Here is a 57,671-nt window from a genome sequence, read left to right as displayed (position 1 = left end):
GTTCAGATAACTTTGCCGAGCTGGAAAATAGGCAGATACATAGCGACGATCAATCCGCCAACCAGGACTCCCAGCACCGCCATGATCATTGGTTCCATCAAAGTCGTCAAATTGTCGACGGCATTATCTACTTCATCCTCGTAGAAGCCAGCCACTTTGCCAAGCATGTCGTCCAGCGAACCAGATTCTTCGCCAATCGCAGCCATCTGGATAGCCATACTCGGAAAAACATTGGTGGTGCGCATGGAGAAGTTCAACTGCATACCGCTGGAAACGTCCTGCTTGATCTTGGCGACTGCGCTTTTAAACACCACATTACCTGTGGCCCCTGATACCGAATCCAAAGCCTCGACTAGAGGAACGCCTGCTGCAAACGTAGTCGATAGGGTCCGTGCATAACGTGCTACGGCTGACTTATAGACGATGGCACCGACGATGGGAGCTTTCAGTATGGCTCTGTCTATGGTGTCGCGGAAACTTTTGGAGCGCTTGTACAACTCTTTCAGAGCAAAACCTATGCCGAGCATGGCGATGAGGACAAGTAGCCACCATTCTTGTAATGTTTCCGAAAGTCCGATCACCATTTGAGTGAAGGCTGGTAGCTCTGCACCAAAGTTCGCGAAAACTGACTGGAATTGCGGAACAACCTTAATGAGTAGGATCGCAGAGACCACCAGTGCCACGATAACGACCGCGATGGGGTAGGTCATAGCTTTCTTGATCTTGGCTTTGAGTGCCTCAGTTTTTTCCTTGTAGGTAGCAACCCGGGCGAGAAGCGTTTCCAATGCGCCTGATTGTTCGCCCGCATCTACAAGATTGCAGTAAAGGTCGTCAAAATACTGGGGCTTCTTTCGTAGTGAGTTGGCCAAGCTATTACCGGCTGCGACTTCCTGCTTTATTTCGTCAACCAGCTTTCGCATGTTCGGATTTTCGAAGCCCTCGCCAATGATGTCGAAGGACTGCAATAGGGGCACGCCTGCGCCCATCATGGTCGCCATCTGCCGAGTGAACAGTGCGATGTCCATGGGTTTGATTTTTTTTCCCGCACCGAATAGCGTGATGCCTTTCTTGCGGACTTTCAGCGGATTGATACCCTGTTTGCGTAGCTGGGCTTTGACCAGCATAGGGTTTTGCCCGGTCAACTCTCCTTTGACCTTGCTGCCCTTCTTATCAGTACCTTCCCAGATGAAGACACTGGTCTTTAACGCTTTGTCCGCCATGGATTAATCCTTGGTCACGCGGTTGACTTCTTCCAGGCTGGTGATCCCCTGCATGGCTTTCAGCAGGCCTGAAGCGCGTAGATCGTTGAAGCCTTCTTTGCGGGCCTGTTCGGCGATCTCGATGGAGTTGCCTTCCTCCATGATAATCCGCTGCAGGGCCGGGGTGTTTTTAACCACTTCATAAATACCGACACGGCCCTTGTAACCGTTCTTGCAATGGTCGCAGCCTACTGGTGAATACAGCTTGAAGGTGCCGATCCGGTCCTCGGGGAAGCCTTCATGGAGGAGTGTTTCCTTCGGTACCTCATGCTCTTTCTTGCAGTGCGAGCAGAGTTTTCGCGCAAGTCGCTGGGCGATGATCAGGTTCACCGAGGTCGCTAGGTTGAACGCCGGCACGCCCATGTTCAGCAACCGGGTCAGGGTCTCGGCGGCGCTGTTGGTGTGCAGGGTGGACATCACCATATGCCCGGTCTGCGCCGCCTTGATGGCGATCTCGGCCGTCTCCAGGTCGCGAATCTCGCCGACCATGATCACGTCCGGGTCCTGGCGCAGGAAGGCGCGCAGCGCCTGGGAGAAGTCCATACCCTGGCGCGGATTGACGTTGACCTGGTTGATGCCTTCCAGGTTGATTTCCACCGGGTCTTCGGCAGTGGAGATGTTGATGTCGGTGGTGTTGAGGATGTTCAGGCCGGTGTACAGGGAGACCGTCTTGCCCGAGCCGGTGGGCCCGGTGACCAGGATCATGCCCTGCGGCTGCTTAAGCGCAGCCAGGTAGAGTTCCTTCTGGTCTTCCTCGTAGCCGAGGGCGTCGATGCCCATCTGCGCGCTGGAGGAATCGAGGATACGCATCACGATCTTCTCGCCCCACAGGGTCGGCAGGGTGTTGACGCGGAAGTCGATGGACTTGGTCTTCGACACGCGCATCTTGATCCGCCCGTCCTGCGGCTTACGCCGTTCGGAAATGTCCAGGCCTGCCATTACCTTGAGTCGCGCGGAAATACGGCTGGCCAACTGGATCGGCGGCTTGGCTACCTCATGGAGCATGCCATCGGTACGGAAACGTACACGGTAAATCTTTTCATAGGGCTCGAAATGCAGATCAGAGGAGCCGCCTCTGATCGCATCCAATAACATTTTGTTGACGAAACGCACCACCGGGGCGTCGTCTGTCTCTGCACTGGAATCATCATCCTGGCTTGCGCCCGCACCGGAACCGACATCCAGGCCTTCAAGATCCACGTCATCCAGGCCTGCAAGGCTGTCAGTGGCATTTTCGAATAGTTTCTCGATGATGATGCCGAGCTTGTCATCCTCGACCAGGATGGCTTCAGTAGTCAGGCCTGTGCTGAACTGCACATCGTTAATCGCCTGGTGGTTGGCTGGATCGGAGATGCCGACGAACAGCTTGTTGCCGCGTCGCCACAACGGAACTACCCGATGCTGGCGCACCAGCTTCTCGCTGATCAGATCCTTGGGCAGGCTGTCCCGATCAAGGCTGTTCAGGTCGCAGTAGGCGATACCGAATTGATCCGCCGCCAGTTCGGTCAAGGCCTGTCCTTTCACTAGCTTGCTCTGTACCAGATAGGTTACCAGCGACAACTTGTTGCGCTGGGCTTGCAACTGGGCCTGTTGAGCTGCTTTTTCATCGAGAAGTTCATGCAGGACGAGCTGGCGAGCCAGGCCGCTGAGCTGGATGGTATCGTTCATAGGATAGATCGCAGGAGGGCTATGGAAGGGTCTTATAGCGTAGTTGAGCTGAGCTGCCAAACGCTGTTACACCAACTGCCCAAAAGCGTCACATAATGTCGGATTGTGTATTTTAAATCGTCCTTGCTTTTCTCCAACCCCTGAGTGTGCGCCTCTCTGTGGACTTGGCATGCAAGATGCTTAAAGAGGGCAGGCGTTAGGCCTATTCATATCAACGGAGAGACACATGAAAGCTCAAAAAGGCTTCACTTTGATCGAGCTGATGATCGTTGTAGCGATCATCGGTATTCTGGCTGCGATTGCTCTGCCGGCCTATCAGGACTACACCGTTCGTACCCGTGTCAGTGAAGGTCTGGTTCTGGCTGAGCCCGCCAAACTGATGATCTCCACGGATGGAAGTGCTTCTACTGCTGATCTGACTCGCGCAACCACTACTTGGAACCAGCAATCCAATAATCTGGGTGCATCCAGTAAGTACGTAACATCTGTTTTGATGGATGCTGGTAACACCGGTGTTATCACTATTACGTATGTCGCTGACCAAGTGGGCTTGCCGACTGCCGGTAACACTCTGATTCTGTCTCCCTATATCAATGATGGTAACACTCGCACTGCTCTGGCGACTGCAGTGGCTGCTGGCACTCGTGGCACCATTGATTGGGCTTGCACTTCGGCATCGAACGCGACTGCCACTGCTCAGGGTTTCACCGGCATGGCAGCTGGTAGTGTGCCGCAAGAGTTTGCTCCTGCTCAGTGCCGCTAAAAGACGGAAAGTTGTGAGAAAGAGCGCTTAGGCGCTCTTTCTTTTTGAAGTTAGGGAATCAGCTATGAATGAGAAGATTAGGGCGTTCGCTGTTCACTTTCTAATTTCTGCCCTTGTCTGTTCATTGTTTTCCTGTTTTGCGTTTTGGGTTTGGTATCCAGGGCCGTTGTCGGCTCGTTTGGGGTTGTGGCATATACTATTGCTGTTGGTGATGGTGGACGTCGTTCTTGGGCCGCTCATGACCTTTATAGTGTATCGTAAGGGAAAGAACAGCCTTTTTTTTGATCTTTCGGTTATTTGCCTTCTTCAGTTTGTGGCCTTTGCTTATGGTGTATGGACTATTGCTGAAGGTCGGCCGGCTTGGTTGGTGTTCAATGTGGATCGTTTCGATTTGGTTCGGGTTTCCGATTTAGATCGAGTGAGTGTCAATGTTCGGGAGCAATACCGGCGAGCTCCTCTGTGGGGGGCGGGCATGGTGGCAGTAGCTTTACCTTTGCTTGCAAAGGAGCGTAGCGAGTTGCTAATGGATGTCCTGCGGACGGGTAGAGATATACCTTTTCGACCAGAGCTTTATGTGCCGCTTGCCCAACAGAAGCAGGCTATCAGATCCAAGCTAAGGCCTCTGTCAGAGCTTTCTGTGTTGAATACACGGTGGCAGTTGGTAGGTACCCTTACCAAATATCCCGAAGCTGATTGCTGGCTGCCGCTGAGAGTTGAAAATGATTCTCTCGTGGTGTTGATGACCAGAGAAACGGCGCAAATTGTGGCGATTGTTGATTTGCGGGCCTGGAAGCAAGGCTAAGGTGTATTTATAATGACAGCGTGCCGTGATATTGAATTTCTGAAGGCGAAATGCTATTTTCCCGTCCTCTTCGCTTTGGGCCCTTGGAGCGTTGATTGAATGTAAGCCGGATTAGCTCAGTCGGTAGAGCAGCTCATTCGTAATGAGAAGGTCGGGGGTTCGATTCCTCTATCCGGCACCAGTCGCAATAAAAAGCCCCGCTTCGGCGGGGCTTTTTATTGCCTGCGATTCGTTCAGAGGGTGAGGCGCATGGACAGGTCGACGGCCCTGACATCCTTGGTCAGGGTGCCGATGGAGATGTAGTCGACGCCGGTCTCGGCGATGTTGCGCAGGGTGCCCTCGTTGATTCCGCCGGAAGCCTCCAGCTTGGCACGGCCGGCGGTGAGGGCGACGGCGGTGCGCATGTCGTCCAGGCTGAGTTCGTCGAGCATGACGATATCGGCGCCGGCCTCCAGCGCCTGGCGCAGTTCATCGAGGTTCTCCACTTCCACTTCCACCGGCTTGCCGGGTGCTATGCGCCGGGCTTCGGCGATTGCCCGGTCGATACCGCCGCAGGCGGCGATGTGGTTTTCCTTGATCAGGAAGGCATCGTAGAGGCCGATGCGATGGTTGTGGCAACCGCCGCAGGTGACCGCGTACTTCTGCGCGAGGCGCAGGCCTGGCAGGGTCTTGCGCGTGTCGAGGAGCTTCACCGCGGTGCCGGCGACCAGGTCGGCGTAGTGCTGGCTGCGGGTGGCGGTACCGGAAAGCAGCTGGAGGAAGTTCAGCGCGCTGCGCTCGCCGGTGAGCAGGGCGCGGGCCGGGCCTTTTAGCTGGAACAGCGTCTGGTTCGGCTCGACTCGCTGGCCGTCCTCCACCTGCCAGGTCACCAGCACTCGCGGATCGACCTGGCGGAAGACCTCGTCGACCCAGGCGCGGCCCGCGATCGTCGCGTGCTCGCGGGTAATCACCCGGGCCTCGGCCTCGCGCTGTGGATCGATCAACTGAGCGGTAAGGTCGCCGCCGCCGACGTCTTCCGCCAGGGCGGTACGAACGTTGGCCTGGATTTCGCCTTGAAGGTCGGCAAGGGTGAGGTTAGGCATGGCGGGCTCCTGTACGAGATCGGGCGATTATACGGAGCGCGGCGGACGGCGTCTGTGCCTGCCTGGGCGCCGGTCGGGACGGCCGCCATTCATCGGCCTTCGCTTGTGTGAAGAGAGTCATGTCTATAGGAAAACCCTCTATCTAGATTTGAAAGTATCTCTATAATGAATGTAGATACTTGTTTTTGACGCCTGGAAATTGACGTTACGGACGACGCCAATCGATCCTCTGTGCCCGATTTTTGCCATTCCATGCGCGGCCGCGAGGGTGGCAGGAGAGTCCCGATGCAGAACGATGCCAATGTGGTGCACCTGACTAGGGTCGCTTCCGAGCCGTCGCCGAACGCCGGAGCGGGGCGCCTGCCGGTCATCCTCGTGCAGGTGCGCGACAAGGCGGCGTTGCAGCTGAAACAGGCGTTGCAGGCGTTGTTCGACAACGCCGACGACACCCTCTTCGAAATGGCCGACCGAGCCACCAGCAACCTCGAACAGAACGCTTTCTTCGAAGCCATGCGCGACCTGCGCCTCAAGCGCAAGAGTATCGAGCGGGTCTACCTGCAGAAGGTCTTCGAGGAGTTCTCGGCGCTCAACCAGGTACAGTCCGGCAAATCCGTGCCGACCCTGGATACCGTGTCCTTCGACAGCCTCAGCCTGGTACAGAACGAGGAACTGGAGGAGTCCGTCGCGGTGGACGCGATGGTGGCGCGGGTGATGAGCCGCGATGCCACCGCGCTGGCCCACCTGAGCACCCGCCTGAACACCCTGGTCGGCCGGAAGGTCGACGAGAAGAGCAATCCCCTCGCTCCGCGTCCGCTGACCGCGGCTTTCCTCGATGCCTGCCAGGGGCTCGGCGTCGAGATCAAGGTCAAGCTGATCATTCTCAAGCTGTTCGAGAAGTACGTCCTGGCCCATTGCGACCAGTTGTACGCCGAGGCCAACCAGATCCTGGTCGCTGCGGGCGTGCTGCCGGAACTCAAATCCGCGCTGCCGCGGCGTCAGCCCGCTGTCCGTCCCGAAGCGGTACGCGATGCCGGGACCCTGCAGGCACAGGCTGCGCTGCTCGACGGCGGTCAGCAGGAAGTCTTCGGCGCGCTGCAGGAACTGCTGGCGCAGGTCCGCGACAATCCTTCCTTCTACCGTCGCGAAACGCCTGAGAATGCCGCGCCGATTTCCAGCAACGACCTGATGCGCCTGCTTTCCCACCTGCAACAGCACTTGCCGGGCCCTGGCGCCGCGGAGTTCGACGTCCGCGACGGGGTCGACCAACTGCTCCAGCGGGTCAGCCACAAGAGCGGCCGTTCTCGGGTGGTCGGCCAGGTGGACGATGACGTCATCAACCTGGTGTCGATGCTGTTCGAATTCATTCTCGATGACCGCACCCTGCCTGATTCGCTGAAGGCCCTGATCGGTCGGATGCAGATCCCGATGCTCAAGGTGGCCCTGCTCGACAAGACCTTCTTCAGCCGCGGTAGCCATCCGGCGCGTCGCCTGCTCAACGAGATCGCATCCGCGTCGCTGGGCTGGGCCGAACACAATGATGCCCGGCGCGACAGCCTGTACCAGAAGATCGAACAGGTCGTGATGCGGCTGTTGAACGACTTCGTCGACGACCCGGCGATCTTCGCCGAGTTGCTGGAGGACTTCATTGCCTTCACCGGCGACGAGCGCCGCCGCAGCGAGCTCCTCGAGCAGCGCACCCGCGACGCCGAGGAAGGCCGCGCCAAGGCCGAACTGGCTCGGCAGGACGTGGAGCAGGTGCTGAACCAGCGACTGCTCGGCAAGGTCCTGCCGGAGGTGGTGGTGCGCCTGCTGCGGGATGCCTGGAGCAAGGTGATGCTGCTGATCTGCCTCAAGCATGGCAAGGCTTCGGCCGAGTGGCGGGAGGCCCTGGATACCATGGACGAGTTGATCTGGAGCGTCGGCCCGCATGACGATCCGCTGTCCCGCCAACAGTTGCTGGAGCGTGTGCCTGGCCTGCTCAAGGCGCTGCGTGAGGGATTGGCCAGCGCAGCCTTCGATCCGTTTTCCACCGGAGAATTCTTCAGCCAGCTGGAAACCCTGCATGTCCAGGGTCTGCAGCGCGACAAGCGCGGCGAGGCGGCTGTCGCGGACAGCCCCCTGCTCGACGAAGCGAGCCCGGGCACGGCCGCGGAAAAGCCCCGGGCGCCGGTCATGCTGCGGGTGGTCGAGGAAATCGTCCTGACCTCGCCGGACGCCGCCCCGGCGCCTGTCGAGAGCGAAGTGCGCCTGCCGGACAACGACGAGGCACTGCTGCGGGTCGATGCGCTGCGTGTCGGCAGTTGGGTGGAGATCCAGGAGGACGCCGAGCACAAGCTGCGCTGCAAGCTGGCGGCAGTGATCCGGCCCACCGGTCGCTACATCTTCGTCAATCGCACCGGGATGAAGGTCCTGGAAAAGACCCGCATGGGCCTGGCGGTGGAGTTTCGCCGGCAGGCGGTACGCCTGCTGGACGATGCCTTGCTGTTCGACCGGGCCCTGGAGTCGGTGATCGGCAACCTGCGGCGCCTCAAGGGCGCCTAGCCGCTTCTCGAGGACCCGGCGGATGCCGGGTCTTTTCGTTCTTGCGGGTAATACCTTTCCTCGACGCATGTCGAAGCGGCCGATCCAGAGCCCGCCTGATCGTCATTCCGGCGCCGCTGGATTAGAGTGGGGGCTCGTTCAGGAGCCCGTATGCATTTCGATTCCGTTACCGGCTGGGTCCTTGGCGTCCGCCACTGCCCTTCACCGAATTTCAACCTGCGTCCGCAAGGGGACGCGGTGTCGCTGCTGGTCATCCACAATATCAGCCTGCCGCCGGGACAGTTCGGCACCGGCAAGGTCCAGGCGTTCTTCCAGAATCGCCTGGACCCGAACGAACATCCCTATTTCGAGGAGATCCGCCACCTGACGGTTTCCGCGCATTTCCTCATCGAACGCGACGGCGCCATCACCCAGTTCGTCTCCTGTCACGACCGCGCCTGGCATGCCGGGGTTTCCTGCTTCGACGGTCGCGAGGCGTGCAACGACTTCTCCCTTGGCATCGAACTGGAGGGGACCGACACGGAACCGTACACGGACGCGCAGTACACTGCCCTGGCCGGGCTGACGCGGCTGTTGCGCGCGGCCTTCCCGGCGATCACCCCGGAACGCATCCAGGGCCACTGCGATATCGCCCCGGAACGCAAGACCGATCCCGGCGAGGCTTTCGACTGGTCGCGCTACCGCGCCGGATTGACCTATTCCAAGGAGGAAACATGACGTTCCTGGTGTTGCTGCTGGCCCTTGCGCTGGAGAAGTTCTCCGGCTGGCGCCGGCGTATCCAGCGCGATGGCGCCTGGCTCGCCTGGCTGGGCCTGGTCGAGGACCTGCCCTCGGTGTCCCGCCGCTCCTGGCTGGGGCTGCTGCTCGCGGTGGTCCTGCCGTTGCTGCCGCTGGCCCTGCTGCTGACATTGCTGCAGCCGCTGGCCTATGGCTGGCTGAGCCTCCCGCTGCATCTTCTGGTGGTGGTCTACAGTCTCGGCCGCGGCGACGTCATGGCCGACCTCGGGCCGTTCCGCGACGCCTGGCGGCGCGAGGAGGCCCAGGCTGCCTTCCATGTCGCCGAACGCGATCTGGGGATCCTGGGCGGCAGCGAGAGCGAACTGATCGGCCGGGTGCACGGCCATCTGCTCTGGCAGGGCTACCAGAGCTTCTTCGCGGTGATCTTCTGGTATGCCTTGCTCGGCCCGGTGGCGGCCCTGGCCTATCGCCTGCTGGCACTGGCGCTGGAGCACGCCCGCCAGCCGGCGTTGCGCGAACAGGCGGCGCGCGTCCGGCATATCCTCGACTGGTTGCCGGTGCGTGCGCTGGTGCTGAGCTTCGCCCTGGTCGGCAACTTCCTCGCGGTTATCCGCGTGTTGCTGCACTGGCTGCTGGCCTGGGACATCTCGGCGGCCGCGCTGCTGGGCAAGGCCGGACGGGTCGCCAGCGATGTCGAAGCGGTCGAACTGGGTGCCGCCGGCGTCGCCAGCCTGGATGCGCTCTGGCAATTGCTGGTGCGCGCGGCCGTGCTCTGGTATGCCGTGTTCGCCTTCTGCGCGCTGTTCCTCTGAGCGTAGCGACGGGGAATCCGCCTGCGATTCCCCGTTAACCTTAAGTTACAGAACACCAGGCCGATATCGGGTACACAGGTGAACGTGTCCGCATGATTTCGAAAGGCCATTACCGAGCGGACTCCGTGCGTCAATGTCGTCACGCGGCGGCATCTCTCAGAACGATAAGAACAATCAGGAGACGTCTGGGTGAAGACCGTACTCTATCCCGCCATCGCGCTGATGAACCGGCTCAGCTTCGGCATGAAGTTCGGCCTGATCAGCGTGCTGTTCTTCCTGCCGCTGCTGATCACCAGCTTCTATCTGGTGCGCGATGCCTATCGCCAGTTCAGTGACACCCGGATCGAACTGCAGAGCTTGACGCTGCTGGGTAGCGGACTTCAGATCCGGCGTGGCCTGGAGTCCCTCAACGATCTGTTGCAGATCAATGCGGTCATCGGCCAGTCCGGCAAGGCCGGCGATCTGGAAGCGCGCATCGCGGACGTCCAGAAGGGGCTGCGCGGGCGGCTCGAGGCGCTGGCGCCGCTCAGCGAGGATGGTGCGGCGGTAGCCGAATTCGAGGCCCAGCGCGACCGGTTGCTCAACGGCTTGCAGGCCGTGGAGGCCGAAGGGTCCCTGCAGGGCAAGGGCGCACGGGCGGAGAAGCTGCTCGGTAGCGCACAGGTATTCATCAAGTTGCTCATCGCCCAGGCCGGGCTCAGCCAGGACAGCCAGCGCCAGGTGCGCCAGCTCAGCGAGCTGGTCGGCTCGATAACGCCGGAGGTGACGGCGGCCATCAGCAAGGGGCGCGCCATCGGCGCCTACTCCCTGGGCCAGGGTTTCCTCAATTCGTCCTCCAGCGCGCGGCTCGACGAACTGCTGCTGGAGTTCGAGAAACTGCATGGCGAGTATGGCCTGAAGCTGCAGGAGTCCCTGGCCGGCAGCCCACAGCTGCTCGAGGAGGCCGCCCAGGCCAGTCGCGAGACCCTGAAGAGCCTGGGGCAGTTGTTCGAGGACCGGGTGATCGTGGCCGAGACGCTGGATACCCCGTGGACGCAGTTCTACGATCAGGTCAGCGCGGCGATGGACAAGACCTACCAGCTCGACGACGCCGTTCTCGGCTATCTCGATACCCAGTTGCAAAAGCGCCTGCAACAGGTGCGCACGCAGATGCTGTTGCTAGTCGCCGCGCTGGCCGTGGTTTTCGCCGCGATCCTATACCTCTACGGCGGTTTCTACGTTTCCACCCGCGCCACCCTGAAGGATCTCGGGCGAATGATGGAGCGCGTCGCCGGCGGCGACATGACGGTCAGCTTCCAGGCCCGCAGCCGTGACGAGCTGGGCGAGCTGGGACAATCGTTCAACGAATCGGTGGCGAAGATCCACGACCTGATCGAGCGGGTCAGCCAGACCGTCGGCGAGGTCGAGCGGCAGACCCTGCGCGTCGAGTCGGTGTCGGCCGAAAGCAACCAGGCGGTAGCCGGGCAACGCAGCCAGATCGAGCAGGTGGCCACGGCGATGAACCAGATGGCCGCTACCGCCCAGGAAGTGGCGCGCAGCGCGGCGATGGCGGTGAGCAGCGCGAACAGCGTGAACCAGGAAACCCTCAGCGGGCGCAGCCTGGTCGAGTCGCAGGTGGGTAGCATCCAGCGCCTGGCCGGCGAGATCGACCAGTCGGTGGCGGCGATCAATCGCCTGGCCAGTGACAGCGCCTCGATCAGCCAGGTGCTGGATGTGATCAAGGGCATCGCCGAACAGACCAACCTGCTGGCGCTCAATGCGGCGATCGAGGCCGCTCGTGCCGGGGAGCAGGGGCGCGGTTTCGCGGTGGTGGCCGACGAGGTGCGCACGCTGGCCAAGCGCACCCAGCAGTCCACCGCCGAGATCGAACAGATGATCCTGCGCCTGCAGGGCGGCGTCGATGCGGCGGTGAAGGCGATGGCCAGCAGCCACCATACCGCCGATGGCACGGTCAACGAGTCGGCGCAGGTGCAGCAGGCACTGGAGAATATCCTCGGCGCGGTGGGCATGATCGTCGACCAGAACCAGCAGATCGCCGCCGCCGCCGAGCAACAGACCGCCGTGGCCCACGATATCGACCAGAACATCGTCGAGATCAACCAGGCCGGCGAGCGCACCGCGGAAGGCGCCAGCCAGACCGAACGGGCCAGCCGCGAACTGGGCGCCCAGGTGACCCAGCTGAAACGCCTGATCGGCGCGTTCCGGGTGTAGGCGCAAGGCCTGCGCGGGACGTTTTTCATCCATCCGATTGAACGCTGGGCGGACGGGGACATTCCACTGTCATGCACATGGGGTAAAGGCTGAGCAGGTCAATCCGGCGGTGCGACAGGCGGAGGCGAAATCGCGGCATTTTTTTATTGATCTCGCGTCCCCTTGGTCCTAAAGTTCGCGCCCGAACGTCCATGCTGGAAACGATCCATCCGGCTCAAGTACTGACGACGAGAGATCGCCTTGTGGCAAGGCGACGTCCGCTGCTCAAGCGGCCAGGTCGTCGCGCGGGACACGCGCGCGACCTACCAGGATGAACAGGCGGTGGCTGCCGGCAGGCAGGTGATACTCGGCGACATGCCTTGGGAAGTAGGCGAACCAAAGTGGGGAAACGGATTAGACGTTCAGCTTCACCCCTACGAATCCATGTGTTTTGCCATTGGGAGTCCCAACCATGTCCATCAAGGTCGAGGATTATTTCGCCCCTGAAACCTTCCAGCGCATGAAGGCCTTCGCCGACAAGCAGGAAACCCCCTTTGTAGTCATCGACAAGCAGACCATCGCCGATGCCTACGACCAACTGACCGACTGCTTCCCCTTCGCCAGGATCTACTACGCGGTGAAGGCCAATCCCGCTACCGAAATCACCGAGCTGCTGCGCGACAAGGGTTCGAACTTCGATATCGCCTCGATCTACGAACTGGACAAGGTGATGAAGACCGGCGTCGGTCCGGAGCGCATCAGCTACGGCAACACCATCAAGAAATCCAAGGACATCCGCTACTTCTACGAGAAGGGCGTGCGCCTGTTCGCCACCGACTCCGAAGCCGACCTGCGCAACATCGCCAAGGCCGCTCCCGGCGCCAAGGTCTACGTGCGTATCCTCACCGAGGGCTCGACTACCGCAGACTGGCCGTTGTCGCGCAAGTTCGGCTGCCAGACCGACATGGCCATGGACCTGCTGATCCTGGCCCGCCAGCTGGGCCTGGAGCCCTACGGCATTTCCTTCCACGTCGGTTCGCAGCAGCGCGACATCTCGGTGTGGGACGCGGCGATCGCCAAGGTCAAGGTGATCTTCGAGCGCCTGAAGGAAGAAGACGGCATCGTCCTGAAGATGATCAACATGGGCGGCGGCTTCCCGGCCAACTACATCACCAAGACCAACGACCTGGAAACCTATGCGGAGGAGATCATCCGCTTCCTCAAGGAGGACTTCGGCGACGACCTGCCGGAAATCATCCTCGAGCCGGGCCGTTCGCTGATCGCCAATGCCGGCATCCTGGTCAGCGAAGTGGTGCTGGTCGCCCGCAAGTCGCGGACCGCCGTGGAGCGCTGGGTCTATGCCGACGTCGGCAAGTTCTCCGGACTGATCGAAACCATGGACGAGTCGATCAAGTTCCCGATCTGGACCGAGAAGCAGGGCGAGATGGAAGAGGTGGTGATCGCCGGCCCGACCTGCGACAGCGCCGACATCATGTACGAGCACTACAAGTATGGCCTGCCGCTGAACCTGGCGAGCGGCGACCGCCTTTACTGGCTGTCTACCGGCGCCTACACCACCAGCTACAGTGCGGTGGAGTTCAACGGCTTCCCGCCGCTGAAGGCGTTCTACCTCTAGCGCAGTCGCCTCTGCTACGAAGAGCCCCGCCTCGGCGGGGCTTTTTCATGTCGCTCTGGAAGCCTCGCGGCGCTCGTGTCAGCCTTGTTCGACAACCCATGACAAGGACGCCGACATGACAGGCAATGGTGTTTCCCTGGTGACCCTCGGGGTCGCCGATCTGGCCCGCTCCTCTCTCTACTACCAGGCGCTGGGCTGGCAGCCCTCTTCGGACGGCAACGAGCAGGTGGTATTTCTCAAGGGCCGCAACCTGGTCCTCGGCCTCTACGGACGCAGCGCCCTCGCCGAGGATGCGCAGGTGGAAGATCGTCCGACCGGCTTCGCGGCTATCACCCTGGCCTGCAACTGCGCCTCGCGGGACGAGGTGGACCGTCTGTTCTCCGCAGCTACGGCGGCCGGCGGGCAGGCGACCAAGATGCCGCAGGAAGTGTTCTGGGGTGGCTACTCCGGATATGTCGCCGACCCGGATGGACACCTTTGGGAAATTGCCTACAACCCGTTCTGGCCGTTCGACGAGCAGGGCAACCTGGTCTTGCCCTGAGGGCGCTACGGATGGAAAAACGCCCCGCTCGGCGGGGCGTTTTCTTTGGCGGCGGTCAGCCTTCGTTCGGCTGGCGGGACGGTGCGCGCGGTGTCGTTGGCGCGGGTCGTCCGGCCTGGGCTACCTGCTGCCCGGCGTCGGCCTTGTCCAGCGGCAGCTTGTCGAAGTCGCGCAAGCCATTGTGGGCATAGGGGTTGCCGATCCAGCGGACTTCATGCCGGAAGTCGTTGCTCACCAGGCTCTTGGTCGGATCGAAGAGGTCATAGTTGAGGCCGGCGAGGTCGGACCAGGTATGGATCAGGTCTTCGCTGCTGTAGCGTCGGTCGACCAGGGCCTGCAGGTCGCGCGGATGGGTCTGCTGCCAGCTGGGCGAAGTCCAGACCAGGAAGGGCACGGTGTACATGCCGCGGGTCGGGTCGCCTTCGTTGCGGCCGAGACGGTCGTGCGGGGCTTCGTCGAAGACTTCCTCGCCATGGTCCGAGAGGTAGACCAGGAAACCGTTCGGATCGCTGTTGGCGAAGCCCTTGATCAGGCTGGAGACCACGTAGTCGTTGTACAGCACGGCGTTGTCGTAGCTGTTGTAGACCTCCACCTGGTCATCGCTGAGGGCCGCCGGGGCGCCCTGGCGGTCGACGAAGCGAGCGTAGTCGGCGGGATAGCGGTACTTGTAGTTCATGTGGGTGCCGAGCAGATGGACCACGATGAATTTCTTCGGCGCCGGGTCGTCCAGCACCTTGGCGAAGGGCGCCAGCACCGCGCCGTCCAGCTGGCTGGCGTTCTGGCTGCGCTGGTTGTTCAGGTAGAACTGCGCATCGGTCTGCTGGGCGAAGGTCGTCAGCATGGTGTTGCGCTTGGTCATGGTCTGCTGGTTGGTGATCCAGAAGGTCTTGTAGCCGGCCTGCTTCATCAGGTTCATCAGCGACGGATCGGTGAGGAAGCGGTCGGGATGCTCCTGGTCAGCGAACGTCAACACCTGCTGCAGCACCTCGATGGTGTATGGCCGCGACGCCACCACGTTGTTGAATACCGTGAGGTTCCGGTTCGCGGCCTTCAGTGCGTCCAACTGCGGGGTCGTTTCGCGTGGATAGCCGTAGAGGCTCATGTGCTTGCGCGACGTGGATTCGCCGATCACCAGGACCAGCGTGCGTGGCGTATCGCCATTGGCATCGACGAGGTTCTTCAGCGGCGGTAGGGCCGCGTTCTTTTGCAACAGCGCCTGCATGCTGCCCAGTTGCTGGCGGTATTGCTGGTAGCCGATCAGCAATTGCCAGGGCACCGCCGGTTCCATGCGCGCCTGGACCTTGTCCAGGGCTTCGTCGAAGGGTCGGCCCTGGCTGACCAGTTGCTTGTAGAACGGATAACCGATGGTCGCGACGATCAGCAGCACCGCCACCGGCAGGGCGCTGAAGCGCGGCAGGTAGACCGGGCGCAGGCGGCGCCAGAGGAGGATGGCGACCAGGCTGTAGAGCACCAGGCCGAGGGTCATCCAGGGGTTGAAGTACTGGCTGAAATATTCGCTGGCCTCGGCGGTGTTCGACTCGAACATCACGAAGATCACGCTTTGCGAGAATTCCTGGTGATAGATGCCGAAATAGCTCAGGCCGACCAGCGAGGCGGCCCACAGCACCAGCCCGATGACGGCGGCCAGCGGCTTGGTCCAGCGCGGGAACAGCAACACCGGCGCAAGCCAGATGGTGCTCAGCACCATGGCGTTGCGGAAACCGGAGAAACCGCTGTTGCCGGAGGTCAGCAGGAGCAGTTGGGTGATGCCGGAGAAGAACCAGAAGAACAGGAACAGCCAGCCCAGGCCGGCCCAGTCGATGCGATTGCGCGTAACGCTTGGTGGAGTGGGGGACACGATAGCCTCGTACGATGGACCGGAGGCGCGATCGTCGCTCGCCTCGATGAAGCGGCGAGGGTAGGGAAAGGCTTGTCAAAAAAGTGTTATGTGGGTGTGAACAAAGGGTTGGGCGTTGTTCGTCAGACGGGCAGTCGTGCGTACCCGTGACGTTCGAGCGCCTGTTCCAGAGCCTCTCGATCGGTGTCGTCGCCCAACTGCGCCGCGCGTCGGTAGTAGGCCAGCGCCAGGCTGCGGAACGGCGGGTGGGCCGACTGCTCCAGGCCATGGCGGGCACTGCGCAGGAAGTTCAGGTTGCCGCCTTCGAGGGCACGCCGGAGCCAGGTTTCGGCTTCGGCATGGCGGCCCGAGGCGCTGAGCATCGCGGCGTGGCTGAACTGGCCGCGAAAATCGCCGCCCTCGGCGGAACGTCGATACCAGTGCGCAGCTTGCGCCAGGTCGCGAGCGACCACCAGGCCTTCTTCGTGGTAGCGCCCCACCAGGTTCATCGATTTCGCGTGGCCCTGCTCGGCCGCTTGCCGATACAGCGCATAGGCGCGCGGCTGGTCCTGGGACACGCCGCGGCCGGTGGCGTGGAGATTGGCCAGGTTGTAGCGGGCCCAGTCAAGGCCGGCCTGGGCGGCGATCCGATAGTGGACGGCTGCCGCGGCTGGATCCGCCGGGCCGCCCCAGCCATGTTCAAGACAGCGAGCGAGCATATTGCGCGCCATTGCGTGGCCGCGTTCGGCGGCGATCGTGAACCAGGTCCGCGCCAGGGTCGGGTCGCGCTGGATGCCTTGGCCGTCCAGAAGGATCTGTCCGAGCAGGGCCTGGGCTTCCGTCAGGCCCTCGCGCGCAGCGCCGAGGATGGCCTGGGCAACCTCGCCCGGGGTACCGGCCAGTTGTGCGGCGAAACCTTCGGCGTCCAGCGCGTCGTGACGAAGCAGCAGGTGGCGCATGTTCAGAGTTCCGACCAGCGCCGCAGGAGATTGTGGTAGGTACCGGTGAGGCGGATCAGCGAGGGATGGTCGGGGACGTCGCGGGTGAGTCGCTGGATCGACTGGTCCATTTCGAATAGCAGGGTGCGCTGGCTGTCTTCGCGGACCAGGCTCTGGGTCCAGAAGAACGAGGCGTAGCGCGCGCCGCGGGTGACCGGATTGACCTTGTGCAGGCTGGTGCCGGGGTAGAGCACCAGATCGCCGGCGGGCAGCTTCACCTGTTGCAGGCCGTAGGTGTCCTGGATCACCAGTTCGCCGCCGTCATAGTCCTCCGGGTCGCTGAAGAAGAGGGTCGAGGACAGGTCGGTACGGACCCGCTCGCGGCCGCCATGGATGTCGCGCACGGCGTTGTCGATGTGGAAGTCGAACGAGCCCCCGCCGGTATAGCAGTTGAACAGCGGCGGGAAGACCTTGAGCGGCAGGGCGGCGGACATGAACAGGGGATGGTTCCACAGGCGCTGCAGCATGGCTTCGCCGATCTCCCGGGCCAGCGGGTGGTCCTGCGGCAGTTGCAGGTTGTGCTTGGCCTTGGCCGATTGGTAGCCGGCGGTCGCCTTGCCGTCGGCCCATTCCGCCTGCTCCAGGGCTGCGCGGATCCGGGAGACTTCCTCGGCGGTGAAGATGGCGGGAATATGCAGCAACATGGCGCTGTCCATGAAGGCGAAATGATTGCCAATGATATTGATTTGCATTGGCCATGTAAAACCGCCAAATGTTCCAGACGAGCGAGATGGGAAAAAATGTAATGAGAAAATTGTAAAGAATGTAAATTCCTGTCGAATGCGAATCCGTAATAATTGATAACAATTCTGATCTGCAATAAATTCCGCGACCTTCACAGCTCCCGGGGAGGGGTTTCGAATGTCGCGTCAGTCCACGGATACCGCCGTTTCTTCGCAACGTCTGCTGGCTTCGGCCATCGGTGTGGCCATCACCGCCATCGCCGCACCGCAGGCAGCGCACGCCGACGAGGCCGGGCAGAAAAAGACCGACAAGGACCGCGTACTGTCGCTGGATGCGGCCACCATCGTCGGCGAGCAGCAGGACGAAACCACCTACAACGTCGACCGCTCGGCGTCGAAGAAGTACACCGCGCCGCTCTTGGATACGCCGCGCTCCGTCACGGTAGTACCAAAGCAGGTGATCAAGGATACCGCCGCCGTGTCTCTCCAGGATGCACTGCGTACCGTTCCAGGTATTACCTTTGGCGCGGGCGAGGGCGGCAATCCCACCGGTGACCGGCCATTCATTCGCGGCTTCGATGCGCAAAGCGATACTTACGTCGATGGTGTACGCGATACTGGTGCACAGACCCGCGAGATCTTCAACCTTGAGCAGATCGAGGTCAGCAAGGGCCCTAACTCGGCATTCGGAGGACGGGGCTCGGCCGGCGGCAGCCTCAATCTCGTCAGCAAGCAGGCCAAGGCTGGGAACTTCATCGATGGAGGCTTCACCTATGGTTCTGACCAGACTCGCCGCTACACCCTGGACCTCAACCAGGAATTCCTCGATGGCAATGCGGCATTCCGGCTGAATCTTCTCAAGCACGATGCCAATGTCGCGGGCCGCGATGAAGTCGATGTCAGTCGCTGGGGCGTAGCGCCGTCGCTCACCTTCGGTCTTGGCTCGCCGACCCGAGTGACCGTCAGCCATTATCACCTGGAAAGTGACGATACCCCGGATTCGGGCATTCCCTATGCCAAGAGTAGCGATCGCAGCAAGCACAATCCGGACAAACCGGTGAATGTCGATCGAGGCAATTTCTATGGGCTGACGGGGCGCGATTTCCAGAAGAGCCGCATCGATACCAGTACCATCACCGTTGAGCATGATCTGACTGACAGCCTCACTATTCGCAATACCTCGCGTTACGGCAACAGTCATCAGGACTATCTGTGGACACAACCGGATGACAGCCAGGGCAACATCAACAATGGCTCGGTCTGGCGCCGCCAGAACAATCGGGTAAGTACCACCACCACAGCAGTCAACCAGACTGACCTGTTTGGAGAGTTCTACCTGGGTGGCTTCAAGAACAGCTTCAGCACCGGCCTGGAGTTCAGCCGAGAAGACAGCAAGCGCGATGGGTATACCGTCGATACCAATACCGGCCTGGGCAGCAACAAGTGCAATCCATCGCTGATCGGGGCGCCTAGCGGCTATAACTGCACTAGTCTGGAAAATCCCAATCCGCACGATCCATGGAATGGCAGTATTACCCGGAAATATGCGCCGCTGAATACGGTCGGCACCACCAAGGCAATATATGCGTTCGACACCATCGACCTGAACGAGCAGTGGCAGGTCAATATTGGCGCGCGCTTCGATAGTTTCGAAACTACGGCGAAGAACCACGGTGTAAGACCCGCTACCAAACTCAGCGACAAGTCGAGCTTCTGGAACTGGCAGGCAGGCTTGGTGTGGAAGCCTGTACCCAACGGCAGCATCTATGCGTCCTACGCCACTTCGGCTACGCCGCCGGGTAGCATGCTCGATAATGGGGATACCTCGAATGCTGTCGACGGGTTCGCCATCAGCAACAACCTTGAGCCGGAAGAAACCACGAACTACGAGCTTGGTACCAAGTGGGCTTTCTTCAACGAGCGGCTGGAGCTGAGTGCCGCGATCTTCCGCACCGACAAGGACAATACCCGCATCCTGGTCGCCAACCAGACCTACGACAACGCCGGACAAACCCGCGTCGACGGCGTGGAGTTGAGCGCCAGCGGCAAGCTGACCGAGAAGTGGAAGGTGTTCGCGGGCTACAGCTACCTGGACAGCGAGTTGGTCGATGCCGGTAAGGCTGGGCGTAACGGCAATGTGAACGCATCGGCGGCTTCCAACAACGGCAACGAGATGCCAAATACGCCGAAGAACAGCTTCAGTCTCTGGACCACCTATGACATCTTCCCGAAGACCACCATCGGCGGCGGGGCTTTCTATGTCGACAAGGTCTATGGCGACGTTGGCAATACCGTCTATGTCCCCGATTACTGGCGCTATGACGCAATGGCCAGCTACAAACTGAGCAAGAACGTCGATTTCCAGTTGAACGTGCAGAATGTGTTCGACAAGAAGTACTTCGACAAAGCCTATGCGGCGCACTATGCGTCCCAGGCCGCTGGAAGGACGATACTGTTCAGCACCAACTTCCACTTCTGACAGCCGCTCTCGCTCCCCACGAAAGCCCCATTCCCTCTACGGGATGGGGCTTTCCCCCATCCAGGTGGGTAAATAGAGCGTAAAGAACGTTAATTCGGCTTTATCGCAACTGATTATCAAATAGAATTGCCCGCCGACGTCCTCGTGTCGTCTGGCCGGCGCTTGGCGTCGGCGTAGTCCCGTTGTTGCCGCGCGGCGGCCGTGAAGGTGATCCTGTGAAGAAAGTCTGGTTCCAGTTGCATTGGTTCTTCGGTATCAGCGCCGGCCTGGTGCTGGCGCTGATGGGCGTCACCGGAGCGACCCTGTCGTTCCAGGACGAGCTGATGCGCGCGCTCAACCCTGACGTGCTGGTGGTGCAGAAGCGCTCCGAGGGTGTGCTGCCGCTGGACGAACTGGTGCGCCGTATCGAAGGTGCCGAGCCGGGGCGGAAAGTGGCCTTCGTCTGGGTCGAGATGGCCAGCGACAAGGCCGGGCGGATCTTCTATACCCCGCCGCCGGGACAGCGCCGCGGCGAGTCGCGCTGGATCGATCCCTACACCGGGGCTTTCGTCGGCGAGCCACGCGGCGAGGGTTTCTTCAACCTGATGATGCAACTGCACCGGTTCCTCGCCATGGGCGAGTACGGCAAGCAGGTCACCGCCGCCTGCACCCTGATCCTGATCTTCTTCTGCCTGTCCGGTCTCTACCTGCGCTGGCCGCGCAAGGTTTTCGACTGGCGCGCCTGGCTGACCCTCGACTGGTCGCGCAAGGGGCGCAGTTTCAACTGGGACCTGCATGCCGTGGCCGGCACCTGGTGCCTGGCGCTCTACCTGCTGGCTGCGCTGACCGGCCTGTACTGGTCCTACGAGTGGTACCGCAACGGCCTGTTCAAACTGCTCGACGACGCGCCCGCCGGCCAGCAGGCGCAGCGCGGCAAGCCGGGCGGACGTGGCGAGCGCCCGGCCGATGCGGCTCCACTGGTGGTCGACTACGCGGCGGTATGGAACAGCATCCGCCAGGCCGGCGGCGACCGCTTGCAGGCCTACAACCTGCGCCTGCCGCCGGCGGGCGGCCAGCCGGCGACAGTGTTCTATCGCCTGACCGACGCGCCGCACGAGCGTGCCTTCAACACCTTGATCCTGGACCCGGCCAACGGCCAGGTGAAAAGCGACCAGCGCTATAGCGACCGTTCTTTCGGCAGCCAGTTGCTGGCCAGCGTCTATGCATTGCACGTAGGCAGCTATTTCGGCATGGCCGGACGCATCCTGATGATGCTCGCCAGCCTGGCGATGCCGCTGTTCTTCATCACCGGCTGGCTGCTCTACCTCGACCGCCGGCGCAAGAAACGCGCGGTACGGGCGAGCCGCGCCGACCTGGGCGGCAGCGCCGGCGCCAGCGGCGAGCCCTGGTTGATCGGCTACGCCAGCCAGAGCGGTTTTGCCGAGCAACTGGCCTGGCAGAGCGCCGGCCAGTTGCAGGCGGCCGGGTTGCCGGTGCGGGTCGAATCGCTGGCGCGCCTGGATGCCGGGCAACTCGCCGAGGCGCGCAAGGCGCTGTTCGTGGTCAGCACCTTCGGCGACGGTGAGGCGCCGGACAGCGCCCGCGGCTTCGAACGCAAGGTGCTTGGCCAGGCCGCCAGCCTCGATGGCCTGAGCTACGCCCTGCTGGCCTTGGGAGATCGCCAGTACGAGCAGTTCTGCGGCTTCGCCCGGCGCATGCAGGGCTGGTTGCAGGGGCAGGGCGCGCGGAGCCTGTTCGCCCCGGTGGAGGTCGATGATGGCGACGCCGCGGCCCTGCGCCAATGGCAGGAAAGCCTGGCCGAGGTGACCGGCGGTGCCGCCCCGGCGGCCTGGGAAGCGCCGGCCTTCGAGGTCTGGTCGCTGGCGCGGCGGGAGTGCCTGAATCCTGGCAGCCAGGGCGAGTCGACCTGGCTGCTGGACCTGCGTGCGCCGACCGACAGCGCCATCCAATGGCGCGCCGGCGATCTGCTGGAGATCGTCCCGCACCAGGCGCCCGCGCGCATCCGCGAATGGCTGCAGCGGCATAACCTGGACGGCCAGGCGCGGGTGGCGGTCGAGGGCGTCGAGCAGAGCCTGGAGCAGGCCCTGGCTGGGCGCTTGCTGCCGGACTCTTTCGAACACCTGGTCGGCTTGCACCCGCAGGCGCTGCTGGATGCGCTGATTCCGCTTTCCGTGCGCCAGTACTCCATCGCGTCGCTGCAGAGCGATGGCGACCTGCAACTGATCGTACGCCAGGAGCAGCATGCCGACGGTAGCCTGGGCATCTGCTCCGGCTGGCTCACCGAGTACCTGCCGCTCGGCGCCGCGCTGACCCTGCGCCTGCGCCGCAACGCGGGCTTCCACCTGCCGGAGGATGACGTGCCGCTGATCCTCATCGGCAACGGCACCGGGCTCGCCGGCCTGCGCAGCCTGTTGCGCGCCAGCATTGCCGCCGGGCGCAAGCGCAACTGGCTGCTGTTCGGCGAACGCAATTTCGCCCACGACTACTACTGTCGTGCGGAGCTGGAGCAAGCCCTGGCCAGGGGTGAGCTGCAACGCCTGGACCTGGCCTTCTCCCGCGACCAGGCGGAGAAGATCTATGTCCAGGACCGCCTGCATGAAGCGGCGGATGAACTGCGGCGCTGGATTGACGAGGGTGCGGCCTTGTACGTCTGCGGCAGCCTGCAGGGCATGGCCGGCGGTGTCGACCGGGTGCTGCGCGAAGTGCTCGGTGAGGAGGCCTTGCAACGCCTGGCCGACGAAGGACGTTACCGACGCGACGTGTACTGAACGGATGAATGAAAAAGGCTCCCAAGGGAGCCTTTTCGTTGCCAACTGCCGGGACTGCTGGGCTTTGCGGGGTGTAGGGCGAATAACCGCAGAGCGGTTATCCGCCATTTCGGCGGGGTGTCGGCGGATGACGCCGTTGGCGTCATCCGCCCTACGGAGCTATCGGACTTCGCGCTGTCCGTGGCGTAGGGCGAACAACCGCAGAGCGGTTATCCGCCATTTCGGCGGGGTATCGGTGGATGACGCCGTTGGCGTCATGCGCCCTACGGAGCTATCGGGACTTCGCGTTGTCCGTGGCGTAGGGCGAATAACCGCAGAGCGGTTATCCGCCATTTCGGCTGGGTGTCGGCGGATGACGCCGTCATGCGCCCCACGGAGCTATCGGGGCCTTGCGTCGCCGGGCCTCAGATCCACAGGATGAAAGCCAGTACCAGGGCGAAGAAGCCCCATTTCTGCAGGTAGTAGAGCTTGCGGTTGCGCTTCTTCAAACGTTTGCCCTGCAGGCGGATCTTGTAGAGGCTGTCGAAGATCCGATTGAGTCCGCCGGTCCGGTCGCCTGCGTTGTTCGGGGCGGCCGCGGCAGCCATCACGTTGCGGCTGAACCAGCGGTTGAAGGCGGTGGCCCAGCCCTGGGTCAGCGGCCGCTCGATGTCGCAGAAGAGAATGATGCGGTTGTGTTCGGTGGCGTTTTCCGCGTAGTGGATGAAGGTTTCATCGAACACCACCGCCTCGCCGTCGCGCCAGTGGTAGCGCTCGCCGTCCACCTCGATGAAGCAGGCCGGGTCGTTGGGGGTGAACAGTCCCAGGTGGAAGCGCAGCGAGCCGGCGTAGGGATCGCGGTGTCGCACCAGCTTCGAGCCCGGCGGCAGTTCGGCGAACATCGCCGCCTTGACCGAGGGAATCTGCCGCAACAGGGCGGTGGTCTGCGGGCAGAGTTGTCCGGCGGAGGGATGGGCCTCGTCGTACCATTTCAGGTAGAAGCGCTTCCAGCCGCTCTTGAAGAACGAGTTGAAACCGATATCGTCGTACTGTTCGGAACGCTTGATGTTGCCGGCGTCGTGCAGGTGCAGCGCCTCGCTGCGGATGGCTTGCCAGTTGTCGACCAGAACCTGCAGTTCGGGGAAGGTTTGCGGTGCCAGGTAAGGGCGGTTCGGTACCTTCGAGAACAGGTACATCAGGCAGTTGATCGGAGCGAGGAAGCTGGAGTGGTCGCTCAATTGGCGCGACAGCTTGTGGCGTACCCGGCCGCGGAAATGGACATAGAGGATGCTCAGCGCATAGGCCGCCAGGATGAGAACTTTCATGAATGCAAGGTCGTCGGTGCAAAAGAGGAGAATTTACTCCTGTTCTCAGTGCCTGAGTATGCTACCTGACGCTAATTCGCCAGCACTGCGCTCATTTTTCCGTAATCCTGGCCTCGAAAGGAACGCACAATGAACGACACCGGCCGGCGTATCCTGCTCAACTGCGACATGGGCGAAAGCTTTGGCGCCTGGCGCATGGGCGACGATGTCCACAGCATGCCGCTGGTTGACCAGGCCAACCTGGCTTGCGGCTTCCACGCTGGCGACCCGCTCACCATGCTGCGCGCGGTGGAGCTGGCGGTACGCCATGGCGTGAGCATCGGCGCGCACCCGGCCTATCCCGACCTGAGCGGCTTCGGCCGGCGCTCGCTGGCCTGCTCTGCCGAAGAGGTGCATGCCATGGTGCTGTACCAGATCGGCGCGCTGGACGCTTTCTGCCGTTCCCTCGGTACCCAGGTGGCCTACGTCAAGCCGCATGGCGCGCTGTACAACGACCTGGTCGGCGACGATGAGCTGCTGCGCGCCGTGCTCGACGCCTGCGCCGCCTATCGCAAGGGCCTGCCGCTGATGGTGCTGGCCCTGGCCGACAACGGCCGCGAGCTGGAACTGGCCGACGAGGCCGACGTGCCGCTGCTGTTCGAGGCCTTCGCCGATCGCGCCTACCTGCCGGACGGTCGGCTGGCGCCGCGGCGGCTTGGCGGCGCGGTGCATCACGATCCGCAGCGGATCATCGAACAGGCCCTGGCCATCGCCCGCGGCGAAGCCTTCCCCGACTACGACGGCAACCCGCTGCGCCTGACCGCCGACAGTCTTTGCGTGCATGGCGATAACCCGCAGTCGCTGGCGGTCCTCCGGCGCCTGCGCGCGGCCCTGGACAGCCTGTGATCCGCATCGAACCCGCTGGTGCCGAAGCCCTGCTGCTGACGCTCGCCGAAGAGCCCGAAGTGGACCTGTCTGTGCGCCTGGCCGAGCTGGCCAGACGTCTGCGCGAGGGGCTCGGCGAAGGCGTCAGGGATCTGGTGCCGGGCTGGACCACCCTGATGCTGCATTACGACCCCTACCGCATCGCTCCGCAGGTACTGGAAGAACGCCTGGGTCCGCTGCTGGCGGAGTGGCATGCCTGGCGCCCCGCCGAGGATGCCGGGCGCCTGCACGAGATTCCCGTCTGGTACGCCGGCGAGGACCTCGCGACGGTAGCGGTTGCCTGCGGATTGACTGGCGAAGGGGTGATCGAACTGCACAGCGCGGCCGAATACCGGGTCGGCGCGATCGGTTTCGCTCCGGGATTCGCCTACCTCGGCGGCCTCGATCCGCGCCTGGTCCTGCCGCGGCGGGCCACCCCGCGGGCGCGCGTACCGGCCGGCAGCCTGGCCATTGCCGAGGCGCAGACGGCGATCTATCCGCAGGCCTCGCCCGGCGGCTGGCACCTGCTGGGACGCAGTCCGTGGCGTCCCTTCGATCCGGCCGCCACTCCTCCGTGCCCACTGGCGCTGGGCGACCGGGTGCGCTTCGTCGCCATCGGGCGCGAGGCTTTCCTCGACCTGGGCGGGCGCGAATGAATGGTTTGCGGGTCGTCAAGGCGGGTCCGCAGAGCCTGCTGCAGGACGACGGCCGGCGCGGCTGGCAGCACCTCGGCGTATCCCCGGGCGGCCCTCTGGACCGCCAGGCGGCAGCCTGGGCCAATCGTCTGCTCGGTAATCCCTGGGGGACGCCATTGCTGGAAATCGCTTTCGGCGGCTTGGTGCTGGAGTGCAGGGTGGAGGCGACCTGGCTGGCGTTGACCGGAGCGCGCCTGGCGCTGACGGTGGACGGTCGCGAATGCCTGCCCTGGAGTCGCTTCCGGGTCCGCCGCGGGCAACGCATCGAACTGGGCTTCGCCGAGGCCGGGCAGCGTGCCTACCTGGCCTGCGCCGGCGGTTTCCGGGCGAGGCCGGTACTGGGCAGCGTCGCCTGCCAGGTTCGCGACGGGCTCGGCGGTTTACAGGGCGATGGCCGGATCCTGGCGGAGGGCGATTGCCTGCCGTGTGCCGAAGCGGGAGCGGCGTGTCCGTGGGATGCCAGCGTGCCCTGGCGTTTCCAGCCGGACTACCGGCAGCAGCGGCCCTTGCGCGTGCTGCTCGGCGGCGATGCGGCGGCCTTCGACGCAGCCAGCCGGCAAGCCTTCTTCGCCAGCGCCTGGCGAATCAGCCCGCGGTCCGATCGCATGGGCGTCCGCCTGGCCGGCGAGCCACTGCGCGGGGCGCCGCGCGCCTGGTCGCAGGGCGTGGTGGAGGGCGCTATCCAGGTTCCGCCCGATGGCCAACCCATCGTGCTGATGGCCGACCGCCAGAGCATGGGCGGCTATCCGCTGCTGGGCTTCGTCCATCCACTGGACCTCTCGCGCCTGGCGCAAAGCCCCGCGCATAGCGAGGTAACCTTCGTCGAGAGCGACCTGGCGACGCAGCAGGCCGATCTGCTGCGCTTCTACCGCTTCTTCCGCGGCTGAGCGCTCAGCCGGCCAGGTGGCCGAGCGGCAGCGGCGAGGGCGCCTTGACCGTCTTGATCGCGAAGTTGCTGCGAATGTCGCTGACCCCGGGCAGGCGCAGCAGAGTCTCGCTGAGCAGGCGTTCGTAGGCGCGCAGGTCGGGGACCACCACTTGCAGGAGGAAGTCCGACTCGCCGGAGACGAGGTGCACCGAGATCACCTCCGGCAGGTCGACCACCGCACGGTGGAAGGCCTCGGCCTGCTCCTGGCGGTGGCGTTCCACCTTGATCCCGACGAACACCGTGAGGCCGAGGCCGACCTCGTCGCGGTCGATGCTGGCCTGGTAGCCGCGAATCACCCCGGCCTCTTCCAGCAGGCGCACGCGGCGCAGGCAGGGGGACGGGGAGAGGCCGATCTCCTCGGCCAACTGGACGTTGCTCAGGCGGCCGTCGCGCTGGAGGGCGGCGAGGATGCGGTGGTCATAGGCGTCGAGTTTCATCTTGGCATATCCGGATGGATAGTCTCCAGAGAGTGGAATTTACTGCCAAATAGAATGGATAGGCTGGTGGAAAACGCAAGCACCTGCCCTGCCTTGTGGGCATAGAATCGTTATCCGGGTCACCTTCCTGGAGCCGATACGATGGACACGAGCGCTTTCCTGATTGCCCTGGCGGTGGTTTACCTGGTGCCCGGACCAGACATGCTCCTGCTGTTCCAGACCGGCGCCCGCCAGGGCCGTCGCGCGGCGCTGGTCACCGCCCTCGGCCTGGCCCTGGCTCGGGCCTGCCATGTGCTGATGGCCGCGACTGGACTGGCGCTGCTGTTCCGTACCGCTCCCTGGACCTTCGACCTGGTGCGCCTGCTCGGCGCCGCCTACCTCGCCTGGCTTGGCCTGCAGATGCTGCGCGGTGGCGGACTGGCCTTGCCGACCAGCGACGCGGGTTCCGCGCCGGTGGTCCCTCACGCCGACCGCCGGGCCTTGCTGCGCGGACTCCTGACCAACCTGCTGAACCCCAAGGCCCTGCTGTTCTGTTCGGTGCTGCTGCCGCAGTTCGTCAGCCCCGAAGCCGGTTCGCTGGCCGTCCAGTTCGCCGCGCTCGGTACGGTCCTGGTTCTGGTTGGCCTGGCCTTCGACTGCGCCTATGCGCTGGCCGGTGGCCGCCTGGGCCGCTGGCTGGCGTCCCGGCCGCGGGCACAGCGCCTGCAGCAGTGGGGCTTCGGTGGGTTGTTGATAGGGTTCGGGGTAAGGCTGGCGCTGCTGCGCCAGCTCTGAAGGGCTGCGGGGCGGCGAGCGCCCCGTGGCGCTCAGCCGAGGAATTGCTCGGCGTGGTGGCAGGCCACCTGGCGCTGGTCGAGCAGGCGCAGCTCAGGCACCTCGCTGCGGCAGCGCTCGGTGGCGTAGGGGCAGCGCTTATGGAAGGCGCAACCCTCCGGCGGGTTCAGCGGGTTCGGCAGTTCGCCCTGGATGCGGATCTTCGGCTTCGTCGGGTTCGGGTGGATCGCCGGGGTCGCCGAGAGCAGCGCGCGGGTATAGGGATGCAGCGGGTTCTCGTAGAGCTTGTCCGCCGGCCCCATCTCCGCCGGTCGGCCGAGGTACATCACCAGGACGTCGTCGGCGACGTGGCGGACCACCGCCAGGTTGTGCGAGATGAACACGTAGGCGGTGCGGAACTGCTGCTGCAGGTCCATGAACAGGTTCAGTACCTGGGCCTGGATCGACACGTCGAGGGCCGAGGTCGGCTCGTCCGCCACCAGCACCTTGGGTTGCAGCATCATCGCCCGGGCCAGGGCGATGCGCTGGCGCTGGCCGCCGGAGAACATGTGCGGGTAGCGCTGGTAGTGCTCCGGCCGCAGGCCGACCTGGCGCATCATCTGCTGGACCTTTTCGCGGCGTTCCTCGCGCGACAGCGCGGTGTTGATCAGCAGCGGCTCGGCCAACTGGTCGCCGATCTTCTGTCGCGGATTGAGCGAGGCGTAGGGGTTCTGGAAGACCATCTGCACGTCGCGGCGCAACTGCCGGCGCTGGTCCTTGCTGGCGCCCTTGACCTCCTGCCCGGCGATTTTCAGCGAGCCGGAGGTGGGTTCCTCGATCAGGGTCAGGGCGCGCGCCAGGGTCGACTTGCCGCAGCCGGACTCGCCGACCACGGCGAGGGTCTTGCCGGCTTCCAGTTCGAACGATACGCCGTTCAGCGCGCGCACCTGGGCGTGGCCCTTGAACAGGCCGCGGGAGACTTCGTAGTGACGGGTCAGATCACGGGCGGTCAGAACGGTTTCCATCAGGCCACCTCGTTCAGCAGGTTCAACGGATAGAAGCAGCGCACCGCGCCGCGCTCGTGTGCCTCCAGGGCCGGCCGCTCCTGGCGGCAATGCTCCTGGGCATAGGGGCAGCGTGGCGACAGCAGGCAACCGCGCGGGCGGTCGTAGCGCCCCGGAACGATGCCGGGCAGGGTGGCCAGGCGGGCTTCGCCGGCACAGTGCTCGGGGATCGCCTTGATCAGCGCCTCGGTGTAGGGATGGGTCGGGCGGTCGAACAGCGCCGGCACGCCGCCGATCTCCACCGCTTCGCCGGCGTACATCACGCAGACGCGCTGGGCGGTCTCGGCGACCACGGCGAGATCGTGGGTGATCAGGATCAGCGCCATGTCCTGGTCGCGCTGCAGGTTCAGCAGCAGCTCCATGATCTGCGCCTGGATGGTCACGTCGAGGGCGGTGGTCGGCTCGTCGGCGATCAACAGCTTGGGCTCGGCAGCGATGGCCATGGCGATCGCCACGCGCTGGCTCATGCCGCCGGAGAGCTGGTGCGGGTAGGCGTCGAGACGGCTGGCGGCGGCCGGGATCTCGACCCGTTCGAGCAGTTCCAGGGCGCGCTGGCGCAGGGCCTTGCCGCGCAGGCCGAGATGCAGGCGGAGAACCTCCTCGATCTGGTAGCCGACGGTGTAGCTGGGGTTGAGGGCGGTCATCGGGTCCTGGAAGACCATCGCCATGTCCTTGCCGACGATGCGCCGGCGCTGGCGGCCCTTGAGGGTGAGCATGTCGTGGCCGTCGAAGCGCAGGTGATCGGCGGATACCCAGCCGGGGGCGTCGATCAGGCCCATCAGGGCCATCATGGTCACCGACTTGCCGGAGCCGGACTCGCCGACGATGGCCAGCACCTCGCCCTTGTCGACGCTCAGGTCGAGGCCGTCGACCACGGGCACGGCGGTGGTGTCGCCGAAGCGTACGCTGAGGTTCTTGATATCGAGGAGGCTCATGCGGCGGTCTCCTGTGGCGCGGATACGGATGCGCTGTTCATGGTTGTGCTCCTCATGCCGCGTTCTTCAGTTTCGGATCGAGGGCGTCGCGCAGGCCATCGCCCATCAGGTTGATCGCCAGTACGCTGAGCAGGATGGTCAGGCCGGGCAGGCTGACCACCCACCAGGCGCGCTCGATGTAGTCGCGGGCGGAGGCGAGCATGGTGCCCCACTCGGGGGTCGGCGGTTGCACGCCGAGGCCGAGGAAGCCGAGGGCGGCGGCGTCGAGGATCGCCGAAGAGAAGCTCAGGGTGGCCTGGACGATCAGCGGCGCCATGCAGTTCGGCAGCACGCAGACGAACATCAGTCGCAGGGTGCCGGCGCCGGCCAGGCGCGAGGCGGTGACGTAGTCGCGGTTTAGCTCGGTCATCACCGCGGCGCGGGTCAGGCGTACGTAGGCCGGCAGCGAGACGATGGCGATGGCGATCACGGTGTTGATCAGGCCCGGGCCGAGGATCGCCACGATGGCCACCGCCAGCAGCAGCGACGGCAGCGCCAGCATGATGTCCATCAGGCGCATGATCAGCGGCCCGGCACGGTTCGGCGAGAAGCCGGCGAGCAGGCCGAGGAGGATGCCGGGGATCAGCGAGATCACCACCGAGGACAGGCCGATCAGCAGCGACAGGCGGGCGCCGTGGATCAGCCGCGAGAGCAGGTCGCGGCCCAGCTCGTCGGTGCCGAGCAGGAAGCGCGCCTGGCCGCCTTCCAGCCAGGATGGCGGGGTCAGCAGGAAGTCCCGGAACTGCTCGCTCGGATCGTAGGGGGCGACCCAGGGGGCGAACAGCGCGCAGAACACGATCAGCAGCATGAACAGCAGGCCGCCGAGGGCGCCCTTGTTGTGCGCGAAGGCCTGCCAGAATTCCTTCAGCGGGGACGGGTAGACCAGGCTCGGGTCGCTGGCGGGAGCGTTGTGCATGGCGTTCATCGGCTGGCTCCTCAGCGTTGGTGGCGAATGCGCGGGTTGGCCAGGCCGTAGAGGATGTCCACGACGAAATTGACCAGGATGACCAGGGTGGCGACCAGCAGGATGCCGTTCTGCACCACCGGGTAGTCGCGACGGCTGATGGCGTCGATCAGCCACTTGCCGATGCCCGGCCAGGAGAAGATGGTTTCGGTCAGCACCGCGCCGGCGAGCAGCGTGCCGACCTGCAGGCCGAATACCGTCAGCACCGGAATCAGCGCGTTGCGCAGGGCGTGCACGAAGACCACCCGGGCCGGCGACAGGCCCTTGGCGCGGGCGGTGCGCACATAGTCTTCGCGCAACACCTCGAGCATCGCCGAGCGGGTCATGCGGGCAATCACCGCCAGCGGGATGGTGCCCAGCACGATGGCCGGCAGGATCAGGTGGCGCACGGCATCGAGGAACGAGCCCTGTTCGTCGGAAAGCAGGGTGTCGATCAGCATGAAGCCGGTCTTCGGCTCGATGTCGTAGAGCAGGTCGAGACGGCCGGACACCGGCGTCCAGCCCAGCGACACGGAGAACAGCATGATCAGGATCAGGCCCCACCAGAAGATCGGCATCGAATAGCCGGCGAGGGACACCGTCATCACCCCGTGGTCGAACAGCGAACCGCGTTTCAGGGCGGCGATCACCCCGGCCAGCAGACCGAAGGTGCCGGCGAAGAGCATGGCGGCCAGGGACAGTTCCAGGGTCGCCGGGAACAGGGTGAGGAATTCGTGCCAGACGCCTTCGCGGGTGGTCAGCGATTCGCCGAGATTGCCCTGTGCCAGGTTGCCCACGTAGTCCAGGTACTGCTGGTACAACGGCTTGTCCAGGCCCAGGCGGTGCAGGGCCTCGGCATGCATCTGCGGATCGACGCGACGTTCGCCCATCATCACCTCCACCGGGTCGCCGGGAATCAGGCGGATCAGCGCGAAGGTGAGCAGCGTCACGCCGAAGAAGGTGGGGATCAGCAACCCCAATCGTCGTGCAATGAAACTAAGCATGTTGGCGGGTAACTCCTCATCGCGGACCGTGCGCCCCGCTGGCGGCGGGGCTGTGGTCCTTGTTCTTCTACGGCTTCACCGAGGTGGTGGCGAAGTTGTTGTTGCTCAACGGATTGATCACGTAGCCCTGCACCGTGTTCCGCCGGACATTGAACAGCTTCGGGTAGGCCAGCGGTATCCATGGGGCCTGTTCGTGGAATACCACCTGGGCCTGCTCGTACAGTTTCGCCCGCTCGGCCGGATCGCTCACCTCGCGGGCCTTGCGCATCAGCGCCTCGAAGTCCTTGTCGCACCAGCGCGCCTGGTTTTCACCCGACTCGGCGGCGGCGCAGCTCAGGTTCGGGCTGAGGAAGTTGTCCGGGTCGCCGTTGTCGCCGGCCCAGCCAAGCAGCGACAGGTCGTGCTCGCCGGCCTTCGAACGCTTGAGCAGCTCGCCCCATTCCAGGGAACGGATGGTCAGCTGGATGCCGGCCTTGGCCAGGTCTGCCTGCAGCATCTGTGCCGCCAGGGCGGGGTTGGGGATGGTAGGCGAGGTGCCGTTGCGAATGAACAGGGTGATCCTGAGATTTTCCGCGCCGGCTTCCTTGAGCAGCGCCCTGGCGCGTTCGGGATCGTGCGGCCAGTCCTGGATCGAATGGTTGTAGCCGAGCAGGGTCGGGGGATAGGGACCGACCGCCGGACTGGCCGCGCCGGGGCCGAACACCGCGTCGAGCATGGCCTTCTTGTCCAGCGCGAGGTTGATCGCCTGGCGCACGCGCGGGTCGTCGAGCGGCTTGTGCTGGGTGTTGATGGCAATGTAGGTGGTCAGCAGGGCATCGATCTCGTCCACCGCCAGGTTCGGGTCCTGCTTCAGGCGCGGCACGTCCTCCGGTTTCGGGTACAGCGAGACCTGGCACTCGCCGGCACGGACCTTCTGCATGCGCACGTTGGGATCGAGGGTAATGGCGAACACCAGGTTGTCGATCGGCGGCTTGCCGGCGTAGTAGTCCGGGTTCGCCGTATAGCGGACCTGGGCGTCCTTGGCGTAGCGCTTGAAGACGAACGGCCCGGTGCCGATCGGCTGGTTGTTCAGCTGGCCCTGCTTGCCGGCGGCGAGCAACTGGTCGCCGTACTCGGCGGAATAGATGGACGCGAAGGGCATCGCCATATCGCGCAGGAACGGCGCTTCGGGACGGTTGAGGACGAAGCGCACGGTGAGCTCGTCGACCTTTTCCACCGACTTGATCAGCTCGCCCATGCCCATCGCGTCGAAGTAGGCGTAGCCGCGCAGCGCCGAGGCATGCCAGGGATGCTTCGGATCGAGGGCGCGCTGGAAGGTCCACAGCACATCATCGGCATTCAGGCTCCGGGTCGGCTTGAAGTAGTCGGTGGTATGGAATTTCACGCCGGGGCGCAGGTGGAAGGTATAGCTCAGTCCGTCGGCGCTGACGTCCCAGCGCTCGGCCAGCCCCGGGATCACCTCGGTGGTGCCGGGGCGGAAGGCGAGCAGGCGGTTGAACACGGTTTCCGCGGAGGCGTCGGCGGTCACCGCGCCGGTGTACTGGACGATGTCGAAGCCTTCCGGGCTGGCCTCGGTGCAGACCACCAGGTTCTTCGCCTGGGCCGCGCCGGCGGCGCATAGCGCCAGGGCCAGGGGCAGGTGTCGGAGCAACGGATGGAGCATGGGGTCCTCCTCGTGGGCCCCGTCGCCGGGGCCGCCGGTTGTCGCAGGTTTACAGCAGGTTGAAGGGGAAGGTGCTGACCAGGCGCAGTTCGTTGACGCTGCCGTCGACCTGGTTCTGGCTGGCCTTGTGCATCATGTAGGTGAGCTTGAAGGTGCTGTCCTTGATCGGCCCGTTCTGCACCTTGTAGGCCGCCATCAGGCCCAGCTCGTGGTGCTTCTCGCCGTCCTGGGCGCGCACCTCGGCGTAGTTGCCGTAGGCACCGTTGCGATCGCCGTCGTAGTGGGTGCCGTCGATGTCCCAGCCCTTCACGTACCACACGCCGGTGCTCAGGCCGGGGACCCCGTAGTAGCTCCAGTCGGTCTCGTAGCGGATCTGCGCGGACTTCTCGTTGGGGCTGTTGTAGTCGGCCAGCATCGAGTTGGCCAGGAAGATCGCCGAGGTCTCGTGCACGTAGTCGAAGTATTCGTTGCCGTCGACCTGCTGGTAGGCCAGGGTCAGGGCGTGGGCGCGATGGCCGAGAGTGAAGGCCAGGCTCCAGGTGTCGTTGTCGATGTAGCCGGCCTCGCGCGCGCCGGTGTCGCCGGTGTGGTAGCCGTTGAAGGCGGTGCGCAGGGCGATGCCGTTCTCGAGGTCGCCGATGTCGTGGGTCACGCCCAGGTAGTACTGGTTCCAGACGTCCTGGAAATGCGAGCCATAGAGGGAGATTTCCAGCCCGTCGAGCGGCTTGTAGTTGCCGCCCAGGTAGTTCAGGCGGTCGCCCTTGACCTGGCGGGTGCCGTACTCGGTGGTCATGTCCTCGTCGCCGGAACCGGTCCGCGGGCTGACCTTGCGGAAGCTGCCGGCCTGCAGGCTGAGGTTGTCCAGCTCCTCGCTGGTCACGGCGAAGCCGGTGAAGCTGGAGGGCAGGGCACGGTTGTCGATATAGCTGAACACTGGAGTGTTGACCAGGAAGCGACCGGCCTTGAATTCGGTATTCGAGGCGCGCAGGCGGATGTTGGCGACGCCCAGCTTGGACCACTCGCCGATCGCCTCGCCATCGCTGTTCGCCAGGGTCCGGTTGCCGCCGCCGCCGATGCGGCCCTTGCCGCGCTCCAGGGCGATCTCGTTGAAGGCTGCGACGTCGAAGCCGAAGCCGATGCTGCCCTGGGTGTAGCCCGAGCTGTACTTGAGCACCGTGCCCTGGACCCAGGCGTTGCGCTGGTGGATGCGCTGGGAGCCGCCGCCGGCCTTGGGAATGCGGAAGGTGAAGCTGTCCTTCATGTTTTCCCGCGAGTAGAAGTTGCGGGTGGTCAGGGTCAGGCTCTGCCCCTCGAACAGCCCGCTGGCGCCGGCCTGGCCCTTGATCGGTTTCTCCACGCTGGGGATGCTCTGCACCTGGGCGGCGTAGCTGGGATTGTCCGGGGTCGGCGGGGTTGCCTGCTCGTCCGCCGCCCAGCCTGGCGCGGCCGATGCCATCAAGGCCAGTCCCAGCGTCGCGCCGGTCACTCGTTGGTATCTCATCACCTGATTGCTCCCTTTATTGTTGTCATGGCACCTGTTTTACCCACCAGGTTTGCGCCGGTTTCGCCCGCGCCTGGGCGCGGCGGTCGAATACGGCGAGGCGAGCGCTCCTGGCGGAACGCGCGCAGCGCCGTTCTGGAACACGGGCAGGAAAAGCAAAGAAATGAAGTACGGGTCGTGCCGTTCTTCTGCACCCCGGTCGTTTCACGACCGGGGTGGCGTCGGCATCAGGGCTGGTTGGCTACGCCATAGAAGGCGTTCCGCGAGAAGGGGCTGATCTTGAAGTCATGCACCGACTTGTTCATCGGCTGGTACACGGTGGAGTGGGCGATCGGGGTGATCGGCACCTGCTCCTTGAGGATGTGCTGGGCCTGCTTGTACAGCTCGCTGCGTTTGTCCTGGTCGGAGACCCGCTTGGCAGCCTTGACCAGCTTGTCGTAGGCCGCGTCGCACCATTTCGATACGTTGTTGCCGTTGATCGAGTCGCAGCCGTAGAGGGTCGCCAGCCAGTTGTCCGGATCGCCGTTGTCGCCGGTCCAGCCGAACAGCATGGCGTCATGCTCGCCGGCATGGGCGCGCTTGATGTACTCGCCCCATTCGTAGCTGACGATCCTGGCCTTGATGCCGATCTTCGCCCAGTCGGCCTGGATCATCTCCGCCATCAGCTTGGCGTTGGGGTTGTAGGGACGCTGCACCGGCATCGCCCACAGGGTGATCTCGGTGCCCTCGGCGACGCCGGCCTTCTTCAGCAGTTCCCGGGCCTTGGCCGGATCGAACGGGGCGTCCTTGATGGTTTCGTCATAGGACCACTGGGTCGGCGGCATACCGTTCACCGCCAGTTGCCCGGCACCCTGGTAGACGGCGTCGATGATGGCCTGCTTGTTCACCGCCATGTCCAGCGCCTGGCGTACTTCGAGCTGGTCGAACGGCTTGTGGGTGACGTTGTAGGCGATGTAGCCGAGGTTGAAGCCTGGCTGCGAGGGCACCTTCAGGTTCGCCGCTTCCTGCAGGGCCTTGAGATCGGCGGGGCGTGGGTTGAGGGTGATCTGGCACTCGCCGGCCTTGAGCTTCTGCGCGCGCACCGCGGCGTCGGTGTTGATCGAGAAGATCAGGTTGTCGATCTTCACGTCTTCGGGTTTCCAGTAGTCCTTGTTGCCCTTGAAGCGGATCTGCGCATCCTTCTGGTAGCGGCTCAGGATGAAAGGCCCGGTGCCGATCGGCTTCTGGTTGATCTGCTGTGGCTTGCCGGCCTCGAGCAACTGCCCGGCGTACTCGGCGGACTGGATCGAGGCGACGTCCATCGCCAGGTTCTGGATGAAGGCGGCGTCGACCTCGTTGAGGGTGAACTTCACCCTGTGCTCGTCGAGCTTCTCGACCCTGGCGATGTTCTTGTCCAGGCCCATGTCGGTGAAGTAGGGAAACTCGGTGGGGTAGGCCTTGCGGAACGGATGATTCTTGTCGAGCATGCGCTGGAAGGTGAACAGCACATCGTCGGCGTTGAATTCGCGGGTCGGCTTGAAGTAGTCGGTGCTGTGGAACTTCACACCCTTGCGCAGGTGGAAGGTGTAGGTCTTGCCGTCGTCGCCGATGTCCCAGCTTTCCGCCAGGGCCGGGATCGCCCGGGTGCCGCCGCGCTCGAACTGGACGAGGCGGTTGAACAGGGTGACCGAGGTCGCGTCGTAGTCGGTGCCGGTGGTGTACTGGGCGGGATCGAAGCCGGCCGGGCTGCCCTCCGAGCAGAACACCAGGTTGCTGGCGGCGTGGGAGAACGGGGAGCCGAGGATCAGACCGGCTGCCAGCCAGGCCCGAAGGGGAAGGATCTTACGCATGCAAACCTCATTTTTTCTTTTTCTAAGGGCATCGTCTGAGGATCGGCCTTATGGGCCATGGCAACTCTCGCCTTTCCATGGATGGCGGGTGACAGCCATGGACCCTGTGCGGCGACAGCGATCGTCCGTTTGTTGTTGGTCGACGATTCGCTGATGCCGAAATTAAGTCATGCTGAAATTGTGGTCAACGAAAATTAAGCACGACTAACATTTCTCTTGCGAAAACGTTTGCCTGACAGGATGGGAAGGTGCGCTACGGACTGGCTCAGGGCGTCGGATGGTCGTCGAACAGGCCCATGGTGGTGATGGTCAGGACTTCCGCCACATCGCTGCCGACGTTGGCCAGGCAATGGGTCTTGGTCGCGTCGAAGTGCACCGAGTCGCCGGCGCCGAGGGGGTACTGGCGCCCCTCGATGGTGTAGACGATCTGCCCGGACAGGACGTAGGAGAACTCGGCGCCCTCATGGGAGATCAGCTCCGACTGGTAGCCCACCGGCATGTTCATCTTGACCGCATTGATCAGGTTGCCGGGGAAGGAGCTGGACAGGCGTTCGTAGGCCAGCGGCTGGCCCTCGATGGTGTAGCGTACCCGCTCGCCTTCGTGGGAGTCGGGCTGGGGTTGTGCCGGTTGGTCGAACAGGGCATTGAGCGGGATATTCAGCGACTTGGCGATGTTGGCCAGGGAAGAGATCGATACACCGGTGAGGTTGCGCTCCGCCTGGGAGAGGAAGCTCGCGGTGAGACCGGATTCGCTGGCGACTTGGTGCAGGGTCTTCTTGGCGGCGCGGCGATAGCGACGCAGGCGTTCGCCGATGCGGTCTACGGTCATTGGGGAGACTCTTGTTGAAAGGCGCAGTATACCCAGCGCGGGGCGTCAATAAAGTCTGACAGATGAACTACCCGAACCCCTATTTTTAAGTGTGACTGAAAATTTGTTTTGACCTGAATTTAAGCTCGACTTAAATTTCAGCCCGGTCCAGACGAGGAGAACAACAAATGACCGTGGGTGTTGGCGGGAGTACCCCTGCGCAGGCGCTGGAGCGTCTGCGGAACATGATGGACGGCGCGCAGCCGATCGGCCTGGCGTCTTACCGTGCGCGAATCGCCGCGGCCCAGGCGTGGATGGGCGAGCATGGCATCGCCGCGGCGTACCTGCATGCAGGCAGCAACCTGCGTTACTTCAGCGGCGTGCAATGGCACCCCAGTGAACGCCTGGTGGGTGCTCTACTGCCCGCCGAGGGCGCCCTCGAATACCTTGCGCCGGCCTTCGAGGAAGGTACGGTGCGCGACTTCCAGGTGGTCGATGGCGCCATCCACACCTGGGAGGAACACCAGGATCCCTATCGCCTGCTGCTCGATCGCCTGGAGGCGCTCGGCGTGGGCGAGCGCAGCACGGTCGCACTGTGTCCGAGCCTGCCGTTCGGCATGTTCGAGCGCTTGCGCCAACAGGCGCCGGGCAGGAACTTCGTCAGCGCCGCGCCGCTGATCGACCAGGGACGGATGCGCAAGTCGGCCGAGGAGCTGGCGCTGATGCAGCGGGCCAAGGACATGACCCTGGAAGTGCAGAAGGCCGCGGCGAGCATTCTCCGCGAAGGCATCAGCACCACCGAAGTCGCCGAGTTCATCCACCAGGCGCACCGCAAGGTGGGCGCGCCCGGTTCGACCTTCTGCATCGTCCTGTTCGGTGCCGCCAGTGCCTTCCCGCATGGGGTGAAGCATGCGCAGGTGCTGAAGGATGGCGACATGGTGCTGATCGATACCGGCTGCCAGGTCCACGGCTACCAGTCGGATATCACCCGCAGCTATGTGTTCGGCACGCCCAGCGCACGCCAGCGCGAATTCTGGGGGATGGAGCGCGACGCCCAACTGGCGGCCTTCGAGGCCGCGCGTCTGGGCCGGCCCTGCGAGGCGGTGGACGCCGCCGCGCGGCGTTCGCTGGAGGCCAACGGCCTGGGACCGGACTACCGCCTGCCTGGCCTGCCGCACCGCACCGGGCATGGCATCGGCATGGACGTCCACGAAGGCCCGTACCTGGTGCGTGGCGATCGCACGCCGCTGGATGTCGGCATGTGCTTCAGCAACGAACCGATGATCTGCGTGCCCGGCGAGTTCGGCATTCGCCTGGAGGATCACTTCTACATGACGAAGGAAGGACCGCGCTGGTTCACCCAACCGAGCCCGTCCATCGACGATCCCTTCGGCCTCGGCGGCTGATCCGGCCGAACGATAACGCCGCACGCGGGAAGGCAAGGACCAGGGCTTCCCGCGTGCGGCGCAGCGATCAGTCCAGCTTCACCCGCGAAAAGTCCCGCGCCGACATCGGGCTCATGCGGTAGCCGCTGACGTTCTTGCGTTGCGCGTCGAACATCAAAGGATGCGCCAGCGGCAACCAGGGCATCTGCTCGTGGAAGATCCGCTGCGCTTCCTTGTACAGCGCTACCCGTTGGCTCTCGTCGTTGCTCATGCGCGCCTTGCGGATGGCTTCGTCGAAGCCCTTGTCGCACCAGCGCGCGCGATTTTCCCCGGACTCCACCGAGGCGCAGCCGAGGTTGTGGGTGAGGAAGTTGTCCGGGTCGCCGTTATCGCCGATCCAGCTGTAGAGCATCATGTCGTGTTCGCCGGCCTTGGTGCGCTTGACCATCTCGCCCCACTCGAACTGGCGGATGTTCACCCGGATGCCGATGGCGGCCAGGTCGGACTGGATCAGTTGCGCCACTCGCGCCGGGTTGCCGCCGGGGCCGCTGCCGGTGCTGATGTAGAGGTTCAGGGGTGTGTCCGGGGTGACGCCGGCTTCCTTCAGCAGGGCCTTGGCCCGTTCGGGGTCGTAGGGCCAGTCGCGGATGCTGTCGTCGTAGCCGAGCAGCATCGGCGGGTAGGGGCCGATGGCCAGGCGGGCCTGGTCGCCGAAGACGATCTTCAGGTAGGACGACTTGTTGAAGCCCATGGCGATCGCCCGGCGCACGCGCGGGTCGTCGAACGGTTCGTGCCGGGTGTTGATCGCGGCGTGGGAGGTGATCATCGCCGCTTCTTCCAGCACCGTCAGTTGCGGGTCCTGGCGCAACGCGGCGACGTCTTCCGGCTTGGGCGTCAGGGCGATCTGGCATTCGTTGCGGCGCAGGCGCTGCACGCGCACGTTGGGATCGAGGGTGATCGCCAGCACCAGGTGGTCGATGGCCGGCTTACCCTTCCAGTAGTCGGGGTTGGCCGCGTAGCGCACCTGGGCATCCTTGCGGTAGCGGGTGAAGACGAACGGGCCGGTGCCGATCGGCTTGCTGTTGAGTTCGTCGCCCTTGCCCCTGGCGATCAGTTGGCCGGCATATTCGGCGGAGAGGATCGAGCCGAACGGCATGGCCAGGTCGGCGAGGAACGGCGCCTCCGGGTGCTTGAGGACGAAGCGCACCTGGTGCTCGTCGATCTTCTCGATGCGCTCGATGATGTCGCGCAGTTGCATGGCGTCGGCGTAGGGGTAGCCGCTGGGCGAAAGGTCGTGGGCGGGGTGCTGCGGATCGAGCATGCGCTGGAAGCTGAACAGCACGTCGTCGGCGTCGAATTCGCGGGTTGGCTTGAAGTAGTCGGTGCTGTGGAATTTCACGCCCTGGCGCAGGCGGAAGGTGTAGACGAGGCCGTCAGCGGAGACGTCCCAGCTTTCCGCCAGGGCCGGGATCACCGTGGCGCTGCCCGGAGCGAACGCGGCCAGCGCGTTGTACAGCGGATGGGCTGAGGCGTCGAAGGTGTAGCCGGAGGTATAGCGGGCCGGATCGAACCCTTCCGGCGCCGCTTCGGTGCACACCGCCAGGGTCTTCGGCTGGGCCTGGATGGCGGCGCTGGCGGCGAAGGCGAGCAGCAGCAGGCTGTAGCGCAGGGCAGAGCGTGGTCGCATGGATGACTCCTCTGGAGCGGGACGGCCGGGTCGGCCGCCCCGGGGAGAGGCGCCGCCTCGCTCGTGGCGGGGCGGCGCGGCTGGCAGGCGAAGCTACTTGCCGACGCTGACCTCGTAGAACGAGTTCAGGCCGAAGGGACTGATCCTGAAGTCGTGTACCGTCTTGCGCATCGGCTGGTACACGGTGGAGTGGGCGATCGGGGTGATCGGCACCTGTTCCTTGAGGATGTGCTGGGCCTGCTTGTACAGCTCGGTGCGCTTGCCCTGGTCGGTGGTGCGCTTGGCATCCTTGACCAGCTTGTCGTAGCCGGCGTCGCACCATTTGGAGAAGTTGTTGCCGTCCACCGCGTCGCAGCCGTAGAGGGTGCCGAGCCAGTTGTCCGGGTCGCCGTTGTCGCCGCTCCAGCCGATCAGCATGGCGTCATGCTCGCCGCCCTTGGCGCGCTTGATGTATTCGCCCCATTCGTAGGTGACGATCTTCGCCTTGATACCGATCTTCGCCCAATCGTTCTGCAGCATTTCCGCCATCAGCTTGGCGTTGGGGTTGTAGGGGCGTTGTACCGGCATGGCCCACAGGGTGATCTCGGTGCCTTCGGCGACGCCGGCCTTCTTCAGCAGCTCCCTGGCCTTGGCCGGATCGTAGGGCGCGTCCTTGATGGTCTCGTCGTAGGACCACTGGGTCGGTGGCATGCCGTTGCTCGCCAACTGGCCGGCGCCCTGGTAGACGGCGTCGATGATGGCCTTCTTGTTCACCGCCATGTCCAGCGCCTGGCGTACTTCCAGCTTGTCGAACGGCTTGTGGGTGACGTTGTAGGCGATGTAGCCGAGGTTGAAGCCGGCCTGCGACGGCAGGTTCAGGTTCGGGTCCTTCTTCAGCGCGTCGAGGTCGGCGGGGCGCGGGTTGAGGGTGATCTGGCACTCGCCGGCCTTGAGCTTCTGCGCGCGCACCGAGGCGTCGGTGTTGATGGCGAAGATCAGGTTGTCGACCTTCACCTCGTCCGGCTTCCAGTAGTCCTTGTTGCCCTTGAAGCGGATCTGCGCATCCTTCTGGTAGCGGCTGAACACGAACGGGCCGGTGCCGATCGGCTTCTGGTTGATGTCGCTGGCCTTGCCCTGCTTGAGCAGTTGCGCGGCGTATTCGGCGGACTGGATCGATGGGAAGGGCATCGCCAGGTTCTGGATGAAGGCCGCGTCGACCTCGTTGAGGGTGAACTTCACCGTATGCTCGTCGAGCTTCTCGACCCTGGCGATGTTCTTGTCCAGGCCCATGTCGGTGAAGTAGGGAAACTCGGTGGGGTAGGCCTTGCGGAACGGATGATCCTTGTCGAGCATGCGTTCGAAGGTGAACAGCACGTCGTCGGCATTGAATTCGCGGGTCGGCTTGAAGTAGTCGGTACTGTGGAACTTCACGCCCTTGCGCAGGTGGAAGGTATAGGTCTTGCCGTCGTCGCTGACGTCCCAGCTTTCCGCGAGGCCGGGAAGGACCTTGGTGCCGCCGCGCTCGAACTGGGTCAGGCGGTTGAAGACGGTTTCCGCCGCGGCGTCGAAATCGGTACCGGTGGTGTACTGGGCGGGATCGAAGCCGGCCGGGCTGCCTTCCGAGCAGAAGATCAGGTTGCTGGCGAAGGCCTGGGGAACGGCGGCGACCAGCGCTGCGCCGAGCAGCGAGGGCATGATCGCGGAGCGGATGACGGCGTTTCTACGCATGGAGTGACCTCTGGTTATTTTGATTGTCTGCGAGGGACAGCCTCGTGAGCTGTCTTGCGCGAAGCTATGCAGGGCGTGTGCCGGCCGCAAGCGTCGAGGTCGCTTCAGTGTAGATGTTGTTATCCGATTGAAAGGGAATGTCGCATTTTCGAATTTGCGCAAACGCGACGCAGGCCGCGTTTGCTGCGCGAGAGACAGTGGAAACGCAAGAGGCAGCCCGGAGGCTGCCTCTTGTGGTGCGCGCCGGCCGGATCAGGGCATCTGCACCTCGATCACACCGTCGGCGTTGACCGTGACCTGGCTGGTCCCGGCCTCGATATCCGGCGCCTGGGCGCCACCGAAGCTGGCGTCGGCCTTCATCGCCGCCATCCGCATCACCGGGTACGGGCGCGGTGCGCCGGCGCTGTTCACGCTCAGGCTGACCAGCTTGTAGCCCTTGCCGCCGAGCGCCTCGGTGAGCAACTGGGCGCGCTCCTTGAACGCGTCCACGGCGCCTTTCATCAATTGGTCCTCGTTCTTCTTGCGGGTCGCATCGGCGATGCTGAAGTCCATGCCGCCCATCTTCAGCTTGCCCAGCAGGTCGGCGGAAAGCTGGCCGAGGGCGGCGAAGTCGGAGCTTTCCAGGCGCAGCTCGGCGCGCTCGCGCCAGCCGGTGATCTTCTGGCCCTTGTCGTCGTAGACCGGATAGCTGTTGCGACTGCCCAGGCTGATGGTCACGCCCTTGACCTTGCGCGCGTCGGCGACGGCGGCGTTGAGGACGCTGGTGGTCTCGGCGGCGAGCTTGGCCGGATCGCTGCCCTGGTTTTCGCTGTAGAGGGTGACCTGCATCAGGTCGTGGGCCACCTGCTGGCTGACTTCGGCGTGCAGCGAGACCTGGTTGTAGCGCGGCGCTTCCTCGGCGACGGCCGAGAGGCTGGCGGCGCAGAGGGTGACGGCGGCGGCCAGGCGGGAAATCGCAGACATTGGGCAACTCCTTGTACTAAGGCTGAATTCACACTGTAGAGCATCGTTCCGGCAGGCGCGGCAAACATGCCTATACGCCAGTCTTGGACCATGAGACGAAGGCTTTTCCCGGAACGGGTTAGGCGATTTCGGAAAAAACGTGAAATTTACTGATCTGAGCCCTGACAGCGCTCGGCGAAACAGGGCAGGATGGCGACCTGCGAGGTTTCTGAGTCACTTTGCCGCAGAGTTGCCGACAGCGTCTTGGCTATACTCGCGCTTATTCCGGAAGAAAACATGCGCGCACCGGTTTTCCTGCTCTCCGCCAGTCGCCAGAACCTTGGCCGTCTGCTCCTCATCCGTATTCTCGTGCTGGCCGCGCAGGCCGGCTCGGTGGGTTTCGCCTGGCTCTCCGACCTGTTGCCGCTGCCGTGGCTGGCGCTCGGCCTGACCCTTGGCCTGTCCGCCTGCCTGATCCTGTTCACCGCGCTGCGCCTGCGCGCGCCGTGGCCGGTGACCGACCAGGAGTACGCGGTACAACTGGCCTGCGACCTGATCATCCACAGCACCTTGCTGTATTACTCGGGCGGCTCGACCAACCCCTTCGTTTCCTATTACCTGGTACCGCTGACCATCGCCGCTGCGACCCTGCCCTGGATCTACTCCATGGTGCTCTCCGGCCTGGCCCTGACCGGCTACACCCTGCTGCTGATCTGGTACCACCCGCTGCACCTGCAGGCGGTTCAGCACGAGGCGATGCTGATCAACCTGCACCTGTTCGGCATGTGGCTGAACTTCGCCCTGTCGGCGGCCTTCATCACCTTCTTCGTGGTGAAGATGTCCGAGGCCCTGCGCTGGCAGGCGCACATGCAGGCCGAGCGGCGCGAGGAAAGCATGCGCGACCAGCAGTTGCTCGCGGTGGCCACCCAGGCGGCCGGTGCCGCGCACGAACTGGGTACGCCGCTGGCGACCATGAGCGTGCTGCTCAACGAGCTGCGCCAGGAGCGCCCGCAGGACCCGACCCTGCAGGAAGACCTGGCATTGCTCCAGGAACAGGTCAAGCAGTGCAAGCACACCCTCCAGCAACTGGTACGGGCGGCCGAGGCCGACCGCCGTCAGGCTATCGAGGAGCAAAGCGCCGCGGAATGGCTGGAATCGGTGCTGCGCCGCTGGCACCTGATGCGTCCGGAGGCTTCCTACCGCTACCAGTGCCTGGGCCTCGGCTCCGCGCCGCGCCTGACCCCGCCGACCGACCTCAGCCAGGCTCTGCTGAACCTGCTGAACAATGCGGCGGACGCCTGTCCCGACGACCTCGACATCCGCCTGGACTGGGACAGCAGCAGTATCTGCCTGAGTATCCGCGACCACGGCGTCGGGGTGCCCCTGGCGATCGCCGAACAGATCGGCAAACCGTTCTTCACCACCAAGGGCAAGGGCTTCGGCCTCGGCCTGTTTCTCAGTCAGGCCAGCGTGACCCGCGCTGGTGGAACGGTGAAGTTGTATAACCACGAAGATGGCGGCACTCTGACCGAACTGCGCTTGCCGCGCAGCTACGGAATGGCTTGAGTGATCCGTCTGAGAGGCCCTGCCTATGTCTGAAGAGCTGCTCTTCGAAGGGGAAGAACAACCCCATCTCCTGCTGGTGGACGACGATCCCACCTTTACCCGGGTCCTGGCGCGGGCCATGAGCCGTCGCGGCCTGCGGGTCAGCACCGCCGGCTCCGCCGAGGAAGGCCTGGCGCTGGCCCAGCAGGACACGCCGGACTATGCCGTGCTCGACCTGAAGATGGAAGGCGACTCCGGCCTGGTGCTGCTGCCGAAGCTGCTGGAGCTGCACGCGGACATGCGGGTGGTGATCCTCACCGGCTATTCCAGCATCGCCACCGCGGTGGAGGCGATCAAGCGCGGCGCCTGCAACTACCTGTGCAAGCCGGCGGATGCCGATGACGTGTTGGCCGCGCTGCTCTCCGAGCACGCCGACCTGGACACCCTGGTGCCGGAAAACCCGATGTCGGTGGATCGCCTGCAATGGGAGCACATCCAGCGCGTGCTCGCCGAGCACGAGGGCAACATCTCCGCCACCGCCCGCGCCCTGGGCATGCATCGACGGACCTTGCAGCGCAAGCTGCAGAAGCGGCCGGTACGGCGCTGAAGCGTAAATGACAACGGGGGCGCCGCATGGCGCCCCCTATACTTTCCGCTTTCCGTCGAATCGCGGTGGATTTCGCACATTCCGCCGGTCGCCGGGGATATCCAGCGGACAGCGCAATCGTTAAGATGCAACTTTCATGAATCGCACGACCAGGGATTGATCATGCGTATCTTCGGTTCGAGTGCCGGCTGCCTGTCGGTGCTGTTCGGACTGGCCTTCGGGCTGCCTGCACTAGCCGAGCCTTCGGTGGACCTGGATGGTCCGACGGCAGGCTGGCGCTATTCCGGCCTGCTCGAACAGCCCGATGCCCCGCGTGTCGCCTATCCGACTCCGCCCATCGATCGCGGCGGCCAGCGCGGCCGCAGCCTGATCGAAGGACACCTGCGCGAACTGGTCGGCACCGAGCGCGCCCAGCGCCTGGTGGTCAACGGCAATCCTCTCCCTCTCTATACCGACGGCGCCGGGCGCTTCGTCCGCCCCTATGCGTTCGGCCACGGCTCCAACGGCGTCCAGGTCGGCAGCGCCGACGGCAAGATCCTCAAGCGCGTACAGTTCTACGAGGCCAATCGCTCCCAACTGCCGCCGCGCGTGCGCGTGGTGCTGGGTTGGGACGATCCGAAGGCCGAGCTTGACCTGCATATCGTCACCCCCGATGGCCAGCACGCCTACTGGGCGCATCCGCGCCTGAGCAACAGCGGCGGCCTCGATCCGGACGGCGTCGACGGGCCCGGCCCGGAGATGTTCACCATGGGCGCGCCGCTGCACGGCACCTACCTGATCTACGTGAACTACTGGGGCAACCTCAACAACCAGGGCTACAACTTCCAGGCCGGCAGCAACGTACAGGACGTGATCACCGCGCAGGTCAACCTGGTGTTCAACGAAAACAGCGTCGACGAGAAGCACGAGACCTTCGTCGTGCCCCTGCGCACCATCGGCGACCTGGTGCTGGTCAAGACCTTTACCTACTGAAGCATCCCCTCGTACGGATGACACGGGATTAGCGAACCATGAGCGAGAACAACACCCCCAGCCCTGCCAACGGAACCCCTGCGCCCGCCGCTGCGCGCACCCGAAGCGCCCTGTGGCCGGTGCTGGGGATCGTCGCCGCGCTGGCCGCCGGCGGTGTGCTGGCCTGGCAGATGGGCTGGCTGGAGCGGCTCGGCGGAGGGCGCCCGGCCGAAGAGGACCTCGGCCAGCCGATCGGCGCCCAGGCACCCGCGGACGCCGACGCGCCACGTGCCTACCGTGACCTGCGCAAGCCCGACGCGCTGATCGAGAGCGTGTCGCTGAGCCGCCTGCCGAAGGAAATCCTCGAGGTGCCGTTGCTGCGCGATACCCTGACCGAGGACTTCGTCTTCTATTACGAGAACAATGGCGACCGCCTCGGCCTGACCGGTACGTTGCGGCGGATCATCTACGAGCACGACCTGACCCTGAAGGACAGCCTGGTCGAGGAACTGCTCGACCAACCGGCCCAGGTCGCCCTCTGGCGCGGCGCCGACGGCCGCCTGCGCGACTTCGTGGTGGTGCTCAAGCGCGGCGGCCTGGCGCGGGTGCTCGAGCCGCTGGCCCATATCGCCGCCGACGACCAGCAGTTGCGCAAGGTCGGCGAGCTGGCGGGAACCTCGGTCTATCGCCTGCGCTACGGCAACGACAAGGCGATGCTGTTCCTGTCCAAGGGCGACCGGCTGTTGTTGCTGTCGAACCCACGGATGCTCTTCGACGATGGTGGCGAAAGCGACGACAGCCCGCTGAACGCTCCGGCCAGCGAAGACCTGGAGGCACTGCTCGACGGCGACGAACTGTTCCCCGAGCGCTTCGGCCTGCCGGGCCGCGGCGAGCTGCGCCAGCGCATCACCCTCAATGCCAGCGTCCTGGCCATGGGCTACCAGCGCTTCATCCCGAGCTTCGCCGGGGTGCGCTTCGAGAAGGGCGAGCAGGGCTGGAGCAGCTACCTGGCGCTGAACGAGGTGGAACGCCAGCCGCCGCTGGACTTCGCCCCGGTCTGGCAGGCCATGCCGATGGGCGCCAGCGCCTGCGTGGCGCTGCCGGTCACCCCTGGCCTGTACGGGGTGATGCTGGAGCGTCTGGGGGCCGAGCAGAAGATGGCCCAGGCCTTCTCCGAGCATCTCAGCGGCGCTGCCGGTCTCTGCTGGTACGCCAGTTCGCGGCTGCATTCGCCGCTGCTGGTGGGCCAGTTGAGCGCGCCGGCCAGTGCCGAACTCGACGACGAGCTGGGCAAGCTGTTCGGTCGCGTGATCGGCGCGAAGGAAGCCAAGGTCGAGGGTGGCAGCTTCCCGGTGGAAGACCGGGTGGATGGCCAGACCCGCCGCTGGACCCGCCAGGTCAGCTCGAACTTCGGCGCCTATCCGGCCAGCCAGGCGGACAACCCGGAGAGCATCAGCGGCCGCGCGTTCTTCCGCATCGGCATGGCGCGCCATGGCCAGACCCTGCTGTTCTCCCTCGACGACCAGTTGCTCGGCAAGGCCCTGGACACCCTCGACAAACGCTATCCGCCGCTCGCCGAGGTGTTGCCGAAGGATGCGCTGGTACCGGCCTACCTGGCGCCGCAGCCGCTCTCCGAACTGCTGCAACGGGAAACCCTCGACAGCCTGCCGCAGGACATGGAGCCGGTATTCCGCAATGCCGCCGACACCTACCTGATGCCGCGCCTGAAAACCCTCGCCGGCAAGGGCAGCTACGCCCTCGGGCTGCCTGCCGGAAGCCAGGCCAACGCACCGTGGCAATGGCTGCCGCTGGAATGGCGGTCGCTGTGAGACGCCTGACTGCCTTCGGCCTGGCGCTGCTCCTGCTGGCCAGCGGCGTTGCCCGCGGCGAGCCCGCGGTAACGCTCGACCCGCAGCAATCGCAGGTATTCCGCGCCTGGTTCGTGCGCATCGCCCAGGAACAGTTGCGCCAAGGGCCGAGTCCGCGCTGGCACCAGCAGGACTGCGCCGGCCTGGTGCGCTTCGCCGCCAACGAGGCGCTGAAAGTCCACGATGGCAAGTGGCTGCGCGCCAACGGCCTGTCCAACCGCTACCTGCCCCCGGAGCTGGCGCTCAGTCCCGAGCAACGGCGCCTGGCGCAGAACTGGCAGCAGGGTGGCGGCCAGGTCGGGCCCTACGTGAATGCGATCAAGCTGGTGCAGTTCAACAGCCGGCTGGTCGGTCGCGACCTCAACCAGGCGCGCCCCGGCGACCTGATGTTCTACGACCAGGGCGACGACCAGCACCTGATGATCTGGATGGGCCGCTCCATCGCCTATCACACCGGCAGCAGCACCCCGACCGATAACGGCATGCGCTCGGTCAGCCTGCAACAACTCATGACATGGAAGGACACCCGATGGATCCCCGACGAATCCAATCCCAACTTTATCGGCATCTATCGGCTGGCTTTCCTCTCTCAATGAATCGCGTCCCAGTGAAGACCACAGCAATGAGCAACCTGCGCCGTTTCAGCCGTAGCCTGGCGGTCGCCGCCCTGGTCCTGCTGCCGTTCGCCGCCGTCCAGGCGGAAGACACGGTGGAACCGAGCGGCTACACGCCGATGGCCGGCGAATCCTTCTTCCTGCTCGCCGACAGCAGCTTCGCCACCGACGAGGAAGCGCGGGTCCGTCTCGAAGCGCCCGGCCGCGACTACCGGCGCTACCGCATGGAGCCCTATGGCGGGGTCGACGTGCGCCTGTACCGGATCGAACAGCCGCTGGAGTTCCTCAAGCGGCAGAAGAACCTGCACCGGGTCCTGGCAGAGGGGCAGTTCAAGGGCGAAGGCCTGTCGAACACCCTGGCCTATCTCTGGGACAACTGGTATCGCAAGTCGCGCCGGGTGATGCAGCGCGCCTTCTCCTACGAGTCGCGGCAACAGGTCACCGAGGCGGTGCCCGAGCTGAAGATGGGCAACGCCATGACCGCGCCGACGCCCTACGACGCGCAGCCGCAATACGCGCCGATTCCCGGCCTGCCGCTGGTCAGCCAGTTCCGCTATCCGCTGTGGGACGCCAAGCCCATCGAGCCGCCGCAGGACGTAAAGCTGGCCGGTTCCTCCAGCGAGTTCATCAACGTCGTGCCGGGCAATGTCTACATCCCGCTGGGCAAGCTGAAGCCGGGCCTGTACCTGGTCGAGGCGCTTGTCGGCAAGTACCGCGCCACCACCGTGGTGTTCGTCTCCAACAGCGTGGCGGTGAGCAAGGTCGCCGGCGACGAGCTGCTGGTCTGGACCGCACGCAAGCACGAAGGCACCCCGGTGCCCGACACCAAGGTGCTGTGGACCGACGGCCTGGGCGTGATGAGCAGCGGCAATACCGACGCCGACGGCCTGCTGCGGCTCAAGCACGCCAGTCCGGAGCGCTCCTACGTGATCGGCGAGGACCGCGAGGGCGGGGTCTTCGTCTCCGAGAACTTCTATTACGACAGCGAGATCTACGACACCAAGATATACGCCTTCACCGACCGCCCGCTGTACCGGCCGGGCGACTGGGTCTCGTTGAAGATGGTCGGCCGCGAGTTCAAGGACGCCCGGCAATCCCAGGCCGCCGCCAGCGCGCCGGTGCGCCTGAGCGTGATCGACGCCAGCGGCACGGTATTGCAAAGCCTGGACCTCCGCTTCGACGCGAAGAGCGGCGCCAATGGCCGCTTCCAACTGCCGGAGAACGCCGTCGCCGGCGGCTACGAGTTGCGCTTCGACTACCGCGGGCAGACCTACAGCAGCGCCTTCCGCGTCGCCGAATACATCAAGCCGCACTTCGAAGTCGCCCTCGACCTGGCCAAGCCGGACTTCAAGACCGCCGAGCCGGTGAAGGGCGAGATCGTCCTGCTCTATCCGGACGGCAAGCCGGTGGCCAACGCGCGCCTGCAACTGAGCCTGCGCGCCCAGCAGTTGTCGATGGTGGACAACGAACTGCAGTATCTCGGCCAGTTCCCGGTGGAACTGAGCAGCACCGAACTGACCACCGACGGCAAGGGCCGCGCCGCCATCGAATTGCCGCCGGCCGAGAAACCCAGTCGCTACATGCTGACCATCTTCGCCAGCGACGGCGCCGCCTACCGGGTCAAGACCAGCAAGGAGATCCTCATCGAGCGCGGCGCCGCGCGCTACCGCCTGAGCGCGCCGCAGCGCTTCAGCGCCGCCGGCGAGAAGGTCGAGTTCAGCTATGCCAGCGAACAGCCGACCCCGCTCAAGCCGAGCAGCTACCAGTGGATCCGCCTGGAGGACCGCGCCACCGATAGCGGTCCGGTCGCCGACGGCCGCTTCGCGCTGACCTTAGAGCGCCCCGGTACCTATTCCGTGGAGCTGCGCGACGACAAGGGCCAGCTCCTTGGCGCCACCGGCCACTCGGTGAGCGGCGAGGGCGTGAAGTCGGTGCCGGGCACCGTCGAGGTGGTGTTCGACAAGCCCGAGTACCGCACCGGCGAGGAAGCCTCCGCACTGATCACCTTCCCCGAGCCGGTGGAGGATGCGCTGTTGTCCCTGGAGCGCGACAAGGTCGAGGCCACCGCCCTGCTGTCCAAGGGCGCCGACTGGCTGCGCCTGGAAAAGCTCAATCCGACCCAGTACCGCGTGTGGATCCCGGTGCGCGAGGAGTTCTCGCCGAACCTGACCTTCTCGGTGCTCTACACCAAGGGCGGCGACTACAGCTTCCAGAACGCCGGGATCAAGGTCGGCATGCCCCAGGTAGAGATCGACATCGCCACCGACAAGGAGCGCTACGAACCGGGCGAGACGGTGACCGTGACCCTGGCCACGCGCTTCGCCGGCAAACCGGTTTCCAGCCACCTGACCGTCAGCGTGGTGGATGAGATGGTCTATGCCCTGCAGGCGGAGATCGCCCCCGGCATCGACCAGTTCTTCTACCATCCGCGGCGCAACAACGTGCGCACCAGCGCCAGCCTGGCCTTCATCAGCTACGACGTGGCGTTGCCCGGCAGCACCAGCGCACCCGGACGGGCGAACCGCAGCGAGCGCGGCGTCAAGGTACTGGAGCGGCCGCGCCGCGAGGACGTCGACACCGCCGCCTGGCAGCCGGAGCTGGTCACCGACGCCCAGGGCAAGGCCAGCTTCAGCTTCCGCATGCCCGACTCGCTGACCCGCTGGCGGATCACCGCGCGGGCCATCGACGACAACGGCCAGGTCGGCCAGAAGAAGCAGTTCCTTCGCTCGGAGAAGCCGCTGTACCTGAAGTGGAGCGGGCCGACTCGCTTCCGCCAGGGTGACCAGCCCGACCTCGGCCTGTTCGTCTTCAACCAAGGCGAACAGCCGGTCAAGGCCGAGCTGCTCAGCGGGCCGCCTGGCAGCCAGCGCAGCCAGACCCTGGAGCTGGCCAAGGGAGTCAACTACATTCCGCTGGCGCAACAGCCGCTCAGCGATGGCGACTGGAGCGCCGAGCTGCGCCAGGACGGGCAGGTCCGCGACCGCCTGGCGGTGCGCTTCAACCTGCTGGCCGACGGCTGGCAGGTGGAGCAGGTGCAGAACCTCAGCCTGGCGGCGGCGAGCAACCCGCTGCAACTGCCGGCGGACGCGCGCGACGTACGCCTGCGCCTGGCCGATGGCCCGGCCGCTGCCTACCTGGGCAATCTCGATGATCTGCTGGAGTATCCCTACGGCGGCGTCGAGCAGACCGCCAGCCAACTGCTGCCGCTGAGCATCGCCTATCCGGCGCTGGCCGGCGGCGAGCCGCGGATTCGCGACCGCCTGCGCCTGATCATGCAGAACAGTCGCCTGCGCCTGGTGCAGATGGCCGGCCCGGACGCCTGGTTCGCCTGGTGGGGTGGCGACGTCGATGGCGACGCTTTCCTCACCGCCTACGCCTACTACGCCGACTGGTACGCCAGCCGCGCACTGGAGATCCAACTGCCGGCCGAACACTGGCAGCGCATCCTCGAGCCCTACGCCAAGCAGGCGACGCAGACCCCGCTGCTGCAGCGTGCGCTGATCCTGGCTTTCGCCCGCGACATGCAGTTGCCGGTGAACACCCTGCTCGGCGGCCTGCTCAACGATCTGGCCAACGCCGGCGAAGGGCAGGCGCGCGCGGAGCCGCTGGAGGCCGACGACGGCCTGGTGCTGGGCGACCCGGACTCGGCCGTCGGCCTGGCCGCGGCGCGAGTACTGGCGGTGGACCTGGCACGGCAACTGCGGGTCGCGGTGCCCGCTCCGCTGGCCGCCCAGGCCGAGACGGCGACGCAGCGCCTGCGTGAGGCCGGCTTGCCGTTCACCGATGCCTTGCTGGCCTCTCACTCGGCCGTGGATGGCCAGCAGGCCAGCGCTTTGCTGCAACGCCTGGCGCCGGCGCAATCGACCCTGGAACGCGCCCTGGCCCTGACCTGGCTGCAGGGCGCCCTGGCCCAGGCGCCGCAGGGCAAGCTGCCGCAGCCGCCGAAGGACTGGCAGGCGCAGCGCGGCGCCAGCGGCGAAACCTACTGGCAATGGCGCGGCCGCGGCATTCCGAGCTGGGTCGACCTGGACGAGGCGCCGGCCCGGCCGTTGCCGGTTGCGCTCAGCTACCGCAGCGCCCAGGCGCCGAGCGGGCAACTGCCGGTGCAGATCAGCCGTCGTCTGCTGCGCCTGGTGCCCGGTGAGGGGGCGTTCGAGTTCAAGGTCGAGGAGGTTGGCGACAAGCCGCTTTCCAGCGACGAACTGTATCTCGACGAAGTGACCCTGAACGTTCCGGAAGACACCGCTCTACGCTACGGCATGCTGGAACTGCCGCTGCCGCCCGGCGCGGATGTCGAGCGCACCACCTGGGGCATCAAGATCAGCGGCCTGGCCGGCGACGAAGCGACCACCCTGGAGCGCGCGCGCAACGAACCGGGCGAGTTGTTCTACGGGGTGCCGGTGGACAGCCTGAGTGGCGAGCAGCGTTTCCGTCACCTGGTGCGTTTCTCCCAGAAAGGCAGCTTCAACCTGCCACCGGCCCGCTACCTGCGTCTCTACGCGCCGGAACAGCAGGCCCTGGAAGCCAAGCCGGCGCTGGCCAAGGTCAAGGTCGAGTGATTGCGTTGCGCGCCTGGCTGGTCCTGCTGTGCGCCGTGCCGTTGCTGCTTCGCGCAGCGGAGGCGCCGGTCCAGCTGGCCTGGCGCACGACCCAGGGCTACGAACTGGTGAGCCTGGATCGCCAGCGGGTACTCGAGCGCCGGCCGTTGCCGGCCGATTTGCAGGCTCCGCTGGGCAGCCTGTGGAAACTGTTCGTCTTCGCCTGGCTGAGCGACACCGGCCAGGCCGAGCCGCCCTATACCTGCCAGGGGCGCAGCCGCGAGGAGGTCTACTGCTGCGAGAATGGCCAGACGATCGGTCGTGACCGCGCCCTGGTGCGCTCCTGCGGGCTGTATTTCGAGCCGCAGCGCCTCGCCTTGCGGCCGGAGGCCTGGCGCGGCTACTGGCAGGCGCGCCAGGCACCGGCCTGGTTGCTCGATCTGGAACGGCTGCAACCGCAGACGCGGGTGCCGGTTAAGGAGCTTCTGGAGCAGTTGCAGCAACTGCCGGCCCAGGGCGAGGCGCGGCGGGTACTGCTCGACGTGGCGTTGCAGGCCGGCGACGGCCATGCCGTGGCCAGCCTTGGCGGCCGCCTGCGGGTGAAGACCTGGAGCTGGCTCGACGACCATGACCCGCAGGCGCGCCAGGGCGGTTTCGCTGGCTGGCTGGTCGATGGAACGCCGCTCTGGCTCGGCGGCCCGGGAACCAGCAAGATGATTCTGGACCGCTACGCCGAGGTGCTCGGGCGCTTCCTGCCGAGTCCGTGGCCGGCCGATCCGGGCCGTTGCGTGGAAGTGAACCTGTTCAGCCGCTATCCGCTGCGCTCGGTCAGCGATCCCTCCGGCCACCCGGCCGCCGAAGGCCTGCTGCATGGTCCGCAGCAAGTGCTCTTCGCCAACGGCAATCGACTGGACATCGCCAGCGCCGGCGACCTCTTCCTGCAACGGGTGGATGGCGTGCCGCGCCTGGTCGCGCGGGTTTCGCGCGAAGAGTACGTGGCGCGGGTGCTGGAGCGCGAAGCCTCGGCGCAGCCGAAGGAAGCCGCTCGCGCGCTGGCGGTGACCATTCGCACCTATCTATTGCAAAACGCCGCGCCGCGCGGCGAATGCCTGGCCATCGATGACAGCAGCCAGCGCCAGCGCGTGGCGCCGCGCCCGGCCAGCGCGCCGACGCGGCGGATCGCTGCCTGGAGCGCCGACCTGGTGCTGGCCGGGGCGACCGTCAACTATCACTCCGACCAGCCTGGTCCGGCGCGCCTGTCCTGGAAGCACGCGGTGGAGCAAGCCGGGCAGGGACTGGGCTACGACAGCATCCTCGCCCAGGCTTTCCCGCGCAGCAGCCTGAGCCGCTGGGACAACCCGGTGGCCGCCTGCCAGCCGTTGCCGGCTGCCGAAGACTGGCTGCGCAAGCAGCGCCGGCAGTGGCGCGAGCGTCTCGACCGAGAGCCCGGCTACGAGGAGATTCCGAGTTTTTCCGTGTGCCGCCTGGCTTCCGGGCGGCCCTATGTCGATCGCGAGCGCGAACGCATCTTCGTCCGCGGCCTGTATTCCCTACAGGAACGCTTGGACCTCACCCACGAATACCTGCACCTGGCCTTCCGCGCCCATCCCAGCGGCCAGGACGAAAACTATGTCGAAAGCCTGGCCCGGCGCCTGCTACTGGAATGACTCCATGAACCGAATGTCCCTTGCCGCCCTGCTCAGTTGCCTTCCCCTCGTCGCCTGGGCGGACAACCCCGTGAAACTGGATACGCCGGTCTCCGGCTGGCGTGCCGGCGACGGTTCCGCCGCCAATTACCGGCAGGTGGTGAACTACCCGGCGTCCTCGGTCAACGTCGCCGCCGACCAGGCGACCACCGCGCGCATTCGCGGCGCGATCGAGAGCCAGCCCAAGGACCGCCCGGCGACGCTGGTGGTGAACGGTGTGAGCATGCCACTGAAGGTGGACGCCGATGGCAGCTTCGACCGCCCGTTCGCCTTCCCGTCCGGCAGCAACAGCGTCGAGGTGCGCAACGCCGCCGGGCAGTCGCGACGGGTCCAGTTCTATCACGGTGGCGGCGGCGGGGAAGTGCCGGCCAAGCTGCGCGTGCTGCTGTCCTGGGACAGCGACAACACCGACCTCGACCTGCACCTGGTGACCCCGGACGGCGACCATGTCTGGTATGGCAATCGTTCGCTGGCCAACGGCGCGACCCTGGATGTCGACGTCACCACCGGCTACGGCCCGGAAATCATCGCCACGCCGACGCCGCAGAAGGGGCCCTACCTGGTCTACGTCAACTACTTCGGCGGTGGCTACGGCAGCAGCGAGGATGGCGCCGAACAGGCCGCCCAGGACCTGACCACGGCGCGCATCACCCTGGTCACCGAAGAGGGCACGCCGAACGAGAAACAGGAAACCTTCCTGGTGCCGATGCGCAAGCCTGGCGAGCTGACGCTGGTGAAGCGCTTCAGTTATCCGTAGGCGCCTGCGCTCGGTCCCATAGGGCGGATAACGCCCCTGGCGTTATTCGCCGTCGCTCAGGCATCGGTGTTATCAACCCGTGGCCTGACGGCGGCGCTCATGCCGCTGCGAATGGCTCCTGGGCTCAGGCGGGCTGTTCGCCCTGCCAGGTATCGATCGCTTCCTGCGCCGCACGGAACGCATCGATCGCCGCCGGCACCCCGGCATAGACCGCGCAGTGCAGCAGTGCCTCGCGGATTTCCTCCACCGTGCAGCCGTTGTTCAGCGCACCGCGCACGTGCCCCTTGAGTTCCTGCGGGCACTTCAGGGCGGTCAGGGCGGCCAGGGTGATCAGGCTGCGGGTCTTGCGCGGCAGCGCCTCGCGGGCCCAGACCGAGCCCCAGGCATGCTCGTTGACGAAGTCCTGCAATGGCTGGGTGAAGGCGGTGGCGTTGCCCATGGCGCGCTCGACGAAGGCGTCGCCCATGACTTCACGTCGGATCTCCAGGCCGGTCTTGCCTTGTTCGCTCATCGGAAGGTTCCTGTCGTGGGTAGAAGGTGGCTCAATCCAGCGACTCTATCCGAACCGGCGCCACGCCGCTGCGGATCATACCCAGGCCTTCGGCGGCCTTGCGCGATACATCGATGATCCGCCCGCGGCGGAACGGCCCGCGATCGTTGATCCGCACCACCACGCTGCGGCGGTTGTCGAGGTTGGTTACCCGCACGCGGGTACCGAACGGCAACGTGCGGTGGGCAGCGGTCATTGCGTTGGGGTTGTAGCGCTCGCCGCTAGCGGTACGCAGGCCTGCGTGGCGGCTGCCATAGTAGGAGGCTTCGCCGGTATCCGCGGAACCGCTGCCGGCGAGGCTGGAGCAGCCGGCGAGGAACAGGGGCAGGGCGGCGAGGGCGAGGCGCGCGGCGGCGGATGGGGTGGGCATGGACAACAGGCTCCTGGCGGACAAGAAGACGCCGGGCGAACCCGGCGTCTGGCTTTGACTCACGCTTCGAGCTTTTTCTTCAGCAACTCGTTCACCTGCTGCGGGTTGGCCTTGCCTTTCGAGGCCTTCATCGCCTGGCCGACGAAGAAGCCGAACATCTTGCCGCGCTTGGCCTCGTCGGCGGCGCGGTACTGCTCGACCTGCTCGGCGTTGGCCGCCAGCACCTCGTCGAGCATCTTCTCGATGGCGCCACTGTCGGTGACCTGCTTCAGGCCCTTGGCCTCGATGATCTGGTCGGCGGAACCCTCGCCGTTGGCCATGGCTTCGAAGACCATCTTGGCGAGCTTGCCGGAGATGGTGTTGTCCTTGATGCGCAGGATCATGCCGCCCAGTTGCTCGGCGGACACCGGGGACTGCTCGATCTCCAGGCCGTCCTTGTTGAGCAGGCTGCCCAGCTCGACCATCACCCAGTTGGCCGCCAGCTTGGCGTCGCCGCAGATGTCCTGGACCTTCTCGAAGTAGTCGGCCATCTCGCGGCTGGCGGACAGCACGCTGGCATCGTAGGCGGACAGGCCGTACTGGCTCTCGAAGCGTTCGCGCTTCTGCACCGGCAGTTCCGGCAGTTGCTCGCGCAGCTTCGCCAGGTACTCGGGCTCGATGACCACCGGCAGCAGGTCGGGACAGGGGAAGTAACGGTAGTCGTTGGCTTCTTCCTTGCCGCGCATGGAGCGGGTCTCGTCCTTGTTCGGGTCGTACAGGCGGGTTTCCTGGACTACCTTGCCGCCGTCCTCGATCAGCTCGATCTGGCGCTGGATCTCGTGGTTGATCGCCTTCTCGATGA

Annotated in this window: 45 protein-coding genes and 1 tRNA gene (1 of these 46 cut by a window edge); 24 read left to right on the top strand and 22 right to left on the bottom strand. The window is 64.8% G+C overall.

Features of this window, described 5'->3' with window-relative positions; translation table 11 throughout:
* Positions 1-2: 2 nt before the first annotated feature.
* Both LJF27_RS13890 and pilB read right to left on the bottom strand, forming a co-directional pair.
* Positions 3-1,220: a type II secretion system F family protein gene (locus LJF27_RS13890; RefSeq protein WP_023103506.1), complete on the bottom strand. Its 1,218-nt coding sequence runs from the start codon at positions 1,218-1,220 to the stop codon at positions 3-5.
* A 3-nt stretch (positions 1,221-1,223) separates the two neighbouring features.
* Positions 1,224-2,927 (bottom strand): type IV-A pilus assembly ATPase PilB, encoded by a 1,704-nt coding sequence (pilB, locus tag LJF27_RS13885; protein WP_023100230.1) that lies wholly within the window; start codon positions 2,925-2,927, stop codon positions 1,224-1,226.
* Positions 2,928-3,153: 226 nt separating this feature from the next.
* Here pilB and LJF27_RS13875 point away from each other — a divergent pair, with 226 nt between their 5' ends.
* The 3 genes from LJF27_RS13875 to LJF27_RS13865 all read left to right on the top strand — a co-directional run bounded on the left by LJF27_RS13875 (position 3,154) and on the right by LJF27_RS13865 (position 4,673).
* The gene (locus LJF27_RS13875; protein ID WP_025921208.1) at positions 3,154-3,690 is read left to right on the top strand and encodes a pilin; all 537 of its coding nucleotides are present in this window, start codon (positions 3,154-3,156) and stop codon (positions 3,688-3,690) included.
* 64 nt (positions 3,691-3,754) lie between these two features.
* Positions 3,755-4,492 (top strand): TfpX/TfpZ family type IV pilin accessory protein, encoded by a 738-nt coding sequence (gene tfpZ, locus LJF27_RS13870; RefSeq protein ID WP_023110409.1) that lies wholly within the window; start codon positions 3,755-3,757, stop codon positions 4,490-4,492.
* A 105-nt stretch (positions 4,493-4,597) separates the two neighbouring features.
* A tRNA-Thr gene (locus LJF27_RS13865) sits at positions 4,598-4,673 on the top strand.
* A 52-nt stretch (positions 4,674-4,725) separates the two neighbouring features.
* On the opposite strand, the gene nadC is transcribed toward LJF27_RS13865, so the two are convergent.
* Complete coding sequence (gene nadC, locus LJF27_RS13860; RefSeq protein WP_017148538.1) at positions 4,726-5,574, bottom strand: carboxylating nicotinate-nucleotide diphosphorylase; 849 nt, start codon at positions 5,572-5,574, stop codon at positions 4,726-4,728.
* 285 nt (positions 5,575-5,859) lie between these two features.
* On the opposite strand from nadC, the gene LJF27_RS13855 reads away from it, so the two are divergent.
* The 6 genes from LJF27_RS13855 (at position 5,860) to LJF27_RS13830 (ending at position 14,032) form a co-directional block, all read left to right on the top strand.
* Positions 5,860-8,115: a DUF1631 domain-containing protein gene (locus LJF27_RS13855; RefSeq protein WP_003104913.1), complete on the top strand. Its 2,256-nt coding sequence runs from the start codon at positions 5,860-5,862 to the stop codon at positions 8,113-8,115.
* A gap of 150 nt (positions 8,116-8,265) precedes the next feature.
* Positions 8,266-8,832, top strand: a complete 567-nt coding sequence (gene ampD / locus LJF27_RS13850; RefSeq protein ID WP_003116245.1) for a 1,6-anhydro-N-acetylmuramyl-L-alanine amidase AmpD — start codon at positions 8,266-8,268, stop codon at positions 8,830-8,832.
* Positions 8,829-9,665: a regulatory signaling modulator protein AmpE gene (ampE, locus tag LJF27_RS13845; protein WP_003104909.1), complete on the top strand. Its 837-nt coding sequence runs from the start codon at positions 8,829-8,831 to the stop codon at positions 9,663-9,665. The genes ampD and ampE overlap by 4 nt, the downstream gene beginning before the upstream one ends.
* 189 nt (positions 9,666-9,854) lie before the next feature.
* On the top strand, positions 9,855-11,876 hold the full coding sequence (locus LJF27_RS13840) for a methyl-accepting chemotaxis protein (RefSeq protein ID WP_003104905.1): 2,022 nt from the start codon (positions 9,855-9,857) through the stop codon (positions 11,874-11,876).
* A 451-nt stretch (positions 11,877-12,327) separates the two neighbouring features.
* Positions 12,328-13,491, top strand: a complete 1,164-nt coding sequence (locus LJF27_RS13835) for a type III PLP-dependent enzyme (protein ID WP_003094617.1) — start codon at positions 12,328-12,330, stop codon at positions 13,489-13,491.
* A 115-nt stretch (positions 13,492-13,606) separates the two neighbouring features.
* A complete protein-coding gene (locus LJF27_RS13830; protein WP_003094613.1) occupies positions 13,607-14,032 on the top strand; it encodes a VOC family protein in 426 nt (141 codons plus the stop codon).
* Positions 14,033-14,087: 55 nt separating this feature from the next.
* Here LJF27_RS13830 and LJF27_RS13825 read toward each other — a convergent pair whose 3' ends face one another.
* The 3 genes from LJF27_RS13825 to LJF27_RS13815 all read right to left on the bottom strand — a co-directional run bounded on the left by LJF27_RS13825 (position 14,088) and on the right by LJF27_RS13815 (position 17,511).
* Complete coding sequence (locus LJF27_RS13825; protein WP_003112847.1) at positions 14,088-15,890, bottom strand: phosphoethanolamine transferase CptA; 1,803 nt, start codon at positions 15,888-15,890, stop codon at positions 14,088-14,090.
* Between the two features lie 122 nt (positions 15,891-16,012).
* Positions 16,013-16,828, bottom strand: coding sequence for a tetratricopeptide repeat protein (locus LJF27_RS13820; RefSeq protein ID WP_003116242.1), 816 nt, complete (start codon positions 16,826-16,828; stop codon positions 16,013-16,015).
* A gap of 2 nt (positions 16,829-16,830) precedes the next feature.
* A complete protein-coding gene (locus tag LJF27_RS13815; protein ID WP_003145945.1) occupies positions 16,831-17,511 on the bottom strand; it encodes a Fe2+-dependent dioxygenase in 681 nt (226 codons plus the stop codon).
* A 217-nt stretch (positions 17,512-17,728) separates the two neighbouring features.
* Between LJF27_RS13815 and piuD the strand changes: the two genes are divergently transcribed.
* Together piuD and LJF27_RS13805 are read left to right on the top strand one after the other, a co-directional pair.
* Positions 17,729-20,029: a TonB-dependent siderophore receptor PiuD gene (gene piuD, locus LJF27_RS13810; RefSeq protein ID WP_003455689.1), complete on the top strand. Its 2,301-nt coding sequence runs from the start codon at positions 17,729-17,731 to the stop codon at positions 20,027-20,029.
* A 215-nt stretch (positions 20,030-20,244) separates the two neighbouring features.
* Positions 20,245-22,797 (top strand): PepSY domain-containing protein, encoded by a 2,553-nt coding sequence (locus LJF27_RS13805; protein WP_023115577.1) that lies wholly within the window; start codon positions 20,245-20,247, stop codon positions 22,795-22,797.
* Positions 22,798-23,201: 404 nt separating this feature from the next.
* On the opposite strand, the gene lpxO is transcribed toward LJF27_RS13805, so the two are convergent.
* Complete coding sequence (lpxO, locus tag LJF27_RS13800; RefSeq protein WP_003094463.1) at positions 23,202-24,101, bottom strand: lipid A hydroxylase LpxO; 900 nt, start codon at positions 24,099-24,101, stop codon at positions 23,202-23,204.
* Positions 24,102-24,230: 129 nt separating this feature from the next.
* On the opposite strand from lpxO, the gene LJF27_RS13795 reads away from it, so the two are divergent.
* Genes LJF27_RS13795 through LJF27_RS13785 form a run of 3 tightly spaced genes read left to right on the top strand, consistent with a single transcriptional unit; the run spans position 24,231 to position 26,586 of the window.
* Complete coding sequence (locus LJF27_RS13795) at positions 24,231-24,986, top strand: 5-oxoprolinase subunit PxpA (RefSeq protein ID WP_003105460.1); 756 nt, start codon at positions 24,231-24,233, stop codon at positions 24,984-24,986.
* On the top strand, positions 24,983-25,660 hold the full coding sequence (pxpB, locus tag LJF27_RS13790) for a 5-oxoprolinase subunit PxpB (protein ID WP_003116237.1): 678 nt from the start codon (positions 24,983-24,985) through the stop codon (positions 25,658-25,660). The genes LJF27_RS13795 and pxpB overlap by 4 nt, the downstream gene beginning before the upstream one ends.
* Entirely contained in the window at positions 25,657-26,586 is a 930-nt protein-coding gene (locus LJF27_RS13785) for a biotin-dependent carboxyltransferase family protein (protein WP_003116236.1), read from the top strand. Before pxpB ends, LJF27_RS13785 begins: the two co-directional genes overlap by 4 nt.
* A 4-nt stretch (positions 26,587-26,590) precedes the next feature.
* Here the strand turns inward: LJF27_RS13785 and LJF27_RS13780 are convergent, their stop codons facing one another.
* Positions 26,591-27,064: an Lrp/AsnC family transcriptional regulator gene (locus LJF27_RS13780; RefSeq protein ID WP_003094456.1), complete on the bottom strand. Its 474-nt coding sequence runs from the start codon at positions 27,062-27,064 to the stop codon at positions 26,591-26,593.
* Between the two features lie 141 nt (positions 27,065-27,205).
* Between LJF27_RS13780 and LJF27_RS13775 the strand changes: the two genes are divergently transcribed.
* The gene (locus LJF27_RS13775; RefSeq protein WP_003105452.1) at positions 27,206-27,838 is read left to right on the top strand and encodes a LysE family translocator; all 633 of its coding nucleotides are present in this window, start codon (positions 27,206-27,208) and stop codon (positions 27,836-27,838) included.
* 32 nt (positions 27,839-27,870) lie between these two features.
* Here the strand turns inward: LJF27_RS13775 and LJF27_RS13770 are convergent, their stop codons facing one another.
* The 8 genes from LJF27_RS13770 to psdR all read right to left on the bottom strand — a co-directional run bounded on the left by LJF27_RS13770 (position 27,871) and on the right by psdR (position 37,624).
* Positions 27,871-28,842, bottom strand: a complete 972-nt coding sequence (locus tag LJF27_RS13770; RefSeq protein ID WP_023116755.1) for a peptide ABC transporter ATP-binding protein — start codon at positions 28,840-28,842, stop codon at positions 27,871-27,873.
* Positions 28,842-29,816 (bottom strand): ABC transporter ATP-binding protein, encoded by a 975-nt coding sequence (locus tag LJF27_RS13765; RefSeq protein WP_003094451.1) that lies wholly within the window; start codon positions 29,814-29,816, stop codon positions 28,842-28,844. The genes LJF27_RS13770 and LJF27_RS13765 overlap by 1 nt, the downstream gene beginning before the upstream one ends.
* Positions 29,817-29,868: 52 nt before the next feature.
* Positions 29,869-30,780: an ABC transporter permease subunit gene (locus LJF27_RS13760; protein ID WP_003105451.1), complete on the bottom strand. Its 912-nt coding sequence runs from the start codon at positions 30,778-30,780 to the stop codon at positions 29,869-29,871.
* An 11-nt stretch (positions 30,781-30,791) separates the two neighbouring features.
* The gene (locus LJF27_RS13755; RefSeq protein WP_003105448.1) at positions 30,792-31,802 is read right to left on the bottom strand and encodes an ABC transporter permease subunit; all 1,011 of its coding nucleotides are present in this window, start codon (positions 31,800-31,802) and stop codon (positions 30,792-30,794) included.
* Positions 31,803-31,869: 67 nt separating this feature from the next.
* Positions 31,870-33,465: an ABC transporter substrate-binding protein gene (locus LJF27_RS13750; RefSeq protein WP_003094445.1), complete on the bottom strand. Its 1,596-nt coding sequence runs from the start codon at positions 33,463-33,465 to the stop codon at positions 31,870-31,872.
* 49 nt (positions 33,466-33,514) lie between these two features.
* Positions 33,515-34,969: an OprD family outer membrane porin gene (locus LJF27_RS13745; RefSeq protein WP_003120938.1), complete on the bottom strand. Its 1,455-nt coding sequence runs from the start codon at positions 34,967-34,969 to the stop codon at positions 33,515-33,517.
* Positions 34,970-35,193: 224 nt separating this feature from the next.
* Positions 35,194-36,795 (bottom strand): ABC transporter substrate-binding protein, encoded by a 1,602-nt coding sequence (locus tag LJF27_RS13740; RefSeq protein WP_003116233.1) that lies wholly within the window; start codon positions 36,793-36,795, stop codon positions 35,194-35,196.
* A 265-nt stretch (positions 36,796-37,060) separates the two neighbouring features.
* Positions 37,061-37,624: a transcriptional regulator PsdR gene (gene psdR, locus LJF27_RS13735; RefSeq protein WP_003094433.1), complete on the bottom strand. Its 564-nt coding sequence runs from the start codon at positions 37,622-37,624 to the stop codon at positions 37,061-37,063.
* A gap of 167 nt (positions 37,625-37,791) precedes the next feature.
* Here psdR and mdpA point away from each other — a divergent pair, with 167 nt between their 5' ends.
* Positions 37,792-39,009, top strand: a complete 1,218-nt coding sequence (gene mdpA / locus LJF27_RS13730) for a metallopeptidase MdpA (RefSeq protein ID WP_003120936.1) — start codon at positions 37,792-37,794, stop codon at positions 39,007-39,009.
* A 67-nt stretch (positions 39,010-39,076) separates the two neighbouring features.
* On the opposite strand, the gene LJF27_RS13725 is transcribed toward mdpA, so the two are convergent.
* From LJF27_RS13725 to LJF27_RS13715, 3 genes are all read right to left on the bottom strand, one after another.
* Positions 39,077-40,675, bottom strand: a complete 1,599-nt coding sequence (locus LJF27_RS13725) for an ABC transporter substrate-binding protein (protein ID WP_014603297.1) — start codon at positions 40,673-40,675, stop codon at positions 39,077-39,079.
* A gap of 93 nt (positions 40,676-40,768) precedes the next feature.
* Complete coding sequence (locus LJF27_RS13720; RefSeq protein ID WP_003161454.1) at positions 40,769-42,382, bottom strand: ABC transporter substrate-binding protein; 1,614 nt, start codon at positions 42,380-42,382, stop codon at positions 40,769-40,771.
* A 252-nt stretch (positions 42,383-42,634) separates the two neighbouring features.
* Complete coding sequence (locus LJF27_RS13715) at positions 42,635-43,345, bottom strand: SIMPL domain-containing protein (protein ID WP_023116754.1); 711 nt, start codon at positions 43,343-43,345, stop codon at positions 42,635-42,637.
* Positions 43,346-43,621: 276 nt separating this feature from the next.
* Between LJF27_RS13715 and LJF27_RS13710 the strand changes: the two genes are divergently transcribed.
* From LJF27_RS13710 to LJF27_RS13675, 8 genes are all read left to right on the top strand, one after another.
* Complete coding sequence (locus LJF27_RS13710; protein WP_003094421.1) at positions 43,622-44,890, top strand: ATP-binding protein; 1,269 nt, start codon at positions 43,622-43,624, stop codon at positions 44,888-44,890.
* A 25-nt stretch (positions 44,891-44,915) separates the two neighbouring features.
* Positions 44,916-45,476 (top strand): response regulator transcription factor, encoded by a 561-nt coding sequence (locus tag LJF27_RS13705; protein WP_003106283.1) that lies wholly within the window; start codon positions 44,916-44,918, stop codon positions 45,474-45,476.
* A 162-nt stretch (positions 45,477-45,638) separates the two neighbouring features.
* Positions 45,639-46,448, top strand: a complete 810-nt coding sequence (locus LJF27_RS13700) for a YfaP family protein (protein ID WP_003094417.1) — start codon at positions 45,639-45,641, stop codon at positions 46,446-46,448.
* Positions 46,449-46,486: 38 nt separating this feature from the next.
* The gene (locus LJF27_RS13695) at positions 46,487-48,256 is read left to right on the top strand and encodes a DUF2138 domain-containing protein (protein ID WP_003116230.1); all 1,770 of its coding nucleotides are present in this window, start codon (positions 46,487-46,489) and stop codon (positions 48,254-48,256) included.
* Entirely contained in the window at positions 48,253-48,891 is a 639-nt protein-coding gene (locus LJF27_RS13690) for a DUF1175 domain-containing protein (protein ID WP_003112865.1), read from the top strand. Before LJF27_RS13695 ends, LJF27_RS13690 begins: the two co-directional genes overlap by 4 nt.
* Before the next feature lie 26 nt (positions 48,892-48,917).
* Entirely contained in the window at positions 48,918-53,468 is a 4,551-nt protein-coding gene (magD, locus tag LJF27_RS13685) for an alpha-2-macroglobulin MagD (RefSeq protein ID WP_025921210.1), read from the top strand.
* On the top strand, positions 53,465-55,114 hold the full coding sequence (locus LJF27_RS13680) for a YfaQ family protein (RefSeq protein WP_003106536.1): 1,650 nt from the start codon (positions 53,465-53,467) through the stop codon (positions 55,112-55,114). Before magD ends, LJF27_RS13680 begins: the two co-directional genes overlap by 4 nt.
* 4 nt (positions 55,115-55,118) lie before the next feature.
* Positions 55,119-55,910, top strand: a complete 792-nt coding sequence (locus LJF27_RS13675) for a YfaP family protein (RefSeq protein ID WP_003112868.1) — start codon at positions 55,119-55,121, stop codon at positions 55,908-55,910.
* 124 nt (positions 55,911-56,034) lie between these two features.
* On the opposite strand, the gene LJF27_RS13670 is transcribed toward LJF27_RS13675, so the two are convergent.
* The 3 genes in view from LJF27_RS13670 to gatB are tightly spaced (at most 59 nt apart) and all read right to left on the bottom strand, a layout consistent with a single transcriptional unit that may run on beyond the window.
* Positions 56,035-56,421 carry a carboxymuconolactone decarboxylase family protein gene (locus LJF27_RS13670; protein ID WP_003094405.1) on the bottom strand — a complete coding sequence of 129 codons (387 nt, stop codon included), beginning with the start codon at positions 56,419-56,421 and terminating at the stop codon, positions 56,035-56,037.
* 31 nt (positions 56,422-56,452) lie between these two features.
* Entirely contained in the window at positions 56,453-56,830 is a 378-nt protein-coding gene (locus LJF27_RS13665) for a septal ring lytic transglycosylase RlpA family protein (RefSeq protein ID WP_003455627.1), read from the bottom strand.
* 59 nt (positions 56,831-56,889) lie between these two features.
* A protein-coding gene (gene gatB / locus LJF27_RS13660) for an Asp-tRNA(Asn)/Glu-tRNA(Gln) amidotransferase subunit GatB (protein WP_324256097.1) crosses the window boundary here: on the bottom strand, positions 56,890-57,671 show its 3' portion. Its footprint extends 679 nt past the window's final position; only the last 782 of its 1,461 coding nucleotides appear in the window; its start codon lies beyond the right edge, outside the window; its stop codon occupies positions 56,890-56,892.

The sequence above is a fragment of the Pseudomonas sp. 203-8 genome (genome assembly GCF_020708595.1).
Lineage (GTDB): Bacteria > Pseudomonadota > Gammaproteobacteria > Pseudomonadales > Pseudomonadaceae > Pseudomonas > Pseudomonas aeruginosa.
The sequence above is the reverse complement of the archived record's forward strand: the minus strand, read 5'-3'. Positions and strand labels throughout refer to the sequence as shown.

Coding starts and splice junctions, on each gene's coding strand:
- LJF27_RS13890 (WP_023103506.1), bottom strand. CDS start 1,220: ATGGCGGACAAAGCGTTAAAGACCAGTGTCTTCATCTGGGAAGGTACT.
- pilB (WP_023100230.1), bottom strand. CDS start 2,927: ATGAACGATACCATCCAGCTCAGCGGCCTGGCTCGCCAGCTCGTCCTG.
- LJF27_RS13875 (WP_025921208.1), top strand. CDS start 3,154: ATGAAAGCTCAAAAAGGCTTCACTTTGATCGAGCTGATGATCGTTGTA.
- tfpZ (WP_023110409.1), top strand. CDS start 3,755: ATGAATGAGAAGATTAGGGCGTTCGCTGTTCACTTTCTAATTTCTGCC.
- nadC (WP_017148538.1), bottom strand. CDS start 5,574: ATGCCTAACCTCACCCTTGCCGACCTTCAAGGCGAAATCCAGGCCAAC.
- LJF27_RS13855 (WP_003104913.1), top strand. CDS start 5,860: ATGCAGAACGATGCCAATGTGGTGCACCTGACTAGGGTCGCTTCCGAG.
- ampD (WP_003116245.1), top strand. CDS start 8,266: ATGCATTTCGATTCCGTTACCGGCTGGGTCCTTGGCGTCCGCCACTGC.
- ampE (WP_003104909.1), top strand. CDS start 8,829: ATGACGTTCCTGGTGTTGCTGCTGGCCCTTGCGCTGGAGAAGTTCTCC.
- LJF27_RS13835 (WP_003094617.1), top strand. CDS start 12,328: ATGTCCATCAAGGTCGAGGATTATTTCGCCCCTGAAACCTTCCAGCGC.
- LJF27_RS13830 (WP_003094613.1), top strand. CDS start 13,607: ATGACAGGCAATGGTGTTTCCCTGGTGACCCTCGGGGTCGCCGATCTG.
- LJF27_RS13820 (WP_003116242.1), bottom strand. CDS start 16,828: ATGCGCCACCTGCTGCTTCGTCACGACGCGCTGGACGCCGAAGGTTTC.
- LJF27_RS13815 (WP_003145945.1), bottom strand. CDS start 17,511: ATGTTGCTGCATATTCCCGCCATCTTCACCGCCGAGGAAGTCTCCCGG.
- piuD (WP_003455689.1), top strand. CDS start 17,729: ATGTCGCGTCAGTCCACGGATACCGCCGTTTCTTCGCAACGTCTGCTG.
- lpxO (WP_003094463.1), bottom strand. CDS start 24,101: ATGAAAGTTCTCATCCTGGCGGCCTATGCGCTGAGCATCCTCTATGTC.
- LJF27_RS13795 (WP_003105460.1), top strand. CDS start 24,231: ATGAACGACACCGGCCGGCGTATCCTGCTCAACTGCGACATGGGCGAA.
- LJF27_RS13785 (WP_003116236.1), top strand. CDS start 25,657: ATGAATGGTTTGCGGGTCGTCAAGGCGGGTCCGCAGAGCCTGCTGCAG.
- LJF27_RS13780 (WP_003094456.1), bottom strand. CDS start 27,064: ATGAAACTCGACGCCTATGACCACCGCATCCTCGCCGCCCTCCAGCGC.
- LJF27_RS13775 (WP_003105452.1), top strand. CDS start 27,206: ATGGACACGAGCGCTTTCCTGATTGCCCTGGCGGTGGTTTACCTGGTG.
- LJF27_RS13770 (WP_023116755.1), bottom strand. CDS start 28,842: ATGGAAACCGTTCTGACCGCCCGTGATCTGACCCGTCACTACGAAGTC.
- LJF27_RS13765 (WP_003094451.1), bottom strand. CDS start 29,816: ATGAGCCTCCTCGATATCAAGAACCTCAGCGTACGCTTCGGCGACACC.
- LJF27_RS13760 (WP_003105451.1), bottom strand. CDS start 30,780: ATGAACGCCATGCACAACGCTCCCGCCAGCGACCCGAGCCTGGTCTAC.
- LJF27_RS13755 (WP_003105448.1), bottom strand. CDS start 31,802: ATGCTTAGTTTCATTGCACGACGATTGGGGTTGCTGATCCCCACCTTC.
- LJF27_RS13750 (WP_003094445.1), bottom strand. CDS start 33,465: ATGCTCCATCCGTTGCTCCGACACCTGCCCCTGGCCCTGGCGCTATGC.
- LJF27_RS13740 (WP_003116233.1), bottom strand. CDS start 36,795: ATGCGTAAGATCCTTCCCCTTCGGGCCTGGCTGGCAGCCGGTCTGATC.
- psdR (WP_003094433.1), bottom strand. CDS start 37,624: ATGACCGTAGACCGCATCGGCGAACGCCTGCGTCGCTATCGCCGCGCC.
- mdpA (WP_003120936.1), top strand. CDS start 37,792: ATGACCGTGGGTGTTGGCGGGAGTACCCCTGCGCAGGCGCTGGAGCGT.
- LJF27_RS13725 (WP_014603297.1), bottom strand. CDS start 40,675: ATGCGACCACGCTCTGCCCTGCGCTACAGCCTGCTGCTGCTCGCCTTC.
- LJF27_RS13720 (WP_003161454.1), bottom strand. CDS start 42,382: ATGCGTAGAAACGCCGTCATCCGCTCCGCGATCATGCCCTCGCTGCTC.
- LJF27_RS13715 (WP_023116754.1), bottom strand. CDS start 43,345: ATGTCTGCGATTTCCCGCCTGGCCGCCGCCGTCACCCTCTGCGCCGCC.
- LJF27_RS13710 (WP_003094421.1), top strand. CDS start 43,622: ATGCGCGCACCGGTTTTCCTGCTCTCCGCCAGTCGCCAGAACCTTGGC.
- LJF27_RS13705 (WP_003106283.1), top strand. CDS start 44,916: ATGTCTGAAGAGCTGCTCTTCGAAGGGGAAGAACAACCCCATCTCCTG.
- LJF27_RS13700 (WP_003094417.1), top strand. CDS start 45,639: ATGCGTATCTTCGGTTCGAGTGCCGGCTGCCTGTCGGTGCTGTTCGGA.
- LJF27_RS13695 (WP_003116230.1), top strand. CDS start 46,487: ATGAGCGAGAACAACACCCCCAGCCCTGCCAACGGAACCCCTGCGCCC.
- magD (WP_025921210.1), top strand. CDS start 48,918: ATGAGCAACCTGCGCCGTTTCAGCCGTAGCCTGGCGGTCGCCGCCCTG.
- LJF27_RS13675 (WP_003112868.1), top strand. CDS start 55,119: ATGAACCGAATGTCCCTTGCCGCCCTGCTCAGTTGCCTTCCCCTCGTC.
- LJF27_RS13670 (WP_003094405.1), bottom strand. CDS start 56,421: ATGAGCGAACAAGGCAAGACCGGCCTGGAGATCCGACGTGAAGTCATG.
- LJF27_RS13665 (WP_003455627.1), bottom strand. CDS start 56,830: ATGCCCACCCCATCCGCCGCCGCGCGCCTCGCCCTCGCCGCCCTGCCC.